This is a genomic window from Streptosporangium sp. NPDC002524 (assembly GCF_040295985.1).
Taxonomy (GTDB): domain Bacteria; phylum Actinomycetota; class Actinomycetes; order Streptosporangiales; family Streptosporangiaceae; genus Streptosporangium.
The window spans coordinates 56,718-112,595 of the sequence record NZ_JBEOWK010000025.1; the positions used below are offsets into that span (position 1 = coordinate 56,718).

The window sequence follows — 55,878 nt, forward strand, 5'->3', positions numbered from 1 at the left end:
CAGACGGGCAGCGCCCGCGCCCGCCGGGAGGACTCGGGGCCCAGGACGTTGTAGTTGACGTGCGGGTCGTCGCCGGGCGGCAGGTACGCGGCACCCCACGCGCCGAACGACCTGGCCATGAGCTCCGGCTCGCGGACGAACGCGAACCCGCTCTCGTAGGGCACGTTCAGCCACTTGTGCCCGTCGGAGATCACCGAGTGCGCCCGCTCCACCCCCTTGACCAGGTGCGACAGTCGCGGGGAGGCCGCCGCGAACAGCCCGAAGGCCCCGTCCACGTGCAGCCAGGCGCCGTGCCGCTCGGCGAGGTCGGCCAGCTCGCCGATGGGGTCGAAGTCGCCGGTGTTCACCTCTCCCGCGTTCGCGATGATCACCGCGGGGCCGTCGATCTCGCCGAGCGCCCGGTCCATGGCCGCCAGGTCGACCCGCCCGGCCTCGTCCGCGGCGAGGATCCGCGCGCTGTCACGGCCGCAGCCGAGTATCTGCAGCGCCTTGCGGCTGCTCGGGTGGAGATAGCCCCCGGCCAGCACGGGCATCCGCGGCAGCCCCGCGAGCCCGTCCGCGCCCACGTCGGCCCCGTGCCGCTCGCCCCACCACTGCCGGGCGCACGCCAGGCCGGTGAGGTTGGCGAACGTGGCGCTCGGGGTCAGCACCCCGCCGTAGGACTCCGGCAGCCCGAACAGGTCCTTCAGCCAGCGCAGCGCGACGGTCTCCGCCCGGGTGGCGAACGGCGAGGTGAGCCAGAGTCCGCCCGCCTGGTCGAGCAGCGAGGTCACCCAGTCGCCGGCCTGGGCCGCCGGGGTCGAGCCGCCGACGACGAAGTGGAAGAAACGCGGTCCCGAGGAGTGCGTCGCCGCCCCGGTGCCGGCGCGCAGCAGCCGCCGTACGGTGTCGAGGGTGCCCTCTCCCCGCTCGGGGAGAGGGTGGTCGAGAAGGTCGACGAGCCCGTCGGACCCGTGGTCGTGAACGGGACGGCCGCCGAGCGAGTCGAGGTAGGGGCGGGCGGCCCGAGCCACCTCTTCCAGCGCGGCCGCGGCCTGGTCACGTTCATACAAAGGATCACTCATCCCCAAGGATGAGCACGTTCGCCCGCGACTCGCCACCCCGCGCCCCGCCCCTCCGGGGCGTCGATCAGCCGGGTGGCCGCGCGCCCGCCTCGGGTTCCGGGGGGCTGGGGTGGGCGCGGCGGGTGAGCGACGCGGAGTGGCCGGGGCGGCTCAGGGCGTCCAGGAGTGACGCGGTCAGCCCGCGGGTGACCGACGACCTCCCGAAAGGAGCTTTCGCGACGCGTGCCTGCCTTCGGGAAGAGGCTTCCCGCGGTGTGTGCCGGCCTCCGGGAAGAGGCTTCCCAGTGCCGGTCCCTCGGAAGGATCTTCCCGACGCGTGCCCGCCTTCACGAAGAGGCTTCTTGCGGTGTGTGCCGACCTCTCGGAAGCCTCTTCCCGGAGCATGTACCGACCTCCGGGAAGAGGCTTCCCGGGGTGTGTGTCGGCCTCCCCGAAGGATCTTCAGGGGCCGGTGGTCACTGGCGGTAGTCTTCGACCTCGTCGATCGGGCGGGGGGCCGCCGAGTCGGGGTCCTCGCCGAACTCGCGGCGCGCCCGGCGCTGCCTGAGCAGGTCCCACGCCTGGTCGAGAGCCTCCTCCAGGTGCTTGATCCGGTTGTTCTCCTCGTGGGAGGAGATCGAGTGCGAGCCCAGCTTCGCCCGGAGCTCCCGCTCCTCGGCGATCAGCTCGGTGATGTGGGCGAGGATGTCGCCGTCCCTCATGGCCGTTCCCCCTGTCAGAGTTCTTCTGGACTGTATCCGATCAGCAGGTCACCGCACCGTCGGAGGCCGACCCCACGACGGCGGCGTACTTGGCCAGCACCCCGCGCTCCACGACCCGGTCCGGGCGGCGCCAGGCGGCCCGCCTGCGGGCCAGCTCCTCGTCGCCGACCTCCAGGTCGAGCCGGTTCGCGGCGGAGTCGACGACGACGGTGTCCCCGTCGCGGACCAGCGCGATCGGCCCGCCGTGGTGCGCCTCCGGGGCGACGTGCCCGATGACCAGGCCGTGGGAGACGCCGCTGAAGCGGCCGTCGGTGACCAGGGCGACCGAGTCGCCCAGGCCCCGCCCGACGAGCGCCCCGGTGATCGAGAGCATCTCCCGCATCCCGGGACCGCCCGCCGGCCCCTCGTAGCGGACGATCACCACGTCGCCGGGGACGATCACGCCCTCCTGGATCGCGGCGAAGCACTCCTCCTCGGAGTCGAACACCCGGGCCGGGCCCTCCCTGCGGAAGTCGGGCCGCCCGCCGAGCTTGAGGACGCAGCCCTCGGGGGCGAGCGAGCCGCGCAGGATCGCGAGCGCTCCCGGACCCTTGACCGGCTCGGCCACGGTGGCGACCACCCGCTGGCCGGGCGCCTCGACGGCGTCGTCCGCGACCTGGGCCAGGGTGCGGCCGTCGACCAGGGTGACGTCCTCGCGCAGCAGCCCGGCCTCGCGCAGCCGCCGCGCCACCAGCGCGGTGCCGCCCGCGCGCCACAGGTCGGCGGCCGTGTGCCGGCCGCTGGGCTTGAGACCGGCCACGATCGGCACCCGGCGGCAGACCTCCCCGATGTCGTCGATCCGCAGCGGCAGCCCCGCCTCGCGGGCGATCGCGAGCAGGTGCAGCACCGCGTTCGTCGAGCCGCCCATCGCGGCGACCGCCACGAGCGCGTTGTGCAGCGCGCCCTCCGACAGCACCGTGGACGGCCGGGCGTCGCGGGCCAGCGCGTCCATCGCGATCTCCCCGGCGCGCCGGGCCGCCTCGTTCTTCTCCTCCGCGACGGCGGGGATGTCGCCGATGCCGAACGGCGCCAGGCCGAGGAAGTCGGCGATGCCCGCCATGGTGTTCGCCGTGTACTGGGCGGCGCAGGTGCCGGGGCCGGGGCACGCGTGCCGCGCGAGGTCGTCGACGTCCTCGGCGGACATGCGGCCCACCGCCCGCTCGCCGAGCGCCTCCCACATGTCCTGGATGGTGACGTCCCGGTCGCGCCAGCGGCCGGGCATCATGCTGCCGCCGTAGAGGACCACGGACGGCACGTCCAGCCGGGCGATCGCCATGATCGCCGCGGGGACGGTCTTGTCGCAGCCCACGACGCAGACCAGCGCGTCGAACCCGTGGGCGCGTCCCATCAGCTCGATCGAGTCGGCGATCACCTCCCGGCTCACCAGCGAGGCCCGCATGCCCGGCGTGCCCATGGTGAGGTTGTCGGAGACCGCGATCGTGTTGAACTCCATCGGGGTGCCCCCGGCCCGCCGCACCCCCTCGGCGACGTGCGCCGCCAGCTCGCGGTGGGTGAGGTTGCACGGCATGGTGCCGGTCCAGGTGGAGGCGATGCCCACGACCGGGCGGCGCATCTCCTCGTCGGACAGGCCCATGGCGTACAGGTGGGAGCGCGCGGGCGCGCGATCGGGATCGTCGGCGATGCCGGTGCCGGTGCCGGTGTCCGCGGCGATGCCCATACCGGTGTCCGTGCCGATGCTCGCGGCGGTGCCGGTGTCCGCGGCGATGCCCGTGCCCGTGCCGCTGTCCGTGCCGATGCTCGCGGTGGTGTTCGCGGGGACGTCCCCGTCCGTGTTCGCGGCGGTGTCCGTGCCACCGCCTGCGCCACCGCCTGCGCCACTGCCTGCACTACTGCCCGTGCCGCTGTCTGCGCCGATGTTCATGCCGCTTCCTTTCTGCCGGTGGCGATGCCGGGCAGGTCGAGGCCGAGCAGCCGGGCGGCGTTGCCCGCCGTGATCAGCCGCCGGTCGTCGGGCGAGAGGTTCAGCTCGTCCATCACGCGCACCTGCTCGTCGGCGTACTGCGTGATGTATCCCCACGGGAAGTCGCACGAGTCGGTGCCGAAGACGATCCGTTCGGGACCGAACGTCTCGTGGAAGCGCCGGAACAGGTCCTTGACCGTCAGCTCGTACGGCATCCAGCGGGTCCACTCCTGGCCGCCGGACGTGTCGACGTGCACGTTGGCGTTGGCCCAGCCCAGGCGGAGCAGCTCCCCGGGGTAGCCGCAGCCGAAGTGGGCGACCACGAAGCCGACCGAGGGGAAGGCCTTGGCCACGTCGTGCAGCGCGATCGGGTCCATGTTGGGGGCGTACCCCATCCCGCCGCCGCCGTTGACCGGGCCGAAGTGCGTCACCACGGGCAGGCCGTACTCCTCGCAGACCTCCCACACCGGCCAGAGCGACCGGTCGGCGAGCGGGACGGTCACCCACGGCGCGATGACCTTGTAGCCCGACAGCCCCAGCTCCGTCGCCGCGCGGCGCAGCTCGGCGGCGGCGCCGGGCGAGCAGGGCTGGTGGTTGGCGAAGCCGAGGAAGCGGTCCGGGTGGGCGGCGACGACCCCGGCCAGGCGGTCGTTGCCCCCGCCGCTCATGAACACCACCCGTTCCAGTCCCGCCGCGTCGGCCTCCGCCCGCCAGGCGGCGGCGACCTCCTCGGTGGTACGGGTCTCGGGGCCGGAGGGAGAGAGGGTGCGGGCGCGGCGGACCCGCTCGTGGTAGCCGGTGGCGTTCTTCCGCAGGAGCGAGAGCTTGGCCGGGCCGCAGGCGTGCTCGTACGCGGCGTCGAGGCGATCCTGGGTGGGCTCCTCCCCGGGGAAGTGGCAGTGGAAGTCGATCGCCGGAAGGCCCCACCGGCTGACGCGGACCTCGCTCACGCGAACCTCACCGTGTTGCGCAGCGTGCCGAGGCCCTCGACCTCGACCTCGACCACGTCGCCGTCCCCGAGCCAGAGCCGCGGTGTGCGCCCCATGCCCACGCCATGCGGGGTGCCGGTGGCGATGACGTCGCCGGGGTTGAGCGTCATGTAGCGCGACAGGTAGGAGATGATCTCGGGGATCTTGAAGATCATTTCTTTGGTCGAGCCGTCCTGCACGGTCTCGCCGTTGACCCGGGCGGAGATCGCCAGCGCGTGCGGGTCGGCGATCTCGCCGGGGGTGACGATCCACGGCCCGGCCGGGCAGAAGCCGTCGAAGTTCTTGCCCCGGAACCACTGGCCGTCGGCGAACTGCGCGTCGCGGGCCGACACGTCGTTGACGACGGTGTATCCGAAGACGTGGTCCATGGCCTCGGCGGGACCGACGTGCCGCGCGGCCGCGCCGATCACCACGGCCAGCTCGGCCTCCCAGTCGAGCTGCGCGGTCGCTCCCACGGGGACCACCACGTCCTCGTACGGCCCCGCCAGGGTGTGCGCGGTCTTCACGAAGGAGAGCACGCGCTCGGGGGTGTCGAGGCCGGTCTCGCGGATGTGGTCGGCGTAGTTGAGGCCGATACAGACGATCTTCTGCGGGGCCGCGACCGGGCTGAGCAGCGTGACCTCCGGCAGGGGCAGTGGATCGGCGACCGGGGCCAGGACGGACGGGTCGGCGCCGTCGGCGATGAGGTCGCGCACCGCGTCGGCCATGAACCGGGGCGCCTCGGCGGCTACGGGCACGGCCAGGTCGCCGTCGATCCGCGCGGCGAACACGGCACCGTCGGCACGTTGGATACGGGCGATACGCACGTGATTCTCCTAGTTTTGGGCGTGGTGGGACCGGACTCCGGGCGCGCTCGCCGGAGTCCGGGTTCCCGGCGGGCGTCAGGCGAAGGCGGGCAGGAAGCGTTTCTGGGCGGCGAGGAGGGCGTCGGTGAGTTCGGCGGCCGCGCGGGGGTCGGTCACCGCGCCGTCGGCGATCACGGCCTCCACCGCGAGGTCGCGGTCGCCGGTCATCGCCGCCTCGACGGCGAGGTAGACCGAGGACAGCCGCTGGGCGAGGATCGCGGTGAGCGGGGCCGACAGGTCGGGGACCGACACCGGGCGCAGGCCACGGGCGGTGGCCACCCCCGGGATCTCCAGGGCGGCGTCGTCGGGCAGGCCGGGCAGCGCGCCCCGGTTGGGCACGTTCACCGAGAACATCTCGCGCCGGTCGAAGACGATGGAGCGGATGATCGCGATGAGCTGCTCCTGCTCGCCGGTGGACCGCTCGAAGATCGTCTCGTCGAGCGGCACCTCGCCCGTGGCCTGGGCGCGCATCGACAGGTAGCGCCGCTCGCCCCACTCCAGGATCTCCGGAACCGAGAAGGCGTCCACGCCGAGCTTCTTGCCGTAGTAGTCGCCGCCGGTCCAGCGCTCGGGGAAGAACTCCAGCACGTGCCGGTCGTTGGCGGCCGGATAGGCGCCGTAACGGCGGAAGATCTCCCACGAGAACGGGTTGTGCCACGCCTTCCCGTTCTCCCAGATCGAGCCGATGTCCTCCGGCTCGGGGGGCACCGCCAGCTCCCGGTCGACGCGCTCGCGCACACCGGGCCAGGCGTCGGCACCGGCGTGCCGGAAGTCGTAGATGAACGTGAGGTGGTTGATTCCCGCGTACAGCGTCGAGGTCTCCTCGAACGGCAGCCCGGCGAACGCCGCGAGCTCCCGCTGCACGTGGTGCATGCCGTGGCACAGGCCCACGACCTCGACACCGGCGTACTTCGTCATGGCCATGACGTTGGCCGTCATCGGGTTGCTGTAGTTGAAGAAGTGCGCCCGCGGCGCCAGCGCCCGGATGTCGCGGGCGATCTCCACCATCACCGGCACCGTGCGCAGCAGGCGGGAAATGCCACCGGGCATGACCGAGTCGCCGACCGGCTGGAAGACACCGTGCTCCGCGCAGATCTCGTGGTCGGCCTGCCAGGCAGGGCGACCGCCCACACCGACGCAGGTCACCACGTAGTCGGCGCCCGGCAGCAGGTCCCGCCGGTCGGTCGAGTAACGCACGGTGATCTTGTCCTGGGCGCCGCGCGCCTCGACCATCAGCCCGGCGAGCCCGGCCGCCACGGAGAGCGCCTCCTCGTCGACGTCGACGAGGCGGATCTCCCAGGCGCCGAGATCGTCGGCCGAGATGAGATCGGCGAGCAGGCCGCGGGTGAACACCGCGCTGCCCGCTCCGATCAGCACCAGAACACGGGGATGGGTCATGGGGTGGAGAACTCCGATCTGGGCCTGTCTAGGCCTGGATGACGACGATGTCGCGGGCTCGCAGCGCCGCGACCGCCTCCGCGGGCGCGTGGGCGTCGGTGACCACGGTGCCGATGCGCGACACCGGCGCGATCCGCACCGCGCTGCGCTGGTCGAACTTGCTGTGGTCGGCGAGGACGACGAGGTGCCGGGCGGCCGCGATCATGTTGCGGTCGGTCTCGGCCTCGGCGAGGTGGGCGCCGAGCATGCCGTAGCCGGGGTCGAGCCCGTAGGCGCTGAAGAAGGCCCGGTCGATGTGGATGTCGGCGAGCGCCTGGGTGGTCAGGTGGCCGAGCAGGGAGAGCTCGACGTTGCGCAGCAGCCCGCCCAGCACGAGGACCTGGACGTCCTCGGTGGTGGTGCCGATCCCGTGGGCGATGGCGATCGAGTTGGTGACCACGGTGACGTCGGGCACCGAGGCGAGGTAGGGGACCATCTGGGCGGTGGTGGAGCCGCCGGTGAGCAGGATCGTACTGCCCGGCTCGATGAGCCCGACCGCCTCCTGGGCGATGCGGTGCTTCTCCTCCAGGTGGCGGACGGCACGCTCCATGATCGAGGTCTCCGCCGACTCGGCGCCGACGGCGATCGCGCCGCCGTGCACGCGGCGCAGCAGGCCGCGCTCGTCCATCTCGTCGAGATCGCGCCGGACCGTCGAGACGCTGACGCTCAGCAGCTCCGCCAGGTCGTCGACGCTGACCGACCCGTTGTCGCGCACGTAGTGCAGGAGCTTGCTTCTGCGCTTCTCGCTCAGCATCAGTAACCGGCCTTTCTGTCCACCAGGTTCAGGAGAGGCTCCCCGGCGATCAGACGGCGCAGGTTCTCGGTGAAGAGCGCGCGGACCTGATCGTGGTAGCCGGGCGCGAATCCTGCCACGTGCGGGGTGATCAGAACATCACTTTCGCGCCAGAACGGGTTACTCGCCGGAAGCGGCTCCTCGGCGAAGACGTCGAGGACGGCGTGACCGAGCCGGCCGGACCGCAGCGCGGCCAGCATCGCCACCTCGTCGACGACCCCGCCCCGGGCCGCGTTGATCAGCACGGCCCCCGGTTTGAGCCGGTCGAACGCCTCGGCGCCGAGCAGGTGGTGGGTCTCGTCGGTGTGCGGGACGGTCAGCACGACGTAGTCGGAGCGGGCCAGCAGCGAGTGCAGCCCCTCCGGGCCCGTCACCTCGGCGGGGGTCTCCCCGGCGGAGTCGCTGAAACGCTCGCCCTCGCGGGGCAGGCCGCGCCGCATGCCGATCACCCTCATCCCGAAGGCGTGGGCGAGCCTGCCGATCTCCTTGCCGATCCGGCCGTAGCCGACCACGCCCACCGTGGAGCCGGGGATCGGCCGGGGCATCAGGCGGCTCCAGCGGTAGTCGAGGTCGGGCCAGTGCGAGCGGCCCTGCAGGCCGATGATCTCCGGCAGGTGGTGGGCGTGCGCCAGGATCATCATCAGCACGTACTCGGCGAGGGGCTTGGGCGAGACGCCGCCGATCGTGGTGATCGGGACGCCGGAGGCCCACAGGTCGGTGCCCTTCACGTGGTCGCACCCGGAGGTGTCGAGCTGCACCCAGGACAGCCGCGGCGCCTGCGCACCGGCGGGGAACGCGGTGTTGGTGTAGAGGACGTCGGTGCGGGCCAGCAGCTCGGCGGGGATCTCCCCGGCCGAGGCCGCGAGGTGCTTGTAGACGCTGACGCCGGGGGAGACGGCGGCCACCTCGGCGAGCCAGGCGTCGTCGAAGTCGAGCGTCACGCACACGTTGATCATTTTCATTCCCGTCACCTGATGCCCGAGCGGGCCATGCCCTCGACGAAGTGGCGCTGGAAGAGCGCGAAGACCACGAGCATGGGGATCATCGACACCAGCGACATGGCCATCAGCGCGCCGTAGTCCTGGCCGTACTGGTTCTTCAGGAACAGCAGGCCGACCTGGAGGGTGTAGCTCTCCGGGTCCTTGAGCACGATGAGCGGCCAGGCGAACTCGTTCCAGCGCCACATGAAGGTGAAGATCACCAGCACCGCGATCAGCGGACGGCAGAGCGGCAGCACGATCTGGCGGAAGATCCGCATCTGCCCCGCGCCGTCGACCTCGGCCGCCTCGATCAGCTCGTCCGGGATGGCCATCATGAACTGGCGGGCCATGAACAGCCCGAACGCCTCGGCCAGCCGCGGCAGGATCACCCCCCAGTCGGAGCCGATCAGCCCGAAGTCGACCACCAGCTGGAACTGCGGCACCATCACCACCTGCACCGGCACCATCAGCGTGCTGATGACGAGCAGGAAGAGCACGTTACGGCCCGGGAAGCGGAGCTTCGCGAAGGCGTACCCGGCCATCAGGTTGATCACCACGGTGAGCACCACCGCGCCCACCGCGATCGTGAGCGAGTTGACGATCCAGGTGGGGTAGGGGAACTTGGCCCACGGGCCGGTGAAGTTGGCCCAGTTCAGGGAGGTCGGCCAGAGGTGCAGCTCCGAGCCCCGCAGCTCGTCGGGGGTGGAGAGCGCGGTGACGACCATCCAGTAGACCGGGAAGAGCATCGCGATCGCGCCGGTCACCGCGAAGGCCAGCCGCAGGCGCGCGGCCCGGCGCTCTCTCGCCGTGACCGCCGGGTCGCGGTCCTTTCCCGGCGTGGATCCGGGGAGCCGTCGCCCGGAGGGCCGTCGTCCGGAGAGCCGCCCGGGAATCCGGCGCCCGGGGGGCCGTCCTCGCCCGGCCGTGAGGTCCTCCGCGCGGCTGCCGTGGGCGTTCAGTGCCGCCATGACGATCTCCTCACGCGATGTCCCTGCGACGGTTGACCCGCCACTGGACGATGGTCATCACCAGCACGATCAGGTAGAGCAGCACGCCGATCGCCGAGGCGTAACCCTGCTGGCGCTGCTCGAAGCCGGTGGAGTAGGCGTAGGTGACGAGCATCGTGGTGGAGTTTCCCGGGCCGCCCCCGGTCATCACGTAGACGATGTCGAAGACCTGGAAGGAGTTGATGATCCCGATCACCACCAGGAAGAAGGTCGTGGGCGCCAGCGAGGGGATCGTGATCGACCGCAGGGTCTGCCACCAGGAGGCGCCGTCGCAGCGCGCCGCCTCGTAGACCTCCCGGGGGATGCCCTGCAGCGCCGCGAGGTAGACGACCATGTTGAAGCCGAGCCCGATCCAGAGGCTGACCAGCACCAGCGAGACCATCGCGGGCAGGCCCTCCGACTGCCAGGGCACCGGGCCGAGGCCCACCGCGCCCAGCAGCTCGTTCACGATCCCGAGGTCCTCGTTGAACATCCAGGCGGCGATGAGGGCGCTGCTCACGCCCGAGATGACCGCGGGCATGTAGTAGACCGCCCGGACCAGCCCCCGCGCCGGCATGCCCCGGTTGAGCAGCAGCGCCGCGCCCAGCCCCGCCACCAGGCAGAGCGGGACCGAGAGCGCCGTGTAGAGGGCCGTGTTGGCCAGCGCCTCCCAGAAGATCGAATCTGCCAGGATGTCCCGGTAGTTCTCCAGGCCGATGAACTTCGCGATGCCGAAGCCGCTGGTCTTCTGGAGGCTGATCCAGAAGATCCTGACCAGCGGCCAGAACATGAACACCGCGAAGACCACCAGGGCGGGACCCGCGAAGGCCAGCCCCGTGATCGCCTCGCGGACCCTCTTGGTCCGCAGGAGTCCGTGGCCGCCGCCGGGGCGGGGGGTCTTCCCCGTCCCGGGCCCAGCGGCCGGTCCCGGCCTCGCCGGGCTGCTCACCGATGCCATCTGCCTTGGGCCTCCTCAGCCGGTCACGTGCCTAACCAGGTCGAACGCCGAACGTCCGAACGCCGAATGCTTGACGTCCGGATGCCGGGTCAGGCGGAGATCGCCTTCTGGATCGACTGGGAGAGCGCGCTCAGCGTGTCGTCGGCCGACTGGCCGCCGGTGAAGTGCGCCTCCAGGTGCTGGACCAGCGAGTCGTTGACGGCGGCGAAGCCGGAGAGGGTCACCAGCTTCACCAGGTCGGCCGGCATGGTCGTCGCCTGCTGCTGGAAGACCGGCATCAGGTCGGCGGAGACGGAGTAGTCGAGCGTGGCCGAGGCCAGGTCCTTGCGGGAGGGCAGCACGGTGGTCTGCTCGCAGAACAGCTTCATGTTCTCCGGGGTGACCAGGAACTTGGCGAACGCGGCGGCGGCGTCGGGGAGCTTGCTCTGCGTGGTCACCACGACGGCGTTGCCGCCCAGGTCGGCCGCCGCCCCGCCGGCCCCGCGGGGCAGGAAGGTCGCGCCGAACTCCATGCCCTTGGCCCTGGTGCCGATGTCGGGCAGCAGGAAGTCGCCGACGAACGCCATCGAGACCTTGCCCGACGGGAACACCAGGTCGGGGGTGTTGGAGGTCTTGACCATCATGTTCTTCGGCATCAGCGCCCTGTCGTAGAACGACTTGGTGAAGGCGAGCGTCTCGCGCGCCTGCGGGGAGTCGAGGACGACGCTCCTGCCGTCGGCCGCCAGCGCCCTGCCGCCCGACTGCCAGAGCCAGTTGAACCAGCGGTAGGCGCCGTACTGCTGCCAGTTGACGCCGAAGGGGGCGCCGCCCAGGTTGGCGGCCTTGAGCCTCTCGGCGACCTCGATGAACTCCTCCCAGGTCCACGCGGTGTCGAGCGTGGAGGGCACCTCCTCGATGCCGGCCTTGGCGAAGTGGGCCTTGTTGTAGAGGATCGCCGAGGTGTCGGTGTGGTGCGGCACCCCGTACGGCTTGCCCTCGTACTGGACGCCGGCCCACAGCGCGTCGATGAACTGGGCGCCGTCACCCCCGACCGCGGCGCTCAGATCCTGCAGCACCCCCTGGGAGCTGTAGATGCCGATGTCGTTGTAGGTGACGCGGAACAGGTCGGGCCCCTGGCCCGACTGCAGCCTCGCGTCGAGGGTGGGACGCATCTGCTCGTACGGCAGCTGCTCGACCTTGATCTTCGTCCCGGAGTTCTGCTTCTCGAAGGCCCGGGCGATGGAGTTGAAGGCGCCCATCTCGGCGTCCGACCCCCAGACCGAGAAGGTGAGGGTGCCGGTCGCCGGCGCACCGGCGCCGCCCGCCGCGGGGGAGGGGGAAGAAGAGGCGCCGCAGGCCGCGAGTGCGCCGGTGGCGGCCGCGCCGACCACCGTGGTGCCTGCCGCGCGCAGGAGCTGGCGACGGTTGAGTTGCATGGGCTCTCCTCGGGGGGTCCGGTCGGTATCGCTGTTCCTATCAACTTCAGCCAGAAAGCGTCAATAGCTCTCAGCTATTCTGTGACGTGGAGCTTTACCGCCGCGACCGGGATTCCTTCGTCGATCTTCCGGCGTGTTGACAGGCCGCGCGAGGGGTGCGTACGGTTTCGCAGCGAAAGCTCTGAGAGTTTTTGACGTTAATTGAACGCTCGCGATCTTGGGGAGGGCACGTGGGCACCCGCCACGACGCGTCACCCCCCTGGGCGCTCGTCCCAGGGCCGCACGACGCCCAGCACCGCGGGCTTCCCGGGCACGCCCGGCAGGCTTGGCACGCCCGGCACCACGGGTCGCACGGGCACCACGGGTCGCGCGGATCCCTCCGGCGCGCCCATCCCGCTGGCGGGACCACCCGCGTCCTCGGCCGTGGCGGCCGTGGCGGCCGGGAACGCCGTGCCGGCGGCCTCGAGCGCGGCCGCGGAGATCTCCTCGGGGGTGTGCCAGTGCGCGGGCAGGCCCGCCCCCGGCGGGCGCCAGCCGAGCAGCAGGTGCCGCACCTCGGCGCCTTCCACGACCCCCTCGGGCAGGGGCGGCGCGGGGGCGTCCCGAGGCGCGGCGTGGCCGCTGGTCAGCAGGGCCACCAGCGGCCCGCCGACCCGCGCGGCGAGTGCCGCCCACGCCCCGGCGGGGGCGAAGGGCTGGTAGGCCAGGGCGAGGCCCAGCGGCCCGCGCTCCCCGATCGCGAGGTCGAGCGCGGCGGCGAGGGCCGCGACCTCCGTCACGTCCGCGACCACGGCGTCCGCCCCGGCGGGCACGCCGTGCCCCGACCGCGACACCACCGATACGCGCGACCCCCTGTCCACGAGCACCCGCACCGCCGGGGACAGGATTCGCGTCCCCCCGACGACCAGCACGTGAGGCGGAATGACTGACATGGATCTCCTCGTCGTCGGAGAGCTCAACGCCGACGTCATCGTGGAGTGCGGCGACGTCCGACCGGCGTTCGGGCAGGTCGAGGAGATCGTGGAGGACGCCACGATCGTCCTCGGCAGCTCCGGGGCGATCACCGCCTGCGGAGCGGCCCGCCTCGGCGCCCGCGTCGCCATGGTCGGGGTGGTCGGCGACGACTGGCTCGGCGAGTTCGTCCTCGACCGGCTGCGCGAGCGGGGGGTGGACACAAGCTACTGTCTGCGCAGACCTGGTCGTCGCACCGGCATGAGCGTCGTCCTGGGAGCCCGGGGCGACCGGTCGATCCTCACCTTCCCCGGGGAGATCGGCCGCCTCGCCGCCTCCGACGTGCCCGCCGAGGCCCTCGTCGCCGCCAGGCACCTCCACGTCAGCTCCTACTTCCTCCAGCGGGACCTGTGGCCCGGCCTGCCGGACCTGCTGCGCGCCGCCAGGGAGCGCGGTCTCACCACGTCGATCGACCCCAACTGGGACCCCGGCCGCTCCTTCGACCAGGGCCTGCCCGCCCTGCTCCCGCTCGTCGACTACCTGCTGCCCAACGAGGCCGAGGCCCTCCACATCGCCGCCGCCGCCGGGCACCCCGGCCTGGGGTCGGCGCGCGAGGCCGCGGCGGTGCTCGCCTCGCTCGGCACCGGCGCGGTGGTCAAGTGCGGGGCCGAGGGAGCCCTGCTGCACCGTCCCGACGGCACCCGGCTGCGGGTCACCGCGCCCGAGATCACCCCGCTGGAGACCACCGGCGCCGGAGACTCCTTTGACGCGGGCCTGCTCACCGCGCTGCTCGCGGGCGAGGACCTCGCCTCCGCCCTCCGTACGGCCTCCGCGTGCGGGGCCCTGTCGACCCAGGGGGCGGGCGGCACCGCCGCCCAGCCGGACGCGGCCCAGGCGGACGCGCTCGCCGCGACCCTGACCGTCGTCGACCTGGCCGAGGCCGCCTCCGGTACGGACGGCGGCGACGTCGCCGGCACCCGTCCCGCCGGAGCCGGTCCCGGCGACGTCGCCGCGGGCCCGCGTCCCCATCCGTCCACCGACTCGACCGTCACCCACCCACAGGAGAACCAGCAGTGACGACCACGACCGAGCCTCTCCTCGCCCGCCAGACGCAGGCCGAGGTCGAGAGCCAGCCGGAGATCTGGCAGCGGGTCCTCGACGTCGCCCCGAGCCTGCGCGGTGACCTGCCGGAGCCGGGCGCCAACGTGCTCGCCGTAGGCTGCGGCACCTCCTACTACGTCCTCGACTCCTACGCCCGCCTGCGGCAGCGCCTCGGGCAGGGCCGCACCCGCGCCGCGATCGCCACCGAGCTGGACGACGCCGACCCCTACGACGTGGCCGTCCTGCTCTCCCGCTCCGGCACGACCACCGATCTCGTACGGCTGGCGCGCGAGCTGTCGGAGCGCATGACCACGGTCGCGGTGACCGGCACCCCCGGCTCCCCGATCACCGAGGTCACCCACCGGCAGGTCCTGCTCGACTTCGCCGACGAGCGTTCCGTGGTGCAGACCCGGTTCGCCACCTCCGCCCTCACCCTCCTGCGCGCCTCCGCCGGCGACGACGTCTCGGGGCTGCCCGCCGGGGCCGCGGCGGCCCTCGCCGAGCCGCCGGTCGCCGATCCCGCCGACTACGACCACCTGGTCTTCCTCGGCACCGGCTGGACCCGCGGGCTCGCCGAGGAGGCCGCGCTCAAGTGCCGCGAGGCCGCCCGGCTGTGGACGGAGTCGTACGCCACGCTCGAATACCGGCACGGCCCCATCGCCTGCGCCGGGCCGCGCACCCTCGTGTGGTCGCTCTCCCCGCTGCCCGCCGACGTCTCCGACGCCGTCGCCGCCACCGGTGCCACCCTCCGCGTGGCCGGCGCCGACCCCCAGGCCGAGCTGGTACGGGTCCACCGCCTCGCGATCGCCTACGCCCGCGCCCGCGGCCTGGAGTGCGACACCCCCGAACACCTGTCCCGCTCGGTCGTCGTCGAGTAGTCCCGTGCCCGCCCGCCCGTTCCCCACCGCCGAGTGAGCCGCCATGCCCTTCCTCCAGCTCGTCACCGCACATCCGGTTCCCGCGCCGCTCGCGGAAAGCCTGGCCGGAGCCTTCGGCCGGGCGCTCGGCCTCCCGCCGGGGGCGGTGATCGTCCAGCGGGTCGCCTCCGGTCCCGGTCCCGGTCCCGGTCCTGATCTTGGCCTTGGTGTCACCGGAGCCGTCGCGCCCGCCGGGGGCGCTGTTCCCGCTCCGGCCGAAACCGCCGAGGCGGTCGTTCCCGGCGAAACCTCGGCGCCCGCCGAGGTAGCCCGGGAGGCCGTCGTCGACGCGGGGGCGGTGATCGTGGTCCGCGGGCGGCGGCGCGAGGCGGCGGCGATGCGCGAGGCGGTCGCGAGGGCGGGCACGCTGCTCGCGGAGGGACTCGGCCTGGATCCCGACCTGGTGCTGGTGAGCTGGCCGGACCCCGGCGTCGTCGCCACCGGCGGGGGTGTCCTGTCGTGATCCTCACCGTCACCCTCAATCCCGCGCTCGACGTCACCTACGACGTCGACGCGCTGGTCGTCGACGCCACCAACCGCGTCGCGGGGATGTCCGTCCAGGCCGGGGGCAAGGGCGTCAACGTCGCCCGGCTTCTCCGTCTCCTCGGTACGGCCGGGGACACCTCCTCCGGTTCCGGCGGGTTCGGGAGGCCGTTCGGGAGGCCGGGGGAGGCGGCGAGGGGTACGGAGATCGTGGCGCTCGGCTTCGCCGGTGGGGTGACCGGCGGGGAGCTCCTGGCCGATCTCGACAGGGCGGGGATCGGCCACGCGTTCGTGGCCTGCGCCGGAGAGACCCGCCGTACGGTCGCCGTCGTCGACGGCGGGGCCGGGACGGTCACCATGCTCAACGAGCCCGGGCCGGTCGTCACGCCGGGGGAGTGGGAGGCCCTGCGCGACCGGCTGGAGGGGCTGCTGCCCGAGGCCTCGGCCGTGGTCCTCTCCGGCAGCCTGCCTCCCGGACTTCCGCCGGACGCCTACGCGACCCTCGTCCGGCTGGCCACCGGGCACGGCGTGCCCGCCGTCCTCGACACGAGCGGGACGGCGCTCCGGCTGGCGCTCCGGGCGGGTCCCGAGATCGTGAAGCCGAACGCCGCCGAGCTGGCCGGCGCGCTGTCCGCCTCCGTCGCGGGTCCGGCGCCACCGTGGCCCGCGACGGGTCCCGAGGCTGGCCGTGCGACGGGCCCCGAGGCTGGTCCCGGGATGGGGTCGGCGGCTGGTCGTGCCAGGGGTTCCGCGTCGAGTTCCGTGTCGGGTTCCGCGGCTGCTTCCCTGGCCGGTTCCGTGGCCGGTTCCGTTACGGAGCACGCCGCCCCGGCCGGGCGTCTCCCCGGCGCCGACCCCGGCCCGTCCGGCTTGGCAGGGTTGGCCGGGTTGGCCGGGTTGGCCGGGGGAGCCGCCTGGATGCGCGGGGAAGGGGCCCGCGCGGTGGTGGTCTCCGACGGCCCGCGCGGGCTGTACGCCGACACTCCCGACGGACGGTGGAGGGCCGTGCCTCCCGAGGTGCCGGGAGGCAATCCCACCGGCGCGGGCGACGCGGTCGTGGCCGCGCTGGCACTCGGCCTGGTGAGCGGCTGGGACTGGCCGCGCGCCCTCGTCGAGGCCGCCGCCCTGTCGGCCGCCGCGGTCGGTCACCCCGTCGCGGGACGCGTCGACCCCGAGCCCTACCTCGGCCACGTCGACCGCGTCCACGTCGACCGCGTCCACCTTGATCGCGTCCACCTTGACCGTGTTCGCCCCGACCGTGTCCGCCCCGAAGACGCTCACGAAGAAAGCGAGGGCACATCGTGCCGTTGACCCCGGCGGGGGAGATCGTCACCGAGGCCCGGAGATCCGGGCGCGGGGCGGGCGCCTTCAACGTCATCCAGATCGAGCACGCCGAGGGCATCGTCTCCGGCGCCCAGGAGGCCGGGCTGCCGGTGATCCTCCAGCTCAGCGAGAACACCGTCGCCTACCACGGCACGCTGGCCCCGATCGGCGCGGCCTGCCTGGCCATCGCGCGGGCCGCCACCGTGCCGGTCGCGGTCCACCTCGACCACGCCACCCGTCCCGGCCTGGTCGACGAGGCCGTCGAGCTGGGCTTCGGCTCGGTCATGTTCGACGCCTCGGCGCTCCCGTACGCCGCCAACGTGACGGCCACCGCGGACGTGGTGAGGCGGGCGCGGCGGCGCGGGGTCCTCGTCGAGGCGGAGCTCGGCGAGATCGGCGGCAAGGACGGCGTGCACGCGCCGGGCGCCCGCACCGAGCCGGGCGAGGCGTCCGCCTACGTCGAGGCCACCGGGGTCGGCGCGCTCGCGGTGGCCGTCGGCTCCTCGCACGCGATGCTCACCCGCGACGCCGTGCTCGACTTCGACCTCATCGCCGCCCTCCGCGACGCCGTCCCCGTCCCGCTCGTGCTGCACGGCTCGTCGGGAGTGCCCGACGACGGTCTCGCGCGGGCCGTACGACACGGCATGACGAAGATCAACATCGCCACCCACCTCAACCAGGCGTTCACCGCCGCCGTGCGCGGCAGCCTGGCGGACCGGCCGGGGAAGGTCGACCCGCGCGGCTATCTCGGCGCGGCCCGCGACGCGGTCGCCGCCCAGGTCGCCCATCTGCTGCGCGTCCTGCACACGGCACACCAAGGAGATGACACATGAGCGGCCGATACGTCCCGCACCCCGACCCCGAGGGGGTCCTGGCCGACTGCGAGCAGCGGGCCCTGGAACGCGAGGGCATCCCGATGTTCCTCGCCCTGGAGGACCTGACCGGCCGGTTCCCCGGAGCGCGCGACCGCGCGGACGGCCCGGAGCTCGACCGGATCACCGGCCACTACGCCGGGCGGCTGCGCCCCGGTGCCGACGACGGCGACCTCGCGGCGCTCGCCTCGGTGCTCACCGTGGTGGCGCGGCTCCACTTCGACGAGGAGGGCCGGGCATGAGCGGCGGGTTCGCGGGCTACCGCACGGCGATGGACGAGGGCCGCTACCTGCGCGTCGTCAACTACCACAACACGCCGGAGTCGACGGCCGACCGGCTCCGCGAGGAGCTCGCCGCCTACGCGGCCTCGTTCGCCTGCGTCACGCTGGAGGATCTCGACCGGTTCTACGCCACCGGTGAGTGGGGGCTCGACCGGCCGGGTTTCATCCCCGTCTTCTACGAGGGATACCTCAACAACGCCACCGTCGCGGCGCCGATCTGCGACGAGCTGGGCATCGTCGCCTGGTTCCCGGTGATCACCCGCTTCATCGACTGCCCGGTCCCCGAGCAGCGCGCCTTCGCCGACGCGCACGACATCGACCTGGTCGAGGAGGAGCTGGGCGCCGAGCGGCTGGCCATGACCTGGGACCAGGTCGCCCGGATCGCGGAGCGGCACCTGGTGATCCCGCACACCGGCTCCCACGAGCAGATCTCCAAGGTCGTCACACCGGCCGACATCGAACGGGAGATCTTCGCACCGCGCCGCGCCGTCGAGAAGGTCACCGGCCGCGAGGCACCGGGCTTCGTGTGGCTGTACGGCTCGCCGTTCGGCACCGGCCCCGAACAGGACCGAGCGGTGCTCGACGCGGGGTACCGCTACCAGATCAGCAACACGATGATCCAGCGCATCGCCTGACCGCCCGATCACCCGATCGGCTGGTCAGCCGGCCGCCTGGCCGCTTGGCCGCCCGGCCGCCCGGTTGTTCGGGGGCCTCCGGCGAAGGCCGAAGTTCTCTGTTTCGGGCCGCGGTCCCGGAAACGAGCGGTCGCCTCGGCGGGATCCGCGAGGCCCGTGCGAGGCGGACGCACGGCGTTCCCGTACGTTTCCGGTCCGGGCCGTGGGCCTCCGCGCCGGGTCGCGCTGATTCGTACTGGATCGCGCCATGTCGAGGCCCGGCGCGAGGCGGACGCCCGGGGTTTCTGTACGTTTCCGGTCCGGCAGTGGACCTTCGTGCCGGGTGGCGCCATGTCGAGACCCAGCGCGAGGCGGGTGCCCCGGGTTCCCGTACGTTCCCGTTCCGGGGCGTGAGCCCTCATGCCGGGTCGCGTCAGGTCGCGGGCCTTTCGTGGGTGGGATGCGGTAGATCTTCGAGTCCCGCCATGTGAGACCGGGGCTCGGGCATCCTGAGACGTCTGCTAACGTGCTAGGCATGCTGCGCGGCCTGCTTCTTAGCTGCCGCGACGAGGGCCTGTAGAGGCCGGCTCCCTCGTCGCGGAGCGAGCCATGCGCGTCGGCCACGATTGTTTTCCCAGTCGAGGAGCCTTGCATGTATCCGCAGCAGCAGCCCAGCCCCATGCCGTTCAAGCGCTATGAGTCCTTCGCGCCGATCCGGCTGACCGACCGCACCTGGCCCGGCAAGGTCATCGACCGGGCCCCCCGGTGGTGCGCCGTCGACCTGCGCGACGGCAACCAGGCGTTGATCGACCCCATGGACGCCCACCGCAAGCTCCAGATGTTCGAGCTGCTGGTGAAGATGGGCTACAAGGAGATCGAGGTGGGCTTTCCCGCCGCCTCCCAGACCGACTTCGACTTCGTACGGCAGATCATCGAAGAGGATCTGATCCCCGACGACGTGGTGATCCAGGTCCTGACCCAGGCCAGGGCAGAGCTGATCGAGCGGACCTTCGAGTCGGTGCGCGGGGCCAAGCAGGCGATCATCCACCTGTACAACTCCACCTCCACCCTCCAGCGCCGGGTCGTCTTCGGCCAGGACCGCGAGGGCATCACCGCGATCGCGGTCGAGGGCGCCAAGCTCTGCAAGAAGCTGGCCGCCGAGATGGACGACACGGAGATCTACTTCCAGTACTCCCCGGAGTCCTTCACCGGCACCGAGCTGGAGTACGCGGTGGAGGTCTGCGACGCCGTCAACGACGTCTGGCAGCCCACCCCCGACCGCAAGGTCATCGTCAACCTGCCCGCCACCGTCGAGATGGCCACGCCCAACATCTACGCCGACCAGATCGAGTGGATGCACCGCAACCTGGCCTACCGCGACTCGATCGTGCTCTCCCTGCACCCCCACAACGACCGCGGCACCGCCGTCGCCGCCGCCGAGCTGGGCTACATGGCCGGGGCCGACCGGATCGAGGGCTGCCTGTTCGGCAACGGCGAGCGCACCGGCAACGTCTGCCTGGTCACGCTGGGCATGAACCTGTTCTCGCAGGGCGTCGACCCGGAGGTCGACATCTCCGACATCGACGAGATCCGCCGGGTCACCGAGTACTGCACCCAGCTGCCCGTCCACCCGCGCCACCCGTGGGGCGGCGAGCTCGTCTACACCGCCTTCTCCGGCTCCCACCAGGACGCCATCAAGAAGGGCTTCGAGCACCTGGAGCGCGACGCGGCCGCCGCGGGCGTCCCGGTCGAGGAGTTCGCCTGGGCGGTCCCGTACCTGCCGATCGACCCCAAGGACATCGGCCGTACGTACGAGGCGGTCATCCGGGTCAACAGCCAGTCCGGAAAGGGTGGGGTCGCCTACATCATGAAGGCCGACCACCACCTGGACCTGCCTCGGCGCCTGCAGATCGAGTTCTCCCGCGCCGTCCAGACCCACACCGACACCATCGGCGGCGAGGTGAACGCCACCCAGATGTGGGAGGTCTTCACCGACGAATACCTGCCCAACCCGGCCAGCCCGTGGGGCCGCCTGGGCCTGCTGGCCCACCGGACCACCTCCAGGGGTGACGGGAAGGACGCCATCAGCGCCGACCTGCGCCTCGACGGTGAGATCCGCGAGGTCGAGGGAGTCGGCAACGGCCCCATCTCCGCCTTCTGCGACGCCCTGGCCCGGGTCGGTGTCCAGGTACGCGTCCTCGACTACGCCGAGCACGCCATGAGCGCGGGGACCGACGCCAAGGCCGCCTCCTACATCGAGTGCGAGATCGGCGGCCGGACCCTGTGGGGTGTCGGCATCGACTCCAACACCACCACCGCCTCGCTCAAGGCCGTCATCTCCGCGGTCAACCGCGCCGGCCGCTAGCGGATCGGACCCGGGCGGCACGACCTCGCGCGGTCCGGGTGTACGGCCCCCACGCGGTCCGGGTGTACGGCTCTCGCGTAGTCCGGGCGGCACGGCCCACACACGGCCGAGCCGCCCGCGCCGCCCGCGCCTCTCATCCGGTACGGCTCTCGCGTACGGTCGCGCCGGTCGCGTTCTCTCCGTCCGGCACGTGAGCCGGTCGCGTCCCACGCTCGCTCACGCGGGCATCGCTTCTTCCCACGCCACTCCTTCCCGCACAGAGCCCCACCTCGTACGGCACGACCTGCCGTACGAGGTTCGACAGCCGCCCACAAGGCACCGATGTCGCCCACTCGACCGCGCCCACCGCGAGAACCGTCCGGGCGCGGTCGAGTCGTTTCCGCTCGCATCACGACACCGGGAGGCGCGTGACCGCGAGGCGACAGCCAAGACTCCCGCCACGGGACCGGCCACGGACATCACGGCCAGGGACATCACAGCCAGGGACATCACGGTCATGGATGCCGCGGTCATGGGAACCACCGCGAAACCCGTTCTCACCGTACGGATCGATGCGACAGGAACGCCCCCGAACCCCTCTCCAGACGGGCTACCCGGAGGCTCTGCCAACTGACAAATTCATGGCATTCCATGGCGAGTCGCTGCGAGACATCCCAACGTCGCCGATATAGCCTCTTCGCAGCTCAGGGCACAAATGATTCCCTCCGAACTGACCGAAAGCGACATATTCGGTTATTTGCGAAATTCGTTTTTATCGGGGGAATTCATGCGATGTATCCTCGGCCTGGCCACCGCCGGGCTCGTCATCCTCAGCGGTACCGCCGCCGCGGACGCGCAGCCACCGCGCCATACGCCTGACCCGTTCGCGGCCCAATCGATCGCCGATCCGCCCCCGTGGCCGCCCCGGCCGCTCCCGCTGCCCTACCCCCCGCCGCCTCGCCCGAACCCGGAGCCCCCGGAGCCCCCTGAGCCCCGTCCGCCGTGGGGGCAGCCGACCCCACCCCGGCCGCTCCCACCCCGGCCGCTTCCGCCCCGGCCGCTTCCGCCTCGGCCGACCCCACCCCGTCCGCCGTGGGGCCAGCCGATCCCGCCCCGGCCGATCCCGATCCCGCCGCCGCTGCCGTCTCGCCCGCCCATCGTGACCCCGCCGTGGGACCCGCCGGGCGGGCCGTACTCCAGGCGCCTCACGCTGACCGTCGAGAGGCAGGGCCGGGCACGGACCGTCCGGCTGGCGTGCGTGCCGACGTACGGCACACACCCTCGCGGGCCGGAGGCGTGCGCGCTGCTCGGCCGGGCGCAGGGCAATCCCGCCTATGTCAGGCTGCCGTGGGTGGCCTGCCCGCGGCACTACGACCCCGTCAGCGCGTCCGCGGACGGCACCTGGAACGACCACTACATCCGATACCGGCGGACCTTCAGCAACCAGTGCGAGCTGCGCGCCGCGACCGGAGCGATCTTCGACTTCTAGAACCCGTCAGAGCTTGTCGGCACCCGTCCCGCGGCGCACGCCCGGAACACGGGACGGGTGCCGAAGAGGCCGGAGAGGCCACGGAGACCGGAGAGACGAGAGGGATCGGGCGAGCCCGCCGCCGTACGGGCGGTTCCGGGCCCCGAGCGGGGGCCGCCCACCCCGGCGAGCCGTAAACTGGGAGGAAGTCCCAGGTCGGGCGGCCTCGCGCCACGCGCCGGCGACGCCCACGGCCAGGAGTGGATCCGCGGTAGGACGGGGTGAGACGGGGATGGGCAAGCAGCCTTCGGGAACCGTGCTGTCTTCTGCTCAGCGAGCGGCCATGCGGGATCTTCTGACCGCCGACCGCGAGAGGACGGTGACCCAGATCACCGCGCTGACGCGTGACTGGGACGATCTCGCCGACTCGTCGGCCCTGGTGGCCAACGACGACGAACACGACCCGGAGGGCGCGACGATAGCCTTCGAGCGGTCCCATCTCCAGGCCCTGCTCGACAGGGCGCGAGAGCACCTCGCCGCCCTCGACGAGATGGCCGAGCGGCTCCAGCAGGGCACCTACGGCGTGTGCGACGACTGCGGGCGGCCCATCGCCCTGAACCGCCTCAAGGCCCGCCCGATCGCCCGGACCTGCATCGAGTGCGCCGGACGCGCGCGATAGCGACTCGCGGCGAATGTAGCGAAATTCCTGAACTACCCTGGGTGCGGCGATGCCCGCCGTCGCGCCCCGGACGATCACCGGCCATGAGCCGTGTCCCGCAAGACCGAGACCACGATCGCCCGGCGCGACCCGTGCCCCTCACGGTCACCCGAGTGAGCCCGTGTCCCGCACGATCACCCGCGTGTGGCGCGCATCCGCCTCGTACGGCCTGACGTGAGGCGTAGAGAGGGCACATCGTGACCAGAGAATCGCGGAACTGGGCGGGCAACATCACCTACGGCGCCGCGCGGCTCCACCGCCCCGGCGGCGTCGAGGAACTCCAGGAGCTGGTCGCCGGCAGCGGCGCCGTCGGGGCCCTCGGCACCCGTCACTCCTTCAACGAGATCGCCGACCGTCCCGGCGGCGACCTCGTCTCGCTGGAGGGCCTGCCCGCCGGCTTCGAGCTCGACTCGGCGCGGGGCACGGTCACGGTGGGTGGCGGGGTGCGCTACGGAGAGCTGAGCCGGTGGCTGCACGACCAGGGGTACGCCCTTCCCAACCTCGGGTCGCTGCCGCACATCTCGGTCGCCGGTGCCTGCGCCACGGCCACGCACGGCTCCGGCGTCGCCAACGGCAACCTGGCCACCGCCGTCTCCGGCCTCGAACTGGTCACCGCGGACGGTGAGATCACCGTCCTCAGCCGCGAGAAGGACGGCGACCGCTTCGCCGGGGCCGTCGTCGCCCTCGGCGCGCTCGGCGTCGTCACCAGGGTCGTCCTCGACGTCGTCCCGGCCTTCCAGGTGCGGCAGTACGTCTACGAGAACCTGTCGTGGGCGCGGATGGAGGAGCACTTCGACGAGATCCTCTCGGCCGCGTACAGCGTGGGCCTGTTCACCGGCTGGAGCGGCTCCGGGATCGACCAGGTGTGGGTGAAGCGCCGCGACGGCGAGTCCGGCCCGTGGGAGCCGGCGCCGACCTGGCTGGGCGCCACGGCGGCCACGGCCGACCGGCACCCGCTGCCGGGGCTCTCCGCCGTCAGCTGCACCGCGCAGATGGGCGTGCCCGGCCCCTGGTACGACCGGCTGCCGCACTTCCGCCTGGACTTCACCCCGAGCAGCGGGGAGGAGCTCCAGTCGGAGTACCTGTTCCCGCGCCGCCACGCCCTCGCCGCGCTCCGCGCGCTGGACGCGGCCGGGGACGTCATCGCCCCCGTCCTGCAGGTCTCGGAGATCCGTACCGTCGCGGCGGACGACCTGTGGCTGAGCACCTCCTACGGCGAGGACACCGTCGCCGTCCACTTCACCTGGAAGAAGGACTGGCCCGCGGTGAGCCCGGTGATCGCGGCGGTCGAGGAGCTGCTGGAGCCCTTCGAGGCCCGTCCCCACTGGGGGAAGCTCTTCCTCATGGGGTCCGAGCGCCTGGCCTCCCTGTACGACCGGCTTCCGGACTTCCGGCGGCTGGCCGCCGAGCTCGACCCGGCGGGCAAGTTCCGCAACCCGTTCCTCGACGCCCGCCTCTTCGCCGGTGATTCTTCTTCCTGACCGTTCCCAGCCCCAACCTTGATCCGGACATCAGCTCACAAGCGGATCGCACGAGCTGAACCGGGTAGTCAACTCCCATCACAGTGAGTAACGGTGTGATACCTGCCGTAATAGCTCGTGAATCCAGCGCTGGTGACGAGGGGGATAAGCATGGAACGCAATACGGTCGTGCGCGCGATGCACGACGTCGGGCTGGCCGCCTGGTTCGGGGGCTCGTTGATGGGCGCGATCGGCCTCAACGGCGCCACCGCCGTGGTCAGTGACAGGAGCGAGCGCCTGCGGGTGGCGAATGTGGGATGGGGGCGCTGGAGGCCGGTCAACGCCGTGGGCATCGGTGCCTTCCTCATCGGCTCCGTCGGCCTGCTGGCGGCCAACAAGCAGCGGGTGGCGCACCAGCAGGGGGTGGGGGCGAGCACCGCGGTCAAGGCCGCGCTCACCGTCGCGGCACTGGCCGCGACCGGCTACACCGGGGTGCTCGGCGCCAAGCTCGCGGACGCGGGCGACGTGCCGGTGGAGGCCGCGGTGAAACCGGAGAAGGAGACCCCGGACGACGTCGCCAAGACGCAGCAGCAGCTGCGCCTCATGCAGTGGGTCGTCCCGGCCCTCACCGGGCTGATGGTCGTCCTCACCTCCCTGCACGGGGAGCAGCAGCGGCCGGGCGAGGTCATCCGGGGGGCCGTGCGCAAGAAGTTCTCCCGGTAGGGGACTCCGGCCGGCCTCACGACGATCATCGCCGAAGTCGTGGTCTGTCTGAATGTTTTTGTTTCGAGGGGCTTTCCAATGATCATTGGAAAGCCCCTCGAAACAAACGATTTGTCTTTTGGCTGGTCGAATCGGTCATCTTTACTCCGGCCGGATCGACCCCCGATGAGGCCATCCCCGTGGGAGTTTCCCCTGCGAAGGCGCGGTTCCGCAGGAGTCGTCCCACCTACCTCTCCGCGCATGCAGGCCAAGCTCAACCGTTGAGGAAGTCGATCGCGCGTTCGTCCAGGTCCTGGGCGCAACGTAACCCCCTGGCACGAAACGGCGTCAGGCTGCGGCGCATGGCCACCACCGCTTTGCGTGTACGGACGGAGTGCACTCCGTCCATGACGTCCATTGCCCGACCCCAGGTCGCGCACGCCTGCTCGACCCCGCCCTGCGCCGCCTGCGTCTCGGCCTGGGCGACCAGGTCAAGGGCGACGATTCGCGCGTACGTTCCGGGTGGCCGGCTCGCCGCCGCGACGGCGTACTGCTCGGCGGCTCCGCTCCGGTCGCCGAGGGTCTCGAAGACCTTGGCGGTGCGCGAATGGACGGTCGCGACCGGCGGCCCCCATGCCAGAGCCCAGAACGGCATCTCATCACCCTGCTCGGCAGCCAGGTAGGTACGCGCGCGTTCCACCTCCTGGATGGCCGAGTGGCGTTTACCCGTCTTTGCCAGGGCATGCGCGTGCGTGACCGCGAACAGCGCCTCGGTCTGCGCGTCGACCTTTCCGCGGATCCGTGAAAGGCCGCTCTCGGCGAGAGCGAGGCAATGTTCCGGCCGGTGCAGTTTCATCCCTTGCTGAGCCATGGTCCGCATGACGAACGCGTCGTGCCCGATGACTCCGGAATCGGTGGCCAAAGCGTAGGACTGCAGGTAGTAGCGCTGAGCGAGACCTTGCTCTCCGGCGTCGTACGCTTTCCAGCCCGCCAGGTGCACACCGGAAGCGGCGGCGGAGACCATGTGCCGACGCGCCTCTTCGGTGCGGAAGCGACCTTGGCAGAGGGCTGCCACATCGCTCATGAGGTACTGAACGAGCGCGGAGCGGCCATGTTGACCGCCGTGGCGCTCGTCCATCTCGGTGAACATCCTCACCATGTCCCGAACCGCTGCTACCTCCGCGTTCCCAGCGATGCCCCCTGCGCGGGCCGTCGCCGCGCGGGCCGCCATGTCGCGGACGTGTTCCAGAGGTAGGACAGCGGCGGCTACGGAGTACGCGGAGGCTGACAAGAAGCGTCGTCGGTCCAAATCCGCTCTCCACATCCAGGCCAGGACGCCCAACGGGTCGGGACCGATGGACAGTCCGATGCTGTCGTCTTCTTCCCGGCTTGCGGGGGAATGCAGACCGAGGTCATCCAAAGTTACGACACGTCCCAAACGGCGTGACAGTGCTTCAGCCAGATATCGCCCGGTCTGACCCGAGGGCAGGGTCCCGGCGATCCAGTGGTCAACGGCCGACTTGTTGGTCCGTAGAGACTCGCCGTTCTCCGAGGCCACCTTCCGTACCGCGTGTGCGAGTGCCGCGTACGTCCATCCGGACTCCGCGACGACGTCTTTCAACCGACTGTTCGGTGCGCGCTGCGTCATGGCCAACCCCGTATACCTCGTATACCGATCCGCCTCCCCGTAACCGTACTCGTCAGGGGTGATCGCGGGTTCACTTACTGTTACCCCCTCGATCGTCGGCTCGGGTTCGCGAGCCGTCAATCGCACGGGCGAATCCTCGCAATCCACTCACCATCCCGCTCAGGACGACCATTCCTGACCGGGAAAGGAGGCCCACGTGCGACTTCCTGCTCCGACCGCTGGTTTCACCGGTGTCATCGACGTTCGGCTCACTCCGAGGTACTACTTCGACCTCGATGACATCGGCAGTCCGTACATCACCGACTTGCTGCACAGGTGCCCGTCGGTGTTCGACATCAAGCCGGTGATGACAGGTGAGCTGGACCGCTTGGACCAGACGGAAACGATGCCCTTCCGGCCAGGGATCGTGGAGCCGGGGGCTCTGCTCACCGGCCGGGTGGTGGTGCAGGACGGAGGTCGCATCGAGGCCGGCGCCACCGTCAGCGGACCTGTTCTGGTCTGCGAAGGCGCGGTCATCTCAGCCGGGGCGCTGGTACGCGATCACAGCGTGATCGGACCCGGCTGTCGCATCGGCTTCGGGGCGGAGATCACCCGGAGCTTGCTGACCGGCGGCATCCTCATGAAGCATCCCTCGTTCATCGGTGACTCGGTGATCGGCCAACGCGTCAACCTGGGCGCGTTCTGCTCCACCACCGGCCTGCGCTGCGACCGGGGGCCGGTCGCCGAACCGGCAACCGAAGAGATCACGGTGAACCTCGACGGGCGGCGTGTCGGTACCGGGCAGACGAAGTTCGGAGCCGTGATCGGTGATCAGGTCATGCTTCCCGCAGGTACGGTCCTGACGCCCGGAACCCTCATCGGCTCCGGCACGGTGGTGTATCCCCGTGGTCACATCGGTGGTTTCCTGCCGTCCGGCAGCAGGGTCAGGTGAGATTTCGATGACCACGTCACCTCCCGTCGTTCCGTCCGCCACGACCGCCGTTCGCATCATCGGCGGACGCCCGCTATCAGGCCAGATCGCTGTGCAGGGCAGCAAGAACATCGCCCTGCACCTGTACGCGGCCACTCTGCTGGCCGACGAGCCGGTCACCCTGTGTCGGACCCCGAACATCACCGACACGCAGGTGTGCGCCCGCATCCTCCGGCACATCGGCGCAGGGGTGGAGGAGGGGAACGAACGTTTCGCCGTCACTCCGGCCGACATCGTCAACCCGATCGTTGACCTGGAGCTTGGCCGCCGAGTGCGGACCTCCGCTGTCCTGGGCGCCGCTGTGCTGGCACGTGCCGGACGTACGACATTTCCGCTACCTGGTGGAGACGCTTTCTGTCCCCGCTATATCGACCGGCACCTGAACGCGATGAGCGCGGCCGGGGCTCAGGTACGCATCGAGAATGGTTGCGTTCGGGCTTGGTTCGGCACCGGTGGCCCGCGTTCGTTCCGTACGGACGTCGGCACTCCGTACGGGCCGAGTCTGGGAGCAACGGTAAGCGCTCTGCTGCTGGCGGCTCGCGCGCCGGGCACCAGTCTCATCGTCCATCCGAGCATCGAGCCCGAAGTCCTGGACACCGCTCAGTTCCTCGCCTCCGGCGGTGTTGGTGTCGCCTGGGATCGTGAAGGCCTGCATGTCACGGGAACGGATCGGATCGGCGGCGGTGTGTTCACCGTCGCGGGGGACCGTATCGAGGCCGCGACCATGGTGATGGCCACCGCTGCGACCGGCGGCAGCGTACATCTGGAAGGCATCAGCCCGGCTGAGTTCCCGGACGGGCTGGTGTCCGTCATGGCGGACGCGGGTATCGCCTTGCACGAGACACCAAGCGGCACACGCGCGCTGCCGTTCCGTGAGTTGATCGCCGTGCGGACGGCGACGGGTCCGCATCCCGGCTTGCCGACCGACACCCAGCCGCAACTCACCGCTCTGCTCACCCAGGCTCGTGGCGTTTCCCGGATCGAGGAACGCGTCTACCCTCGCCGCGACACACACGTAACGGAGCTTCGCCGCTTCGGTGCGATCCTCTCCTCGGGAGACCATGGGATCAGCGTGCACGGTCCCACCCGTCTGCACGGTGCGGAAGCCCAAGCCGAGGACATCCGTGCCGTCACCGCTCTGGTGATCGCCGCCCTCATCGCACCGGAACCCTCTACGATCCGCGGCATGTACCACCTCCGGCGCGGCTATGGCCGGCTACTGGACAACCTCGTCACGCTGGGGGCCGACATATCCATCGATCAGGAGACCTGATGCGTGCTTCTCGGCCGTTCGCGGCAGAAGATACCCAGCGGCTGGGTGAAGCCCTGCACGAGCTGGTGCAAAGCGGCGGTTCCCCGGGTGGCGTCATCATCTACGGGTCAACGGGCGGGGACAGGCATGTTCTCACCGCGGGGGTCGTCGCTCCCGAGTGCGGTGAGAGCCCGCCTGACGAGAACACTGTGTACGACGTCGCCTCATTGACCAAGGTGGTCGCCACCTGGCCACTGGTCGGTCGTGCCGTGGCCGAGGGCGTGATGGATCTTGATACGCCCATTCGTGCTTACCTGCCACTCATCGACGGTGATGCTCCAAGCGGCGACGTCACCGTCCGGCAGCTACTCGCGCATTCATCTGGACTGCGCGCCGAGACCCGTCTCGACCGCTACCGCAACACCCCTACCGAGCTGGCCGAACTCATGTGTCGAGAGCCACTCGAACAATCGCCCGGCACCCACCGGTACATCAACCGCGGCTACATCCTTCTCGGCCTGGCGCTCGCCCACGTCCACGCCCGGCCTTTGCATCAACTGGCCGAAGACCTGTGGGCGAAAGCAGGCATGAGACACACGATCTATGGGCCTGTCGCCCGTGCCCGACACGTCGCTCCCACCGAGCAGCGCCTGACCGGAGCTCCCCGGATCTGGGGTGCGCCTCATGATGACAACGCCGCCCTGCTGGGCGGTGTCGCGGGACATGCCGGGGTGTTCTCCACCCCTTCGGACCTTGCTGTTTACGCGGGTCATCTGCTCGCAGGGCTAGGCACGGCCACCGGTGCATGGCTGCAGGCCAGCCTCGTGCCGCAGGCGGACATCGAACCCGGCTTTCAGCGCGGCCTGTCCTGGATCCTCGCCGATGGCCAACAGATCGCCTACCACCATGGTTTCACCGGTACCAGCCTCTATCTCGCCCCGCATGCCGGTCATTACGTGGTCGTGTGCACCAACGCCGTCTACCACGGACCCGCTCGCGACCGCATCGCCCCGCTCCGTGCGCTCGCCAAAAAAACGATCTGTGCCACCTTCTGATCTGCTCCAAGGAGAGGATCACCCATGGGTGAGCATCTGGCCGACCACACCACCCTCAGGCTCGGAGGGCCCGCCGACCGGTTGCTCACCCATACCGATCCCATGGCGTGGCCGGACGTCAGCCGCGCGGCGGCTCGGCACCACGGCACACCTGTGGTGCTCGGTCACGGCAGCAACATCCTGGCTGCCGACACGGGTTACCGCGGAATTCAGCCCGGCGAGTTTGGGAACTGCCCCCCTCGCCGGGCGACGTCAGACCTTGGACGTCAGGCCGCGCTGGATGGCCTCCTCGCGGAGGCGTTTCAGCGGCAGCGCGGCTCCGTCGCGATCGACGCGCCAGACGTCCCACCCGGCGCACGCCCTCGTCCCGGCCACCGCGGCCCCGGCGGCCGACAGGGAGTGGTAGGCCTGACCCGTCGCCACCACCCTGATCGTCCCGCCCTCCTCGACCGTGGCGTAGTGCATCTCGCCCCTGACGGTACGGAAGATCTTGGTGTTCGGCGCGATGAGGCCGAATTTGATCAGATCGACGACCTCGACGCCGTAGTGGCGGCGGGACCCGCCCTGATCGGGGCCGGGCTCCGGGAGGACGATCGTCGGCAGGCGGTAGCCGAGCCTGACCGGGTTCCAGATCTCCTCGCAGAGGAGCCGGTAGAGGGTCTGCCGCCGCTCGATCTCCCGTACGCCGAACTCGGGGCAGGGCAGGAACGCCTTGTCCAGGCCCGAGTCCCTGAGGTAGTGGGTGAACGGGGTGTTGCGCAGGCGGCTCTTGGGGTGCAGGGAGGCCGCGAGCCGGTTCTCCGCGTAGTAGTGCTCGATCTTCCGCTCGTACGGGTCGTCGCGGAAGCTCGCGTTCACGGACTTGGGCAGGAGCAGCAGGGCGCCGAGGCGGTTGCGCCGGATGTAGAACTCCGCGGTGGTCTCGACCTCGGCCTTGTGCCGTTCGAAGCGGTTGGCCCAGATGTGCTCGATCTCGTACTCGCGCCCTCCCCGCAGGAACGTGTACTCGTGGTTTCCCCCCTCGCACTCGCGCTGGACGTGGGCGGTCATCCGGGAGAGCAGGTAGCGGACCAGGCGGCGGTTGTTGGCCCGCAGCCCGAAGGAGGCCAGCTCGCGAAAGTCGTGTTCGAGCAGGGAGGTCTCCCGGCCGAGGACCGTGGCGACGTCGTCGGTGGTCCGGCACATCCGCAGCAGCGGGATGAGCCGGTGGACGATCTCGTCGAGGTCGCGGCGCTGCACCGGGAGGTTGTTGACGGACCTGCGCACGTAGACGAGGTCGAGGAACGACGCCACCATCGAGCACTTGCGGGTGAACACCTCGTCGGAGTCCTCGGCCGAGACGACGGAGAGCAGCAGCGTGAACTGGTTGTCGATGCCGTTGTGGCCGTTGAAGTAGACGCCGGCGAGGGCCGGGGTGAACTCCCGGCAGGCGCGCAGCAGCTCGCAGTAGCGCTTCGACACGTTCGTGAGCCGCTGCACGAACGCCTGCGCGTCGGCCACCCGGCCGAGGCCGAGCTGGACGTCGTTGCGCAGGATCCACTCGTGGACGGCCCGCCCGATCTCGGCGGCGTCCGTGGACCCCTCGCCGAGGTCCGCGTACTGCGCGAGGAGGAACGAGCGGACGTACGCGCTGGGCGTGTTGGCCTCGGGGGAGTCGGTCTCGGAGGTGGTGAGGCGGGCGAGCATGTCGGCCCAGGCCCCGCCGAGGTCCTCGCGCGCCTTCGTGTCGACCCGCCGGAAGAGGTGGCCCTTCAGCAGGTCCACGTGGCTCAGCCGGAGCCCCCGGTCGTTCATCGACACGAAGATCTCGCGGCCGTTCTCCTGGTCGAGGGCCCGGATGCCGACCAGGCAGACGCGGTCGAGCAGCCAGTGGACGAAGGGCACCAGCGCCTCGCCGCGCAGCACCTCGGGGAACTCCCCGTCGATCTCCCTGCTCCGGTCGTGCAGGTTGCGCACCGAGACGTGGGCGTTGCCGGGCAGCGTGAACCCCTTGAGACCGTTCCAATCGGTGACCAGGGAGTTGAGCAGCTGCGCGCGTGACAGCTCCTCGGAGCTGCCGACCTTGAAGCTCCGCTTGCCGTGCCGCGCCGTGTAGGTGAGCCGCTCCAGCTCGTCGGCGTCGATCCATCTCTCCTGGTCGATCAGCAGCTGCCGGAGATAGATCAGCACGAGGTGGAGCGTGGTGACGCGCTGCTGGCCGTCGACGAGGAAGGTGCGGCCCCCGCTCTCGTGGTAGACGTAGGGACCCAGGAAGTACGGGGCGTAGCGGCCGACCTCCTCGCGGTCGTGCAGCGGTTTCCACTGGCCGAGGAAGCGCCGGCTGAGGTCGTCGATCAGCGTGCCGACCTCGTGACGGGTCCAGGTGTACTCCCGCTGGTAGTAGTCCAGCGCGAAGGAATTGCTCTCGAAGAGAGCGCGGACCGTCACGCCTTCGCCGTGAATAGGACTTTCCACCATGAAGTCGGGGATGCCTTTCGTCCATCGAAGGGACGGCTCACTTGAGAGCCTTTCTCCTCGTTTATCACTCCAGACATCCGGGTGTTACTCATTGCGGCCAAGTCGTGACGTATCAGGCAGGTAGCCCGAGGGTGCGGGCCTGGCGGCGCATGGCGTGGTCGAAGGCCGCCGCGCGGTCGAGGATCACGTTGTCGAACTGGCCGAACAGCTCGAAACTGACCCACCCGAACAGGCCGGTCCAGGCGACCAGGCCGCGGACGACCGCGTCGTCGGGGACGCCGGGCATCAGCTCGCGCACCCGCGCGGCGTCCTCGTGGAAGGACGGCGGGAGGGGCGGGGGGGTGGTGCCGGGCGGGTTCAGCGCCCCGGCGCGGTGGGCGTCGGAGACGATCCGGCCGTAGACGACGGTGTCGCGGACCGCGGCGGCGACGGTGTCCTGCGGGGCCCGGTAGCCGGGGACGGGGGAGCCGTACAGCAGGGCGTACTCGTGCGGGTGGGCCAGCGCCCAGTCCCGTACGGCGTGGCAGACCGCCATCCACCTGCCGCCGTGGTCCTCGGGCGGGACGGCCGCGTCGGCCTTCTCCACGGCCTCGCCGACGGCGTTGTAACTGTGGATGATCAGGGCCGTGAGCAGGTCGTCCCTGGACGGGAAGTAGCGGTAGATCGCCGAGGAGGCCATGCCCATCTCGCGGGCGACCGCGCGCAGGGACAGGCCGCTCGCGCCCTCGACGGCCAGCTGCCGCCGGGCGACGTCGGTGATCTCGCGGGTCAGCTCGGCTCTGACCCTCTCGCGTGCGGTGAGGCTCGAACTCATGCCGCGACCATATCAGAGCACTGAGAAGAAAAGAGAGCACTGCTCTTGACGATCGGTGCTCTCTAACGAGAGCATTGCTCTCATAGCGGAACAGGCATACGACCGCAAGGGAAGAGGAATCATGGCCAAGCACGTCATCGCGGGAGCCGGTCAGGTCGGCTCCGAGGTCGCCCGGCTGCTGGCCGGGCAGGGACACGAGGTCGTCCTCCTCAGCCGCTCGGGCTCGGGCCCCGACCTGCCGGGCGTCCGCAAGGTCGCCGCCGACGTGAGCGACCGCGACAAGCTGACCGCCCTGACCGGGGGCGCCGCCGTCCTCTACAACTGCGTCAACCCGCGCTACCACGAGTGGGCGCGCGACTGGCCGCCGCTCGCCGCGTCGATGCTGGGAGCCGCCGAGACCACCGGCGCGGGATACGTCATCCTCGGCAACCTCTACGTCTACGCGGCGCCCGACAAGCCGATGCGGGAGAGCGACCCGCTGGACCCGCCCAGCGTCAAGGGCGCGATCCGGGCCAAGGTGTGGCGGGAGGCCCTGGCCGCGCACGAGGCGGGCCGGGTCAGGGTGACCGAGGTGCGCGGATCCGACTACTTCGGCCCCGGCTGCCTCGACCAGTCACACCTCGGGGAGCGGTTCGTCCCCAGGCTCCTGGCCGGAAAGACCGTCCGCTTCGCCGGGGACCCCGCCCAGCCGCACAGCTGGACCTACGTGCCCGACGTCGCGCGGACCCTGGTCGCGGCGGGCGAGGGCGACCGCGCCTGGGGCCGCGCGTGGCACGTCCCGACGAACGAGCCGATGACGGTGCGCGAGGTCGCCGCCCGCCTGTGCGCGCTCGCCGGAGTCCCCGACCCGGGGGTGAAGGCCCTGCCCCACGTGATGCTGCGCGCCGCCGCTCTCTTCTCGCCGATGCTGGGGGAGCTGGAGGAGCTGCGCTACCAGTTCGTCCGCCCCTTCGTCCTCGACTCCGGGGAGTCCCGGGCCGCCCTCGGCGTCGCGCCGACCCCGATGGACGAGGCGCTGGCCGCGACGCTCGCGTGGTGGCGCGACCGCCTGGCCGTGGCGGCGTAGGGGAACCCGCACGCCGTACGCGGGGGAGCGGGACCGGGGGGCGCGTGCGCCGGAGAGGGGCCGGGGGGTGCGTGCGCCGGAGAGGGGCCGGGGAGCACGCCGTACGCTTTGGGGATGAAGATCGCTGTCATCGGCCTCGGGGACATCGCGGAGAAGGCGTACCTGCCGGTCCTCGGCGTCACCCCCGGCCTCGACCTCCACCTGTGCACCCGCGACCGCGCCACGCTCGACCGCCTCGGGGACGCCTACCGGGTCGGGCGCCGGTTCTCCTCGGTGGACGAGGTGCTCGGCGCCGGGGTCGAGGCGGCCTTCGTGCACGTCGCGACGGCCGCGCACGCGGAGGTCGTCGAGCCGCTGCTGCGGGCGGGCGTCCACGTCTACCTGGACAAGCCGATCGCCTACACCCTCGCCGAGTCCGAGCGCCTGGTGCGGCTGGCCCGCGAGAGCGAACGGTCGCTGCTCGTCGGCTTCAACCGCCGCAGGGCGCCGTCCTACGCGGCGCTGCGCGACCTTCCCCGCGACCTGGTGGTGATGCAGAAGCACCGCGCGCGCCACCCCGCCGACCCGCGGACCGTCGTCTACGACGACTTCGTCCACGTCGTGGACACCCTCAGGTTCCTGGTGCCCGGCGAGGTCGAGCACACCGGCATCCGCACCCGGGTCAGGGACGGGCTGCTGGAGCACGTGACGCTGGAACTGTCCGGGGACGGCTTCACCGCCTTCGGGATCATGAACAGGATGGGCGGCTCGGCCGAGGAGACCGTGGAGGTCATGGGCGGCGGCTCCAAGCGCCGCGTGGTCAACCTCGCCGACGTGATCGACCACACCGGCGCCGAGACCCTCACCAGGCGGGGCGACTGGACCCCGGTCTCCCGGCAGCGGGGCATCGAACAGGTCTGCCTGGAGTTTCTCGACGCGGTCCGCTCCGGCACCGTCCTCGACGCCGCCGACGCTCTGGCCACCCACGCGATCTGCGAGGACATCGTCACCGCCGCGAGCTGACCACCCGCGCCGCGAGCCGGCCGTCACGGCTTCCGCGAGCCGGTCGCCCGTACCGTGAGCCGACTGCCACCGCTTTCGCGAGCGGGCCGTCCGCGCCGCGAGCCGGTCGTCGCCGTGGGCCGATCGCCCGTGTCGAGCCGACTGCCACCGCTTTCGCGAGCCGGTCGCCCGCGCCGCGAGCGGGCCGTCCGCGCCGCGAGCGGGCCGTTCGCGCCGCGAGCCGGTCGCCCGCGTCGTGCGCCCCCGATGGCGCGGCGTGAACGGCCGGCTCGCCGAGGTCCGGAGGGGAGGGCCCCGGTCAGCGTTCGGCCAGGTACCTCCGGCCGAGGGCGCGCAGGCGGTCGTGGGCCGACTCGTAGGCGGACGGGCGGCCGAGGGCGGACTTGGGGAGCTTGGCGACCATCGTGTAGTTGGTGTCGCAGACGTTGCCCACCGGTGCCTCGCCGATCTGGCTGACCAGCTGGTAGGCGTCCAGCTGGTCCAGGCCGGTGAGCTCGGAGGTCCAGGTGACCAGGTCGTGCTGGCTGATCCGGTACGCGTCCTCCAGCGGGCGGGCCGAGCCGGTGGACATCAGGTGGCCGTCGTCCTCCAGGCGGGGCCACGGGGTGCTCACCCCCTTGATCAGTTCCACGGCGACGACGGTGTTCATCGCCGCCTCGACGGCGGTGCCGCACACCTCGCCGTGCCCCTGCCTGGCGTGCCCGTCACCGATCGCGAAGAGCCCGCCCTCGACGTTGACGCCGAGGTAGACGGTCACCCCGGCACGCAGCTCGGGGGTGTCCATGTTGCCGCCGTGGGCGTCCGGGGTGATCGTCATGCGGGCCTCGGACGCGGCGGGCGCGACGCCGACCGTGCCGTGCATCGGGTCGAGCGGCAACTCGACCGTGAAGTCGCTCCTGCGGGCGTGGTAGCGGACCACGCCCGCGGCCGTGTCGATGTCGTACCGCCACACCAGCTCCTCCAGGGGAGGGGTGAGCATCGCGGTGGTGTGGGTGCCGGTCAGCGCGCCGAAGTGCGGGAACGTGGCCGACACGGCCCAGTCCCGCGCCGGTTCGATGGAGACGAAGTGCAGCGCGAGCGTGTCGCCCGGCTCGGCCCCCTCCACGTGGAAGGGCCCGGTGACGGGATTGAGGTAGGGGAACTCGCAGACGCGCGAGGGCAGGTCGTCGACCGAGGTCACCAGGCCGCCGAAGCAGTCCTCGGTGTACGTCTCGACGATCGAGCCCGGGGCGATCCTGGCCACCGCGGGCCGCCCGCCGAAGGTGTAGCTGAGGTCCTCGGGCGCGGGCCGGTAGGAGAAGACGTTCATCGCGGGCCTCCCTCGGCGAATCGCATGCCCCTCACGGCGAATCGCATGCCCCTCACGGAGAAGCGCGTGCCTCTCGCGGGGAGCGGGGGGCGACCACGCTTCGCGCCGGGGAGGAGGGAGCCGAGCCCCTCCTCGACCTCCAGGAAGATGTCGAACACGGTTCTGCCCTCGCATGCTGTCGGGTCGGTGGGACGGGGACGGGGGTCGTGGGCTCTCAGGGCTTGCGCGCCGTGTCGGGCGCGGACGTGCCGGGCGCGTCAGGGGTGTCGTCGACGAGCCCTGCCAGGGTGGGACGGCGGCCCGTGGCGTAGGAGACGCCGAGCACCACCAGGCCGACGACGAACCAGACGACGCCGAGCGTCTGGGCCGCGATGCTGGCGTTGATCACGACGTAGAGCAGGATCGCGAAGCCGAGCACCGGGGCGACGAGGTGGCGCCACAGGTCGCGGCTGCCCTGGCGCACGACGTAGTGGACGACCACCGAGACGTGCAGCGCGAGGAAGGCGGTCATCGCGCCGAAGTTGACCAGCCCGCTGATCAGCGTGATCCCGTCGTCGCGGGTGGTCAGGTAGAGCCCGACGACCAGGGAGACCGCGGCCACCACGAGGGTGGCGTTGACGGGCACCCGGTGCCTGGGGTGGACCTTGGCGAGGAAGGAGGGGAGCTGGCGGTCGCGGGCCATCGCGAACAGCAGGCGAGAGGTGGCGGCCTGGGCGACCAGGGAGTTCGCGAAGCCCCAGGCGATGGCGGTGGCGACCGCGGTCAGCACGCTGAGCCAGTGGCCCCCGGCGAACTCGGCCATGTCGTAGAAGGCGGTGCCCGCGGGGTCGCCGTTGGCCAGCAGGTCGGCCCGGTTGGGGGTGAGCAGCGCGGCGACCCAGGTCTGCGCGATGAACAGCACCCCGGCCAGGCCCAGCGCCGCGACCATGGACTTGCCGAGCCGCCGCGTGTCCTCCCGGCTCTCCTCGGCCATCATCGAGATGCCGTCGAAGCCGAGGAAGGACAGCACCGCGATCGAGACCGCGCCGAAGACGAGGGACCAGGAGAAGGTCGAGGAGTCGAACAGCGGGCTGAGCGCGCCCGCCTGGGCCTTGCCCTGGGCCAGGGCGACCACCCCGATGACCATGAAGATCGCCAGCACGATGAGCTCGCCGATCAGCATGATCTTCGTGATGCGCGCGGTCATCTGGATGCCCGTGTAGTTCACGACCGTGTTGAGCACCACGAACACGATCAGCCAGCCCCAGACGGGGATGACCGGCACGAAGGAGGCCATCGCCGCGCTCGCGATGAGATAAAGCAGGGCGGGCACCAGCACGTAGTCGAGCAGGATCACCCACCCGGCGAGGAAGCCGACGGGCGCGGCGATGCCGCGGCCCGCGTAGGTGTAGACCGATCCGGCCATCGGGAACGCGCGGGCCATCTGCGCGTACGAGAGCGCGGTGAAGGCCATCGCGACCATGCCGACGGCGTACGCGAGGGCGACCATGCCACCCGAGGCCTGGAAGACGCCGCCGAAGATGCCGAACGGCGCGATCGGGACCATGAAGATCAGGCCGTAGACGAGCAGGTCGGTGAAGCTCAGTGACCTGCGGAGTTCCTGTCGGTACCCGAATTGCTCCAGTGATGGCTCGGTTGTCATGTACGGCTCCTTGAAGTGGCTGCAGCCGTACACTAGGACCTTTCTTTGCAAAGGAAAAGTTTTCAGTCGGAAGTTTTTATCCGATTTTGACCCGACACGTTCCTAGCGGACGATGTCGAAGTCCAGCCCGTCGGCCCGGCCGATGTGCGCCTGCCGCCGCACCCCGTGCCCGCGCAGGGTGAGCCGCCCCCGCGCGGTGACGATGGAGGTGCCGTCGGCGATCGCGTCCACCTCGGGCACGGCGAGCGTCCCGGCGCGCGAGCCGAGGGCGGCGAGCATCAGCACCGCCTCGTAACAGCCCTGCCCGTGCCCGTTGAGCAGCGGCGCGGTCGAGCCGAACCGGCGGGCGTAGCGCTCGCCGAGGCTCAGGCTGTCGTCGGTGACCAGGCTCGCGAAGTAACCCATCGCCCCGTACAGCTCGCCGGTGGCGTCACCGCCGATGCCGAGCAGGCCGTGCTCCTCCAGCGCGCCGCAGAGCCTCGGCCACGACAGCCCGGCCGCCGCGAAGGCCCGGTTGAAGGCGACCAGGTCGCTGCCGATCAGGCTGAGCAGCACCGCGTCGGGCCGGGCGGCCACCAGCCTCTCCAGGATCGGGGAGAAGTCGCGCGTGCCGTACGGCACCAGGAGCTCGCCGACGACGCCGACGCCCCGGGCGGCGAGGTGGCGGCGGGCGGCCCCGTGGACCAGGCGCGGCCAGACGTAGTCGTTGCCGAGCAGGAACCACCGGCGCGCCCGGCGGCGCTCGACCAGCCAGTCGAGGCCGGGCCGCAACTGGCGGGCGGGGGTCTCGCCCAGGAAGTAGACCCCCGGCGCGTGCCCGCCCCCCTCGTACGGCGGCGCGTAGACGAACGGCACCCTCCCGGCCAGCGCCCGCACCACCTCGATCCTGACGTCGCTGCCGTGGGTGCCGACCACGGCGTCGATCGCGCCCCAGCGGGCGAGCCCCGCCACCTCGGCGGCCACCTGTGCCGCCGGACGGCCGCCGTCGACCAGGACCAGCTCCACCGGCCTGCCGAGCATCCCGCCCGCGAAGTTCACCTCGTCGGCGGCGAGGATCGCGCAGTTGATCGCGCACGGGCCCACCAGGCCGAGCACGCCGGAGATCGGCACGACCAGCCCGACGCGCAGCGCCTCACCCGGGAGCAGCTGGGCTTCCAGGGGTTCTATGACGGGTGTGATGGCTTCTGCCACAGGGACGAGTATCCTCCGGAATGGATGGGTACGGCAGTCCCGTTAGTCGGACGGGACACGGATCGTGACGCAGACGGGAGCTCCATGTGGTGACGACCGGGCTGGGATCCTCGCTCGCCTACCTCCTCAGCAGGGCCGAGCGCAGTGTCAACCGGGGACTCGCCGCCGCGGTGACCGCCCAGGACGTCTCCGTCGAGCAGTGGCGCATCCTGCGCGCCCTCGCCGACGGCCGGGGGCACTCGATGGGCGACCTGGCCGAGGCCGTGCTGATGCCGCACCCGACGCTGACCAAGGCCATCGACCGGCTCATCGACCGTTCCCTCGTCTACCGGGGGCACGATCCGGGCGACCGCCGCAAGGTCGCGGTCTTCCTCGCCGACCGGGGGTCCGAGCTGCTGGCCCGGGTCGAGGGCGGGGTGGCCGAGCACCATCGGCTGATCGAGGCCGTCTACGGCACCGAGCGCACCGAGCGGCTCATGCGGGACCTGGAGGGGCTGGTCACCGCCCTGGACGACGCCCCGGCGATCCCGTCCCCGGCGCTCCCGGAGCGTGCCTCGGGTGGTCCTGGCCGTTCGTGACGGGCCCTGGGTGGTTCGAGCGGTCCGTGACGCGCCCCGATCCGCGGTTCCAGGACCCACGACACGCCCCCTCACGGCCTCAGGAGTGCAGCCCGCGCGCCCGGTGGGCCTCGGCGACCCGGCCGACGCCGATCACGTGGGCCGCCTGGCGCAGGGTGATCCCGCACTCGGCGGCGACCCGCGCGGTCGTGTCGAACGCCTCCTCCACGATGCCGCGCAGCCTCGCGTCGACCTCACGCGCGCTCCACGAACGCGCCTGCATGTCCTGCAGCCACTCCAGGTAGGAGACGATCACGCCGCCCGCGTTGGCCAGGATGTCGGGGACCACGGTGACGCCCGCGTCGGCGAGGACGCGGTCCGCCTCGGGCGTGGTGGGGGAGCTGGCGCCCTCCACGACCAGGCGGGCCCTGACCCGGCCGGCGTTCTCCTCGGTGATCGCCCCTTCCATCGCGGCGGGGACGAGCACGTCCACGTCGAGCTCCAGCAGCTCCTCCTGCGACAGCGCGTCGGCCCGGAGGTAGCCGCGTACGCCGCCGGTCTCCTCCGACCACGCCCGCAGGTCGTCGACGTCCAGGCCGGAGCGGTCGATCACGGCCCCGGTGCGGTCGGAGACCGCGACCACGAGGCAGCCCGCGTCGGCGAGGTAGCGCGCGGCGGGGGCGCCGACCTTGCCGAAGCCCTGGATCGCGACGGTACGGCCCTCGGGGGAGCCGTCCAGGGCCCTGAGCGCGGCGACCCGCACGCCGCGGGAGGTGGCCCCGGCCCGGTCGGGCGCGCCGCCGGGGGTCACGGGGCCGCCGATCGTCACGCCGGGCACCGGGTAGCCCGCGTTCACCGAGTACGTGTCCATGATCCAGGCCATGGTCCGCTCGTCGGTGCCGACGTCGGGGGTCGGGACGTCCCGCTCGGGACCGATGATCGGCAGGACCTCGTTGACGTAGCGCCGGGTGACCCGTTCCAGCTCGCGGGCGCTCAGCGAGGCGGGGTCCACGGAGACGCCGCCCTTGGCGCCCCCGTAGGGGATGCCGGCCAGCGCGCACTTCCACGTCATGCCCATGGCCAGGGCGGTGACCTCGTGGACGTCGGTGCGGGGATGGAAGCGGATGCCGCCCTTCGCCGGGCCGCGGGTAGTGTTGTGCTGAACCCGGAAGCCCTGCACGACGTCCATCCGGCCGTCCTCGCGGCGGACCGGGACCGAGACGGTGAGCGAGCGGCGGGGAGTGGCGAGCATGGCGCGCAGGTTGTCGTCCAGCTCGAGCCGGTCGGCCGCCTGGTCGAGCCGGAGCAGCGCGGAGTCGAGGGCCTGCCGGCCCGGACTGACGGGAGCGGTGGCGGCCGGCGTCTTCGACGGCACCGTGAGCGTTGTCAAGGCAAACCTCCGTACGGTGAGCGGAGCGCCCTTGCTCCACTCGGGGCACATGGTCACGATCAGACTAGGTGCGGTTTTTTGCCCGCAGGGACGGGCCGTGTTTCGTTCTGATGACTGATCACCGGGCCTGTCCGCGAGCCCGCGGCCAGGAGGCGCGTGTTACCTGCCCGTCCTCTTGGGCAATCTGGAGAGGACACGCGAAGATGGCAGTCTCCGGTCAAGGATTCTTGCCGTTGTGCAGTGGTTGAGGGGATGAAAGTGCCGGAACTTGTGGTCGGGCCGATGCTGCGTTACGTCGACGAGACGAGCGCGTCGGTGTGGGTGGAGACGAACGAGCCGTGCGAGGTGACGGTCGAGGTCGGCGGCGTGAGCTCGCAGGCCAGGACGTTCACCGTCCACGGCCACCACTACGCGCTCGTCGACGTGGAGAGCGGCGGGACCTACGAGGTGCGCCTGGGCGGGGAGACCGTGTGGCCGCTGCCCGACCAGCCGCCGAGCCGCATCCGCCTGCTCGGCCCGGACGGCCCGAACCGCGTCATGTTCGGCTCCTGCCGGACCAGCGTGCCGCACGACCTCGTCTACACGATCTCCCACGGGGTGGACGTGCTGCGCGCGTACGGCGGCACCCTGCCGGACGCGCCCGACGAGCGCTGGCCCGACCTGCTGCTGCTCCTCGGCGACCAGGTCTACGCCGACGAGCCGTCCGCGGAGATGCTGAAGTTCATCGCCGACCGCAGGGACACCGACCCGAAGAAGGAGATCGCCGACTTCGAGGAGTACGCCGAGCTGTACCGCCTGGCGTGGACCGACCCGGAGATCCGCTGGCTCCTCTCCACCGTGCCCACCGCGATGATCTTCGACGACCACGACCTGCGCGACGACTTCAACACCTCCATCTCCTGGCGTACGGCGATGGAGGACGTCCCCTGGTGGCGGCACCGGGTGGTCTCCGGGATCGGCGCCTACTGGGTCTACCAGCACCTGGGCAACATGTCGCCGGCCGAGCGCGCCTCCGACGAGGTGCTCAGCAAGGTGTGCGCGGCCGAGGGGGACGGCGCCGAGGCGCTCGACGTCTTCGCCGAGCACGCCTACGACGTTCCCGCCGACAGCCGGTGGAGCTACGCCCGCGACCTCGGCGACACCCGCCTGATCATGCTCGACTCCCGCTGCTCCCGCCAGCTCGACCCCACCGACCGGCGCATGATCGACCCGGTGGAGTGGGAGTGGCTCACCGAGCAGCTCCGCAAGGACGGCGCGAAGCGCTTCGTGATCGGCTCCTCGGTGCCGTTCCTGCTCCCGGCGGGCATCCACCACATCCAGAACTGGAACGAGGCCCTCGCCCAGGGCGCCTGGGGCAAGACCGTCGCCCGCTGGTCGGAGGCGCTGCGCCAGGCCGTCGACCTGGAGCACTGGGCGGCCTTCCGCCGCTCGTTCGAGGACCTGTCGAAGCTGCTGATGGGGCTGGGGAAGCCGGTGATCATGCTCTCCGGCGACGTCCACTACTCCTACGTGGCGAAGGCCCACGGGCTCCCCATCTACCAGCTGGTCTGTTCGCCGATCCGCAACCCGCTGAGCCGCACCCTCCGCCTGGCCAACATCGTCGCCCAGTTCGGCATCGCGAGCCTGATCGGCCGCTCGCTCTCCCGCTCGGCGAAGATCCCCAAGCCGCCGTTCAAGTGGCGGATCACCAACGGCCCGTGGTTCTCCAACGCGGTGGCGATCCTCTCCCTGGACACCGCCCCCACGTCGGTCCGCTGGGACACCGCCGCGGGCACCGAGGTCTCGGAGATCACCGTCGTGGAGCTGGAGGACTCCGCCGTTCACTAGGGGACCCCCGCGTCGCCCAGCCGCCCAGCCGCTCAGGGGAGCGGGGGTTCCGGTGCGGCGCGGGCCGCACCGGAGGGGTCACCTCGCGAGCTCCTCCAGGACCGCGCCGAGCTGGTCGACCGCCCACAGGAGGTCCTCCTCGGAGACGACGATCGGCGGGGCGAGGCGGATGGTCGAGCCGTGGGTGTCCTTGGCCAGCACGCCGTGGGCCATGAGCGCCTTGGAGACCTCCCGCCCGCTCGCCAGCGACGGGTCGATGTCGACCCCCGCCCACAGGCCGCGCCCGCGTACGGTGATCACGCCGTGGCCGATCAGGCCGCGCAGCCTCTCGTGCATGACCTCGCCGAGCGCCCTGGCCCGCGACTGGTACTCGCCGGTGCCGAGCAGCTCGACGACCGCGTTGGCGACCGCGCAGGCGAGCGGGTTGCCGCCGAAGGTCGAGCCGTGCTGCCCCGGCCTGATCACGCCGAGCACGTCCTCGTTCGCGGTGATCGCCGAGACCGGGACGACGCCGCCGCCCAGGGCCTTGCCGAGCACGTAGATGTCGGGGACGACGCCCTCGTGGTCGCAGGCGAAGGTCTCGCCGGTGCGTCCGAGACCCGACTGGATCTCGTCGGCGATCATCAGGATGTTCTCCGCGGTGCACAGCTCGCGGACCTGGGTGAGGTAGCCGTCCGGCGGCACCAGCACCCCGGCCTCGCCCTGGATGGGCTCCAGCAGCACCGCGACCGTGTCGGCGTCGACGGCCTCGCGGATCGCCTCGACGGAGCCGTACTTCACGATCCTGAAGCCGGGGGTGTACGGGCCGAAGCCGCCCCGGGCGTCGGGGTCGGTGGAGAAGCCGACGATCGTGGTGGTCCGGCCGTGGAAGTTGTCCTCCATCACGATGATGTTGGCCTGCTCGGCGGCCACGCCCTTGACCTCGTAGCCCCACTTGCGGGCCACCTTGATCGCGGTCTCCACGGCCTCGGCGCCGGTGTTCATCGGCAGGACCATGTCCTTGCCGGTGAGGTCGCCCAGCCCGGCGGCGAAGGTGGCGAACTGGTCGTGGAAGAAGGCGCGGCTGGTCAGGGTGAGCCGCGACAGCTGCTCCTGCGCCGCCGCGATGATCTTCGGGTTGCCGTGCCCGAAGTTCAGGGAGGAGTAGCCGGACAGGCAGTCGAGGAACCTCCTGCCCTCCACGTCGACCACCCAGGCGCCCCGCGCCTCGTGGATCACGACGGGCAGGGGGTGGTAGTTGTGCGCGCTGCGGCGCTCGCTCAGCTCGATGAAGTCGTCGGTGCCGGTCATCCGCGCCCCTCCCTGGTCTGTGGACGTCATGTCAGGCACTGTCCCGGATCTCCAGCGTGCAGCACTTGGGCCCGCCGCCCGCCTTGCGAAGCTCCGACAGGTCCACCGGGATGACCTCGAAGCCTCGGCGCTTGAGTTCGAGCTGCAGGTCGGCGGCCTCGGCGTTGATCACCACGTTGACGCCGTCGCTGACGGCGTTGAGGCCGAGCACGGCCGCGTCGTCCTCGCTCGCGACGACGGCGTCGGGGAAGAGGTTGCGGAGCACCTCCTGGCTCCCCGGCGAGAAGGCCCCTGGGAAGTATGCCACGTTATGTCCGTTTAGCGGGAAGAGTGCGGTGTCCAGGTGGTAGAACCGGGGGTCCACCAGCTGCAGCGTCACCACCGGGCGGCCGAGGAACTCCTGGGCCTCCTTGTGCGCGGTGATGTCGGTCCGGAACCCGGTCCCGGCCAGCACCAGGTGGTCGAGCGTGAGGAAGTCGCCCTCGCCCTCGTTGGTGAAGGCCGCGTCGCGGACCCGCTCGTAGCCGTGGTCGACGAACCACCTCAGGTACGCGGGCCCCTCGGCCGCGCGCTGCGGGTGGGTGAACCGCGCGCCGTACACGCGGCCGTCCACGACCAGCGCGCCGTTGGCGGCGAAGACCATGTCCGGCAGGCCCTCCACCGGGTCGATGAGGCTGACGCGGTGCCCGAGCTCCTCGTAGGCGCTCCTGAGCGCCTCCCACTGCCTGATCGCCAGCTCGCGGTCGGCGCCGGACTCGGGATGCATCCACGGGTTGATCGCGTACTCGACCGCGAAGTGGTCGGGCCGACACATGAGGTAGTGCCTCGTCATGGATAACCCCGCAGGTAAAGGTCGTGGTGACAGCCGCCGTCACGGTTCCGACGGCGGTGCCATCAGCCTAGGAACAGCGTTCTCGCAGGCCAAGGGGCCGCGTTTGCGCGCTGACGCGGGTTTCTTGCGCGCTTCAGGCCAGGAACGTCGATTCGTTGTGCGGGGCGATGAACGGCTCGCTGCGCGAGGTGACCAGGGGGGCCTCGATCAGGCGGGAGAGCACGATCGAGCTCTTGGTCCGCACCACGAACGGCTCGGCGGCGATGCGCTCGATCACCCTCTCCACGTGCCGCACGTCGGTGGCCCTGATGTGCAGCAGCGCGTCGGCCTCGCCGGTGATGGTGCACGCCGAGACCACCTCCGGATGGCGGCCGACGGCCACCCCGATCTCCGACGGCGAGGTCTTGCCCGCGCAGAACAGCTCCACGTAGGCCTCGGTGGTCCAGCCGAGCGCCGCGGGCTCCACCCGGGCGGTGAACCCGGTGATCGCGCCGGTCTCGCGCAGCCGGTCCACCCGGCGTTTCACCGCCGACGCCGACAGGCCCACCCGCTGCCCGATCTCCGCGTACGTGGCGCGGGCGTCCTCGACGAGGGCCCCGATGATGTCGCGATCCAGCCTGTCCAGTTCCACGCAGACCTGTATACCGCCTGGATCGGCGCGGGTTCGCGGTGGGCGGCGGTGCCGCGCGGCCCGGACACGCGAATGCCGCCGGGCGGATGATCCGCCCGGCGGCATTCGCCGTTCCGCCCGTGAGACTCGGGACGGGTCAGGTCTGGTCGGCTTCGCCGGTGGCCTGCTCCTGGGCCTCCTCGGGGGAGGTCTCCAGGTCGTCGCTCGCCTGGGCGGCGTTCGCCGTCTGCTTGTCCAGGCCGACCCAGCTCGTCACGCTCTCCACCGCGAACAGCACGCCGAGGTAGAGCGTGAGCGCGGCGAGCACCCAGGTCAGCACGCCCAGCGCGGCACCGGCGCCGATCAGCAGCAGCCGCAGCTCCCAGCCCAGCCCGGCCCGGAACACCCAGGGAGCCGGCCAGATGCTCTGCCGCGTCCGGTACACCGTGTCGTAGGTGTGGTAGCCGATCACGTAGATCAGCACGTACAGCAGCCACTTGGGCGCGTCGGCCGTCAGGCCGATGAGGATGATCGTGAGGAACTCGGTGCCCCGGATCAGCGGCGGCGTCAGCCAGTCGAGCTTGCCGAGGTGGTCGCGGGCCGCGGTGGGCAGCACCAGGACGATCATGACGAGCACCGGGACGAGCAGGATCGGCCCGTTCGTCAGCATCCCGGTCACGGCCATCGCGACGATCGCCAGCAGCGCGGCGAGCGAGGCGGGCACCGGGGGCAGGCCGGGGCCGACCTTGTCACGCAGCAGCGTGACCAGCGGGCCGTCGTCGCGGTAGGCGAGCAGCCGCGCGGTCTGCACGCGCAGCCGCTCCTCGTACGGGTCCGGAGCGGGGATGGTCTGCGGCTGGGTGATCATGCGAGAGACCTCATCAGGCGTCCGGTGAGCGAGTAGGCGGCCCCGATGCCGCCCCAGATGATCAGGGTCAGGAAGGTGATCCTGGCGTCGAACAGGGCGCTGACGATCGCGATGGCGGCGAAGCGCTCACCGATGGGGAACACGATCATCTTGCGGGCCCAGTGCACCGTACGGTATCTGCCGGCCCTGCCCCAGATCTTCAGCAGGTTGCGGATCCCGCCGGTCCTGGCGTTCTTGCGCTCCTCCAGCGCCTGGCGCAGGCCGGTGTCGGCGCTGACCGACAGCGCCACCGAGGGCAGCGGCGACGGGGGCTTGCGCCGGTTCGCGGCGCCGTAGGAGAAGTCGAGGAGGTGCTTGATGGACTGCACGCCGAGCGCGATCAGCGCCAGCGTCCAGACGTCGCCCACGCCGGAGACCGCCGCGCCGACCGCCAGGCCCGCGAAGACCACGTACTCCTTGAACCGGTCGAACGTGGCGTCCAGCCACGCCCCCAGCACGCCGAACTTGCGGGCGTATCGCGCGACCTGGCCGTCCACGCAGTCGAACACGAACGCGAAGTAGATCAGCACGCCGCCCGCGACCATCCCGGCCCGCTCGCCGGTGGCGAAGCACAGCGCCGCCGCCACGCCCAGCGCGATCGAGATCAGCGTGACCTGGTTGGGGGTGAGCCCCCGCCTGGCCGCCCAGCGGGCGATGAACCGGGAGTAGGTGCTGACGAAGTACGTGGTGAAGAAGCCGTCGGCGCCCTTCACCGCGTTGTTCAGCCGCGCCTTGTCCTCGTTGAACGTGGACATCTCGGCGAGCGCCTCGGCGGCCTCCTCGGGAGTGGAGACCCGGCGGAAGAACAGGTCGCGGCGGCCGCGGATGCCGACGGAGACGCCCTTGCGCACCAGGCCCAGCACCAGCAGCTGGACCAGGTCGTCGTCGGGGCCCAGCAGGTGGGCCATGTCGGCCAGCTCGCGGGCGGCCTCGGCGAGGAGGGGGGCGTGCTTGTGGTGCAGGTGCAGCGGGCCGAGCAGGACCGAGTTGGGCCTGGTCACGCCGTGGAAGGCCGAGCCCACCGAGATGACCCGGGACTTGCGGGCGCGCACCCGGACGGGCAGGCCCTCCAGCCTCCGGTCGCCGATCTCGGGCAGCGCCTCGTCGATCGGGACGTCGGGGACGATGACGTCGCCGTTCTCGTCCTCCTCCCGCGGCTCCTTGGTGATCAGCGCGAGGGCTCCGCGCTTCGACTTGGTGATCTGGTAGATCAGCTCGTCGTGGATCAGCGAGTTGGCCGGCAGGAAGAGCAGGTTCTCGGTGGCGCCCTCGACCGCGTCGGCCACGGCGCGCAGGTCGCCGGCGAGGTCGGAGGTCTCGACCAGGCTGCCGGGGAAGCCCCGGTGGGCGGCGGCGTCGCCCGAGCGGACGATCGTGACCGGCTCGGGGTCGAGCGAGGCGAGCTGGCCGTGCAGCTTGCCGATCACCGTGGGGCAGCCGGGAAGCGCGGGCAGGGTCAACGCGGCGGGCGTCACCTGGCCGGGAGCGGCATCGGGGCCGGGCGATGAGCCCAGCAGGACCACGCGGGGCATGGCACCCTTTCATGCGGAGACGGGTGTGGAGGCGGTGTAACCGGGGGCGGCATTTCGCCAGAGGCCAAAGTTTAGTGAGTTTTAGGTGAACAACACGCACCGGTGATCTATCCGTGTCGTTTGATCATGGTTCCACCTCTGCCAAGTGGACGGTCCCACTACACTGTGCGGGTGAGTCTGTACCGTGACGACGGCATCGTGCTGCGCACCCACAAGCTGGGCGAGGCCGACCGCATCGTCACCGTCCTGACCCGGCGGATGGGCAAGATCAGGGCCGTCGCCAAGGGGGTCCGGCGGACAACATCACGATTTGGGGGCAGGCTCGAACCTTTTACCCACGTCGACCTCCAGTTCCACACCGGCCGCACGCTCGACATGGTCACCCAGGCTGAGACCATCCGGTCCTACGGCGAGCCGCTCGTCTCCGACTACCCGCGCTACACGGCGGGCACCGCGATGCTGGAGACCGCCGACCGCCTGGTCATGGGGGAGAAGGAGCCCGCGCTCCGCCAGTTCCTGCTGCTCGTCGGCGGCCTGCGCACGCTCGGCTCGGGCGAGCACGAGGCCAGGCTCGTCCTGGACGCCTATTTCCTGCGCTCCCTCGCCGTCGCCGGATACGCCCCCGCGCTGGAGGCCTGCGCCCGCTGCAAGGCCGTCTCGGTGCGCGCCTTCGCCATCGTGGCCGGGGGCGTGGTGTGCGGGACCTGCCGCCCGGCGGGCGCGGCGGTGCCCGAGGGGGAGACCCTCGCCCTGATGACCGCGCTGCTCAAGGGCGACTGGCTCACCGCCGACGCCTCCGTCGCCCGGCACCGCGCCGAGTGCAGCGGCCTGGTCGCGGCCTATCTCCAGTGGCACCTCGAACACGGCATACGCTCTCTTCGACACGTAGAAAGGGAGCAGCCAAGTGAACGTCCGCCCGCCCGTCCCCCATCCTTCCGGCGCCACCCCGCCCCCGATCCCGCGTGACCTCGTGCCACGGCACGTGGCGATCGTGATGGACGGCAACGGGAGGTGGGCCAAGCAGCGCGGCCTGCCCCGCACCGAGGGCCACAAGGCGGGCGAGGCGTCGCTCTTCGACGTGATCGAGGGCGCGATCGAGCTCGGCGTCCCCTACCTGTCGGCCTACGCCTTCTCCACCGAGAACTGGAAGCGCTCCCCCGACGAGGTCCGCTTCCTGATGGGTTTCAACCGCGACGTCATCCGCCGCCGCAGGGACCAGCTCCACGCGATGGGCGTACGGGTTCGCTGGGCGGGCCGCCCCGGGCGGCTGTGGCGGAGCGTCATCCAGGAGCTGCGCGACGCCGAGGAGATGACCGAGGGCAACTCCACGCTGACCCTGCAGTTCTGCGTCAACTACGGCGGCCGCGCCGAGATCGTCGACGCCGCCCTGCGCCTGGCGCAGGACATCGCCGACGGGCGGGTCAAGCCGGGCCGGGTGAAGGAGGAGACCTTCGCCCGCTACCTCGACGAGCCGCAGATCCCCGACGTCGACCTTTTCGTACGGTCCTCCGGCGAGCAGCGGATCTCCAACTTCCTGATCTGGCAGACGGCGTACGCCGAGATGGTCTTCCTCAACCGCCTCTGGCCCGACTTCGACCGCCGCGACCTGTGGGAGGCGTGCGAGACGTACGCCAAGCGCGACAGGAGGTACGGGGGAGCGGTGCCGAACGCGGTCCCGTCCGCGCGGGACGCCTCGGGTGTCCCGGGTGCCGTCACGGAATGATGTTAGGTTCCGGGTGACGCCGATCCGCTGAGAGGTGCCCCCGGATGACTGTCAGGATCGAACGCGACGGGCCCGTCACCACCGTCGTGCTCTCCAGGCCCGAGGTCCGCAACGCCGTCGACGGCCCCACGGCCCGGGCACTCGCCGACGCCTTCCGCGACTTCGACGCCGACCCCGGCGCGGCGGTGGCCGTGCTGTGGGGCGAGGGGGGCACGTTCTGCGCGGGAGCCGACCTCAAGGCCGTCGCCGAGGGCCGCGCCAACCGGGGAGAACCCGAGGGCCGCGCCAACCGGGTGGAACCCGAGGGCGACGGGCCGATGGGACCCACCCGGATGCGGCTCGGCAAGCCCGTGATCGCGGCCGTCGCCGGGCACGCGGTCGCCGGGGGGCTGGAGCTGGCCCTGTGGTGCGACCTGCGGGTGGCCGAGGAGGACGCGGTGTTCGGGGTCTTCTGCCGCCGCTGGGGCGTCCCGCTGATCGACGGCGGCACCGTGCGGCTGCCCCGGCTGGTCGGGACGGGCCGGGCGATGGACATGATCCTCACCGGCCGTCCCGTGGCCGCCGCGGAGGCCCTCGGCATGGGGCTGGTCAACCGGGTGGTGCCGGCCGGCGCCTCGCGCGCCGCCGCCGAGAACCTGGCCGCCTCCATCGCGCGCTTCCCCCAGGAGTGCGTGCGCGGCGACCGCATGTCGGTGCTGGAACAGGAGGGGCTGCCCGAGCGGGAGGCCATGGCGGGGGAGCTGCGTCACGGCCTGAACGCCCTGCCCGGCGCGGTGACCGGCGCGTCCCGCTTCGCCGCGGGAGCCGGCCGCCACGGCGACTTCGACACCCTCTGACCCGCGGCCTCATCGGCCGGACGAGGATCCGCCGGCACGCTCACGAGCGGCTCAGCTCGCCGGCGACGTCCGGGCATACGCCCACCGGCGCGACAGCGACGTCCCGGTGGCCAGGCCGGATCGGCGGGTGTCACCTCCCGGCCGTGCCGGGCTCCCCGCCGATGGACTCCTGATAGACGTCCGCGTAGGTGCGCGAGTCCTTGACCAGGTCGTCGCAGAAGGCGGCGACGTCGTCGCCGATGAGTTCCAGGACTCCCTTGCCCGCCGCGGCACCCTCCTCGAAGAAATCGACCATCCCCGAGAGCAGGGACCCGTCGAGCAGGTCGATCGGCCCGACCTTGAAGAGGTATCTCTGGATCTCCTTGTAGACGATCTGGTAGTCCGGCGGGAGCGCCTTGACCCGCGCCAGGTGCGCCCGCCACTGCCTCTTGCCCTCGATCATGTCCTGGATGCCCATGTCAGCCTCCCAACCGGCCCAATTTCCTCGCGACGTTCCTGTTCAGCTGCTCGCGCCACCGGTCGCGGTAGCTCCGGGCCCCTTCTCCGCCGGCCAGCGCCACGCAGAAGCCCTTGACGTCGTCACCCAGCACCTCGTGAATGCCCTGCCCGTCGGCCGCCGTCTCCTCGAGCAGCCCCAGGGCACCGTCGAGGATCGGCATCAGGTTGCGGCCGGTGAAGTCCCCGTAGGGGAAGAGGTGACACTTGATCTCTTCCCACGCCGCCCGGTGATCGGCCGGCAACGCCTCGGCCCGAACCTCGAACGCCTTGCAGTCCCTGGTGAGATCGCTGCCCGTGATGGTCTCCCAGAAGTTCATCTCCCGCCCTCCTTGAGCTTGTCGATCCGCGACGTGATGTACTCCCATTTCGCCCAGAACGTCGTGAGTTCTTCGCGCCCCGCGTCGTTGAGCGCGTAGAACTTGCGCGGCGGGCCCAGCTCGGACGGTCGTTTCGTCACCTGGACGAGCTTCTTCTTCTCCAGTCGCAGCAGGATGGTGTAAACCGTCCCCTCGACGACGTCGGCGAAGCCGAGTTCGTTCAGCCGGCGCGTGATGGCGTACCCGTAGGTCTCCTCGCCGCCGATGATTTCGAGCACGCAACCTTCGAGCGTGCCCTTCAGCATCTCCGTCAGGTCGTCCATCGCGGGTCCTCTTCGGCTCCTTCTACTCGGTGGTACCGAGTAGGACTATACGGTATCACCGAGTAGTGAGCCAGTGCCGGGCGAGCGGCGGTTGTGGACCACGGAAGCGATTCGAATCATCGGCACCGCGCTCGGTGCGCGGCCGGTAAGGGGCCGGGGGACGCCTGTCGGCGGGGGGTGTCGTCGTCGTACGGGCCCCTGGTTCTGTCGTACGGGCCCTGGTTCTCTCGTGAAGGCGGTCTCCTCCGTGAAGGCGGTCTCCTCGCGGCTCCCCGCCTTCCCGCGTCACTCCGGCGGGGGCCGCTCCCCGCCTCCCCGTGTCGTCCCGGCGAGGACGGCCTCCGCTCTTCCTGTGTCACTCCGGGTGAAGGCGGCCCCCGCCTTTCCCGTGTCGCTCCGGGGTCTCGGCTCAGGCCTTGACCTCGCGCAGGCGGCCGGTCTCCACCTCGTAGACGAAGCCGCGCACCGAGTCAGTGTGCGGGATGAAGGGGTCGTTCCTGATCCGGTGCAGGGACTGGACGACGTCCTCGTCGAGGTCGGTGAAGGTCTCGACCGCCCAGTCGGGCTTCACCCCGACCTCGGCCTGGATCTGCCGCTTGAAGTCGTCGTCGGTGAAGGTGAGCATGCCGCAGTCGGTGTGGTGGATGAGGATGATCTCCCTGGTGCCGAGCAGGCGCTGGCTGATGGCCAGGCTGCGGCGCTCGTCGGCGGTGACCACGCCGCCCGCGTTGCGGATGACGTGCGCGTCGCCCTCCGAGAGCCCGAGCAGGCCGTACGGGTTGAGGCGGGCGTCCATGCAGGCCAGCACGGCCACCCCGCGCGCGGGCGGCAGGGGCAGATGGCCCTTCCTGAAGGTCTCCGCGTAACGCTCGGCGTTGGCGAGCAGCTCGTCGGTGACGCTCATGGGTTCTCCTCGGGGGTAGGCGACGTCACGTCACAACCTACCCGCATTACCTACTCAGTCAATAGGTATTAGCGGAGAGTGACGTCAGGCCCGGCGCCGGGCGCGGTAGGCGGCGACGTGCATCCGGTTCCCGCAGGTGCGGCTGTCGCAGTAGACCCGCGAGCGGTTGCGCGACTCGTCCACGAAGACGTGGTCGCAGTCGGGAGCCGAGCAGGTGCGCAGGCGCTCCCACTCGCCCTCGACGAGCAGGTGGGCGAGGGCGACCCCGATGTCGGCCGCGAGGTGCTCGTTGAGCGAGGCGTCCGGCGCGAAGTAGTGGACGTGCAGGGGGTGGCCGTCGTGCTCCGCGAGGCGCGGGGTGATGCGGGTCCCGCTCAGCAGGGTGTTCAGCCGGATGACCGCGGTGGGCTGGTCCGGGGCGGTGAAGACCTTGTGGAAGGCCTCGCGCAGCGCGCGCACCTGGGTCAGGTCGGCGGCGTCCAGCTCCCCGATCCCGCTGACCTCCCAGCGTGCCACGAAGTCGCCGAGTTTCCGCAGGTCGGTCAGGGTGTCCTCGCCTCCGGTGGAGGGGGAGGTGTTGACCAGGTCCACCGCGGTGGCGAGTGAGTGCACCATGTCATGTCCGAATGGCATGTTGACTCCTGTAGAAGCGGTTGCAACGTGGAGGCGTACGGCGGCTCGCCGTGTCGGAAGCGTATCTCTCCCGTGGACCTCCGGCGCCCTCTCGCGGGCGCCCGTCACAGTGGTGTGCCCCGCCAGGAAAGGCTTTCCGCGGAACATGTCCTGGTGAGCCGTGATGTGTACGCCGCGTCGTGAAATCGGGCTTCTCGTAACGCCTCCGCCGCCCCGCGTCGCGCCCTGTGCCGTGCCGCCGGGCGTCTCGCCGGGCGTCCGCTCAGGCGCGGCTCGGGGTGCGCAGCGGCTTGGCGGCGGTGGCGCAGGAGGCGCAGGTCCCGAAGATCTCCAACGTGTGGGTGATCTCGGTGAAGCCGTGCTCGGAACCGATGGTCTCGGCCCAGCGTTCCACCGCGGGCCCGGCCACCTCCACCGTACGGCCGCACCTGCGGCAGACCAGGTGGTGGTGGTGGTCGCCGCTGGCGCACGCCCGGTAGACCGACTCGCCGTCGTCGGTTCGCAGCACGTCGACGTGGCCGGTGTCGGCGAGAGCCTGGAGCGCCCGGTAGACGGTGGTCAGTCCGATCTTGGCGCCTTCCGCGCGCATCTCCGCGTAGACGTCCTGCGCGCTGCGGAAACCCTCGCTCTGGCGGAGGATCGCGTGGACGGCGTCACGCCTGTTGCTCATGGGCTGGACTCCTGAGGTCGGCTTCGACGTACGAATCTACCGAGCCCGAGGGCGAGGACGAACCCCGCGAGAGCGACGATGACGATGATCGCGCCCGGTGGGACCTCGATGTAGAAGGAGGAGGTCAGGCCACCGACCGTGGAGATCATCCCAAACAGCATGGAAAGGAACATCGTGCTCACGAACCCCCGGGTGAGCTGCTGGCTGGTCGCCACCGGCACCACCATCAGCGCGCTCACCAGAAGCAATCCTACGACGCGCATGGCGATCACCACGGTCAGCGCGGCGGTCACGGCGATCAGCAGGCTGAGGAAGCGGACCGGCAGGCCGCTGGCCTTGGCGACCTCCTCGTCCTGGCACAGCACGTAGAGCTCTCGCCCGAAGACGGTCACCACGCCGAGCACCGCCACCGCCAGCAGGCCGATCACCCACACGTCCTCGACGGCGACGCTGCTGATCGAGCCGAACAGGTAGGACATCAGCGTGGCGTTGCTCCCGCCGGGAGCCAGCGAGATGAGCAGCACGCCTCCGGCGATGCCGCCGTAGAACAGCAGGGCGAGGGCCACGTCCCCGCTGGTCCTGCCGCGCGCGCGGACCAGCTCGATGGCGACGGCGCCCAGCACCGAGACCAGCACGGCCGTCAGCACCGGCGCCGTCCCGGTCAGGAAGCCCAGGGCCACGCCGGTCAGCGCGACGTGCCCGATGCCGTCGCCCAGCAGGGCGAGGCGGCGCTGGACCATGAACGTGCCGATGGCGGGGGCGGCCAGGCCGACCAGGAGGGCGGCGATCAGCGCCCGCTGCATGAAGTCGAACTGCAGAAGCTCGATCACGAGGCTGGCCTCCAGTCGAGCGGGCTCACCGGCTCCTCCTCGGCGTGCGGGTGCACGTGGTCGTGGCCGGGCAGCGCGTGCGTGCCGACCGCCTGGGGCGGCGGGCCGTCGTGACACACGTACCCGTCCCGCAGGACCACCGCCCGGGTGATCAGCGGCTCCAGCGGGCCGAGCTCGTGCGCGACCAGCAGGACCGTCTTGCCCCGCGCGACGAGCGTGGACAGGGTCTCCGCGAGGAGCAGCTGGCTCTCGGAGTCGACGCCCGCCGTGGGCTCGTCCATGACGAAGGTGTCGGGCTCTCCGGCGAGGGCGCGGGCGATCAGCACCCGCTGCTGCTGCCCGCCGGACAGCGCCTGCACCGGGTCGGAGGCGCGGTGGGCGAGGCCGACGGCCGCCAGGGCCCTGTCGGTCGCCTCGCGGTCGGCCGCGCC

54 protein-coding genes (2 of these 54 running past the window's edge) are annotated in these 55,878 nt (G+C 71.2%); 22 read left to right on the top strand and 32 right to left on the bottom strand.

The genetic code is table 11. The features are described from left to right. From ABT053_RS33605 to ABT053_RS33660, 12 genes are all read right to left on the bottom strand, one after another. Positions 1 to 1,052, bottom strand: partial view of a pyridoxal phosphate-dependent decarboxylase family protein gene (locus ABT053_RS33605; protein WP_350974614.1) — the 5' portion only. The gene continues 364 nt to the left of window position 1, outside the view; 1,052 of the gene's 1,416 nt are visible here — the first part of the coding sequence; it begins with the start codon at positions 1,050 to 1,052; its stop codon lies off the left edge, out of view. Positions 1,053 to 1,519: 467 nt separating this feature from the next. Further along, entirely contained in the window at positions 1,520 to 1,765 is a 246-nt protein-coding gene (locus ABT053_RS33610) for a DUF2630 family protein (RefSeq protein ID WP_350974616.1), read from the bottom strand. Between the two features lie 40 nt (positions 1,766 to 1,805). Beyond that, positions 1,806 to 3,686, bottom strand: a complete 1,881-nt coding sequence (ilvD, locus tag ABT053_RS33615; protein ID WP_350974618.1) for a dihydroxy-acid dehydratase — start codon at positions 3,684 to 3,686, stop codon at positions 1,806 to 1,808. After that, positions 3,683 to 4,675: an amidohydrolase family protein gene (locus ABT053_RS33620; protein ID WP_350974619.1), complete on the bottom strand. Its 993-nt coding sequence runs from the start codon at positions 4,673 to 4,675 to the stop codon at positions 3,683 to 3,685. Before ABT053_RS33620 ends, ilvD begins: the two co-directional genes overlap by 4 nt. Continuing rightward, complete coding sequence (locus ABT053_RS33625; RefSeq protein ID WP_350974620.1) at positions 4,672 to 5,520, bottom strand: fumarylacetoacetate hydrolase family protein; 849 nt, start codon at positions 5,518 to 5,520, stop codon at positions 4,672 to 4,674. Before ABT053_RS33625 ends, ABT053_RS33620 begins: the two co-directional genes overlap by 4 nt. A gap of 75 nt (positions 5,521 to 5,595) precedes the next feature. Further along, positions 5,596 to 6,957 (bottom strand): family 4 glycosyl hydrolase, encoded by a 1,362-nt coding sequence (locus ABT053_RS33630; protein ID WP_350974621.1) that lies wholly within the window; start codon positions 6,955 to 6,957, stop codon positions 5,596 to 5,598. 28 nt (positions 6,958 to 6,985) lie between these two features. Then, on the bottom strand, positions 6,986 to 7,750 hold the full coding sequence (locus ABT053_RS33635) for a DeoR/GlpR family DNA-binding transcription regulator (RefSeq protein ID WP_350974622.1): 765 nt from the start codon (positions 7,748 to 7,750) through the stop codon (positions 6,986 to 6,988). Further along, on the bottom strand, positions 7,750 to 8,751 hold the full coding sequence (locus ABT053_RS33640) for a D-2-hydroxyacid dehydrogenase (protein WP_350974624.1): 1,002 nt from the start codon (positions 8,749 to 8,751) through the stop codon (positions 7,750 to 7,752). The genes ABT053_RS33635 and ABT053_RS33640 overlap by 1 nt, the downstream gene beginning before the upstream one ends. 5 nt (positions 8,752 to 8,756) lie before the next feature. Further along, complete coding sequence (locus ABT053_RS33645) at positions 8,757 to 9,737, bottom strand: carbohydrate ABC transporter permease (protein WP_350974625.1); 981 nt, start codon at positions 9,735 to 9,737, stop codon at positions 8,757 to 8,759. A gap of 10 nt (positions 9,738 to 9,747) precedes the next feature. After that, positions 9,748 to 10,713, bottom strand: coding sequence for a carbohydrate ABC transporter permease (locus tag ABT053_RS33650; protein ID WP_350974627.1), 966 nt, complete (start codon positions 10,711 to 10,713; stop codon positions 9,748 to 9,750). An 89-nt stretch (positions 10,714 to 10,802) separates the two neighbouring features. Continuing rightward, entirely contained in the window at positions 10,803 to 12,128 is a 1,326-nt protein-coding gene (locus ABT053_RS33655; protein WP_350974629.1) for an ABC transporter substrate-binding protein, read from the bottom strand. A 251-nt stretch (positions 12,129 to 12,379) separates the two neighbouring features. Beyond that, the gene (locus ABT053_RS33660) at positions 12,380 to 13,060 is read right to left on the bottom strand and encodes a Rossmann-fold NAD(P)-binding domain-containing protein (protein ID WP_350974630.1); all 681 of its coding nucleotides are present in this window, start codon (positions 13,058 to 13,060) and stop codon (positions 12,380 to 12,382) included. Here ABT053_RS33660 and ABT053_RS33665 point away from each other — a divergent pair. The 12 genes from ABT053_RS33665 (at position 13,050) to ABT053_RS33720 (ending at position 25,383) form a co-directional block, all read left to right on the top strand. After that, on the top strand, positions 13,050 to 14,156 hold the full coding sequence (locus tag ABT053_RS33665; RefSeq protein ID WP_350974632.1) for a carbohydrate kinase family protein: 1,107 nt from the start codon (positions 13,050 to 13,052) through the stop codon (positions 14,154 to 14,156). The genes ABT053_RS33660 and ABT053_RS33665 overlap by 11 nt on opposite strands. After that, positions 14,153 to 15,058, top strand: a complete 906-nt coding sequence (locus tag ABT053_RS33670) for an SIS domain-containing protein (protein ID WP_350974634.1) — start codon at positions 14,153 to 14,155, stop codon at positions 15,056 to 15,058. The genes ABT053_RS33665 and ABT053_RS33670 overlap by 4 nt, the downstream gene beginning before the upstream one ends. Positions 15,059 to 15,101: 43 nt before the next feature. Continuing rightward, positions 15,102 to 15,560, top strand: a complete 459-nt coding sequence (locus ABT053_RS33675) for a hypothetical protein (RefSeq protein ID WP_350974636.1) — start codon at positions 15,102 to 15,104, stop codon at positions 15,558 to 15,560. Continuing rightward, positions 15,557 to 16,891: a 1-phosphofructokinase family hexose kinase gene (locus ABT053_RS33680; RefSeq protein ID WP_350974638.1), complete on the top strand. Its 1,335-nt coding sequence runs from the start codon at positions 15,557 to 15,559 to the stop codon at positions 16,889 to 16,891. The genes ABT053_RS33675 and ABT053_RS33680 overlap by 4 nt, the downstream gene beginning before the upstream one ends. Continuing rightward, positions 16,882 to 17,736 (top strand): class II fructose-bisphosphate aldolase, encoded by an 855-nt coding sequence (locus ABT053_RS33685; protein ID WP_350974639.1) that lies wholly within the window; start codon positions 16,882 to 16,884, stop codon positions 17,734 to 17,736. The genes ABT053_RS33680 and ABT053_RS33685 overlap by 10 nt, the downstream gene beginning before the upstream one ends. Then, complete coding sequence (locus ABT053_RS33690) at positions 17,733 to 18,017, top strand: hypothetical protein (RefSeq protein ID WP_350974640.1); 285 nt, start codon at positions 17,733 to 17,735, stop codon at positions 18,015 to 18,017. The genes ABT053_RS33685 and ABT053_RS33690 overlap by 4 nt, the downstream gene beginning before the upstream one ends. Continuing rightward, a complete protein-coding gene (locus tag ABT053_RS33695) occupies positions 18,014 to 18,691 on the top strand; it encodes a polysaccharide deacetylase family protein (RefSeq protein WP_350974641.1) in 678 nt (225 codons plus the stop codon). Before ABT053_RS33690 ends, ABT053_RS33695 begins: the two co-directional genes overlap by 4 nt. Before the next feature lie 631 nt (positions 18,692 to 19,322). Beyond that, a complete protein-coding gene (gene leuA / locus ABT053_RS33700) occupies positions 19,323 to 21,035 on the top strand; it encodes a 2-isopropylmalate synthase (RefSeq protein WP_350974642.1) in 1,713 nt (570 codons plus the stop codon). A gap of 1,138 nt (positions 21,036 to 22,173) precedes the next feature. Then, complete coding sequence (locus ABT053_RS33705) at positions 22,174 to 22,503, top strand: SSI family serine proteinase inhibitor (RefSeq protein WP_350974644.1); 330 nt, start codon at positions 22,174 to 22,176, stop codon at positions 22,501 to 22,503. Positions 22,504 to 22,825: 322 nt separating this feature from the next. Continuing rightward, the gene (locus ABT053_RS33710; RefSeq protein WP_350974645.1) at positions 22,826 to 23,161 is read left to right on the top strand and encodes a TraR/DksA family transcriptional regulator; all 336 of its coding nucleotides are present in this window, start codon (positions 22,826 to 22,828) and stop codon (positions 23,159 to 23,161) included. Positions 23,162 to 23,397: 236 nt separating this feature from the next. Then, positions 23,398 to 24,681 carry a D-arabinono-1,4-lactone oxidase gene (locus ABT053_RS33715; protein WP_350974647.1) on the top strand — a complete coding sequence of 428 codons (1,284 nt, stop codon included), beginning with the start codon at positions 23,398 to 23,400 and terminating at the stop codon, positions 24,679 to 24,681. Between the two features lie 150 nt (positions 24,682 to 24,831). Then, the gene (locus ABT053_RS33720) at positions 24,832 to 25,383 is read left to right on the top strand and encodes a hypothetical protein (protein WP_350974649.1); all 552 of its coding nucleotides are present in this window, start codon (positions 24,832 to 24,834) and stop codon (positions 25,381 to 25,383) included. A 253-nt stretch (positions 25,384 to 25,636) separates the two neighbouring features. Here the strand turns inward: ABT053_RS33720 and ABT053_RS43520 are convergent, their stop codons facing one another. Next, a complete protein-coding gene (locus tag ABT053_RS43520; RefSeq protein WP_502991931.1) occupies positions 25,637 to 27,010 on the bottom strand; it encodes an NsdA family TPR-like regulatory protein in 1,374 nt (457 codons plus the stop codon). 325 nt (positions 27,011 to 27,335) lie between these two features. On the opposite strand from ABT053_RS43520, the gene ABT053_RS33730 reads away from it, so the two are divergent. The 3 genes from ABT053_RS33730 to ABT053_RS33740 are packed head-to-tail and all read left to right on the top strand — an operon-like array spanning position 27,336 to position 30,287. Then, positions 27,336 to 27,941 carry an LbetaH domain-containing protein gene (locus tag ABT053_RS33730; protein WP_350974652.1) on the top strand — a complete coding sequence of 202 codons (606 nt, stop codon included), beginning with the start codon at positions 27,336 to 27,338 and terminating at the stop codon, positions 27,939 to 27,941. Positions 27,942 to 27,948: 7 nt separating this feature from the next. Then, entirely contained in the window at positions 27,949 to 29,253 is a 1,305-nt protein-coding gene (locus ABT053_RS33735) for a UDP-N-acetylglucosamine 1-carboxyvinyltransferase (RefSeq protein WP_350974654.1), read from the top strand. Beyond that, complete coding sequence (locus tag ABT053_RS33740) at positions 29,253 to 30,287, top strand: serine hydrolase domain-containing protein (RefSeq protein WP_350974655.1); 1,035 nt, start codon at positions 29,253 to 29,255, stop codon at positions 30,285 to 30,287. The genes ABT053_RS33735 and ABT053_RS33740 overlap by 1 nt, the downstream gene beginning before the upstream one ends. 252 nt (positions 30,288 to 30,539) lie before the next feature. On the opposite strand, the gene ABT053_RS33745 is transcribed toward ABT053_RS33740, so the two are convergent. Beyond that, complete coding sequence (locus ABT053_RS33745) at positions 30,540 to 32,714, bottom strand: GmrSD restriction endonuclease domain-containing protein (protein WP_350974657.1); 2,175 nt, start codon at positions 32,712 to 32,714, stop codon at positions 30,540 to 30,542. 142 nt (positions 32,715 to 32,856) lie between these two features. After that, entirely contained in the window at positions 32,857 to 33,558 is a 702-nt protein-coding gene (locus tag ABT053_RS33750) for a TetR/AcrR family transcriptional regulator (protein WP_350974658.1), read from the bottom strand. Positions 33,559 to 33,679: 121 nt separating this feature from the next. Between ABT053_RS33750 and ABT053_RS33755 the strand changes: the two genes are divergently transcribed. Continuing rightward, positions 33,680 to 34,624: an NAD-dependent epimerase/dehydratase family protein gene (locus tag ABT053_RS33755; RefSeq protein WP_350974660.1), complete on the top strand. Its 945-nt coding sequence runs from the start codon at positions 33,680 to 33,682 to the stop codon at positions 34,622 to 34,624. A 114-nt stretch (positions 34,625 to 34,738) separates the two neighbouring features. Beyond that, positions 34,739 to 35,626 carry a Gfo/Idh/MocA family protein gene (locus ABT053_RS33760; RefSeq protein WP_350974662.1) on the top strand — a complete coding sequence of 296 codons (888 nt, stop codon included), beginning with the start codon at positions 34,739 to 34,741 and terminating at the stop codon, positions 35,624 to 35,626. Between the two features lie 298 nt (positions 35,627 to 35,924). Here ABT053_RS33760 and ABT053_RS33765 read toward each other — a convergent pair whose 3' ends face one another. The 3 genes from ABT053_RS33765 to ABT053_RS33775 form a co-directional block, all read right to left on the bottom strand. Then, positions 35,925 to 36,935: an acetamidase/formamidase family protein gene (locus ABT053_RS33765; RefSeq protein ID WP_350974664.1), complete on the bottom strand. Its 1,011-nt coding sequence runs from the start codon at positions 36,933 to 36,935 to the stop codon at positions 35,925 to 35,927. Between the two features lie 214 nt (positions 36,936 to 37,149). Beyond that, entirely contained in the window at positions 37,150 to 38,577 is a 1,428-nt protein-coding gene (locus ABT053_RS33770) for an APC family permease (RefSeq protein ID WP_350974666.1), read from the bottom strand. Positions 38,578 to 38,679: 102 nt separating this feature from the next. Beyond that, complete coding sequence (locus ABT053_RS33775; protein WP_350974668.1) at positions 38,680 to 39,768, bottom strand: substrate-binding domain-containing protein; 1,089 nt, start codon at positions 39,766 to 39,768, stop codon at positions 38,680 to 38,682. Positions 39,769 to 39,857: 89 nt separating this feature from the next. On the opposite strand from ABT053_RS33775, the gene ABT053_RS33780 reads away from it, so the two are divergent. Beyond that, positions 39,858 to 40,346 carry a MarR family winged helix-turn-helix transcriptional regulator gene (locus ABT053_RS33780; protein ID WP_350974670.1) on the top strand — a complete coding sequence of 163 codons (489 nt, stop codon included), beginning with the start codon at positions 39,858 to 39,860 and terminating at the stop codon, positions 40,344 to 40,346. A 79-nt stretch (positions 40,347 to 40,425) separates the two neighbouring features. Here the strand turns inward: ABT053_RS33780 and ABT053_RS33785 are convergent, their stop codons facing one another. Continuing rightward, entirely contained in the window at positions 40,426 to 41,715 is a 1,290-nt protein-coding gene (locus ABT053_RS33785; protein WP_350974673.1) for a Glu/Leu/Phe/Val family dehydrogenase, read from the bottom strand. Positions 41,716 to 41,973: 258 nt separating this feature from the next. Between ABT053_RS33785 and ABT053_RS33790 the strand changes: the two genes are divergently transcribed. Next, the gene (locus ABT053_RS33790; RefSeq protein ID WP_350974675.1) at positions 41,974 to 43,542 is read left to right on the top strand and encodes an alkaline phosphatase D family protein; all 1,569 of its coding nucleotides are present in this window, start codon (positions 41,974 to 41,976) and stop codon (positions 43,540 to 43,542) included. Between the two features lie 78 nt (positions 43,543 to 43,620). On the opposite strand, the gene rocD is transcribed toward ABT053_RS33790, so the two are convergent. From rocD to ABT053_RS33815, 5 genes are all read right to left on the bottom strand, one after another. Further along, positions 43,621 to 44,862: an ornithine--oxo-acid transaminase gene (gene rocD / locus ABT053_RS33795; protein WP_350974677.1), complete on the bottom strand. Its 1,242-nt coding sequence runs from the start codon at positions 44,860 to 44,862 to the stop codon at positions 43,621 to 43,623. Between the two features lies 1 nt (position 44,863). Next, the gene (gene ddaH / locus ABT053_RS33800; RefSeq protein WP_350974679.1) at positions 44,864 to 45,664 is read right to left on the bottom strand and encodes a dimethylargininase; all 801 of its coding nucleotides are present in this window, start codon (positions 45,662 to 45,664) and stop codon (positions 44,864 to 44,866) included. 133 nt (positions 45,665 to 45,797) lie between these two features. Beyond that, on the bottom strand, positions 45,798 to 46,295 hold the full coding sequence (locus ABT053_RS33805) for an Lrp/AsnC family transcriptional regulator (RefSeq protein WP_344920783.1): 498 nt from the start codon (positions 46,293 to 46,295) through the stop codon (positions 45,798 to 45,800). A 136-nt stretch (positions 46,296 to 46,431) separates the two neighbouring features. Further along, positions 46,432 to 47,142: a DUF5941 domain-containing protein gene (locus ABT053_RS33810; protein WP_350974681.1), complete on the bottom strand. Its 711-nt coding sequence runs from the start codon at positions 47,140 to 47,142 to the stop codon at positions 46,432 to 46,434. Then, the gene (locus tag ABT053_RS33815; RefSeq protein WP_350974683.1) at positions 47,139 to 48,713 is read right to left on the bottom strand and encodes a CDP-alcohol phosphatidyltransferase family protein; all 1,575 of its coding nucleotides are present in this window, start codon (positions 48,711 to 48,713) and stop codon (positions 47,139 to 47,141) included. The genes ABT053_RS33810 and ABT053_RS33815 overlap by 4 nt, the downstream gene beginning before the upstream one ends. 171 nt (positions 48,714 to 48,884) lie before the next feature. On the opposite strand from ABT053_RS33815, the gene recO reads away from it, so the two are divergent. From recO to ABT053_RS33830, 3 genes are read left to right on the top strand one after another with little or no spacing between them, the layout of a single operon-like run. Then, on the top strand, positions 48,885 to 49,679 hold the full coding sequence (recO, locus tag ABT053_RS33820; protein ID WP_350974685.1) for a DNA repair protein RecO: 795 nt from the start codon (positions 48,885 to 48,887) through the stop codon (positions 49,677 to 49,679). Continuing rightward, positions 49,618 to 50,436, top strand: coding sequence for an isoprenyl transferase (locus ABT053_RS33825; RefSeq protein ID WP_350974687.1), 819 nt, complete (start codon positions 49,618 to 49,620; stop codon positions 50,434 to 50,436). The genes recO and ABT053_RS33825 overlap by 62 nt, the downstream gene beginning before the upstream one ends. A 44-nt stretch (positions 50,437 to 50,480) precedes the next feature. Next, the gene (locus ABT053_RS33830; RefSeq protein ID WP_350974689.1) at positions 50,481 to 51,272 is read left to right on the top strand and encodes a crotonase/enoyl-CoA hydratase family protein; all 792 of its coding nucleotides are present in this window, start codon (positions 50,481 to 50,483) and stop codon (positions 51,270 to 51,272) included. Between the two features lie 130 nt (positions 51,273 to 51,402). Here the strand turns inward: ABT053_RS33830 and ABT053_RS33835 are convergent, their stop codons facing one another. The 8 genes from ABT053_RS33835 to ABT053_RS33870 all read right to left on the bottom strand — a co-directional run. Further along, positions 51,403 to 51,729 carry a DUF1048 domain-containing protein gene (locus ABT053_RS33835; RefSeq protein WP_350974691.1) on the bottom strand — a complete coding sequence of 109 codons (327 nt, stop codon included), beginning with the start codon at positions 51,727 to 51,729 and terminating at the stop codon, positions 51,403 to 51,405. Position 51,730: 1 nt separating this feature from the next. After that, positions 51,731 to 52,087 carry a DUF1048 domain-containing protein gene (locus ABT053_RS33840; RefSeq protein WP_350974693.1) on the bottom strand — a complete coding sequence of 119 codons (357 nt, stop codon included), beginning with the start codon at positions 52,085 to 52,087 and terminating at the stop codon, positions 51,731 to 51,733. Continuing rightward, a complete protein-coding gene (locus tag ABT053_RS33845; protein ID WP_350974695.1) occupies positions 52,084 to 52,410 on the bottom strand; it encodes a PadR family transcriptional regulator in 327 nt (108 codons plus the stop codon). The genes ABT053_RS33840 and ABT053_RS33845 overlap by 4 nt, the downstream gene beginning before the upstream one ends. Before the next feature lie 409 nt (positions 52,411 to 52,819). Continuing rightward, entirely contained in the window at positions 52,820 to 53,314 is a 495-nt protein-coding gene (locus ABT053_RS33850) for a beta-class carbonic anhydrase (RefSeq protein ID WP_350974697.1), read from the bottom strand. An 84-nt stretch (positions 53,315 to 53,398) separates the two neighbouring features. Further along, positions 53,399 to 53,947 carry a CGNR zinc finger domain-containing protein gene (locus ABT053_RS33855; protein WP_350974700.1) on the bottom strand — a complete coding sequence of 183 codons (549 nt, stop codon included), beginning with the start codon at positions 53,945 to 53,947 and terminating at the stop codon, positions 53,399 to 53,401. Positions 53,948 to 54,209: 262 nt separating this feature from the next. After that, positions 54,210 to 54,617 carry a Fur family transcriptional regulator gene (locus ABT053_RS33860; protein ID WP_350974702.1) on the bottom strand — a complete coding sequence of 136 codons (408 nt, stop codon included), beginning with the start codon at positions 54,615 to 54,617 and terminating at the stop codon, positions 54,210 to 54,212. After that, positions 54,614 to 55,447 carry a metal ABC transporter permease gene (locus ABT053_RS33865; RefSeq protein WP_350974704.1) on the bottom strand — a complete coding sequence of 278 codons (834 nt, stop codon included), beginning with the start codon at positions 55,445 to 55,447 and terminating at the stop codon, positions 54,614 to 54,616. The genes ABT053_RS33860 and ABT053_RS33865 overlap by 4 nt, the downstream gene beginning before the upstream one ends. Then, positions 55,444 to 55,878: the 3' portion of a metal ABC transporter ATP-binding protein gene (locus ABT053_RS33870; protein ID WP_350974744.1), read on the bottom strand. 318 nt of this gene lie beyond the right edge of the window; only the last 435 of its 753 coding nucleotides appear in the window; its start codon lies beyond the right edge, outside the window; it ends in the stop codon at positions 55,444 to 55,446. Before ABT053_RS33870 ends, ABT053_RS33865 begins: the two co-directional genes overlap by 4 nt.

Coding starts and splice junctions, on each gene's coding strand:
- ABT053_RS33750 (WP_350974658.1), bottom strand. CDS start 33,558: ATGAGTTCGAGCCTCACCGCACGCGAGAGGGTCAGAGCCGAGCTGACC.
- ABT053_RS33695 (WP_350974641.1), top strand. CDS start 18,014: ATGAGCGGCGGGTTCGCGGGCTACCGCACGGCGATGGACGAGGGCCGC.
- ABT053_RS33765 (WP_350974664.1), bottom strand. CDS start 36,935: ATGAACGTCTTCTCCTACCGGCCCGCGCCCGAGGACCTCAGCTACACC.
- leuA (WP_350974642.1), top strand. CDS start 19,323: ATGTATCCGCAGCAGCAGCCCAGCCCCATGCCGTTCAAGCGCTATGAG.
- ABT053_RS33635 (WP_350974622.1), bottom strand. CDS start 7,750: ATGCTGAGCGAGAAGCGCAGAAGCAAGCTCCTGCACTACGTGCGCGAC.
- ABT053_RS33720 (WP_350974649.1), top strand. CDS start 24,832: ATGGAACGCAATACGGTCGTGCGCGCGATGCACGACGTCGGGCTGGCC.
- ABT053_RS43520 (WP_502991931.1), bottom strand. CDS start 27,010: ATGACGCAGCGCGCACCGAACAGTCGGTTGAAAGACGTCGTCGCGGAG.
- ABT053_RS33810 (WP_350974681.1), bottom strand. CDS start 47,142: ATGATCACCCAGCCGCAGACCATCCCCGCTCCGGACCCGTACGAGGAG.
- ABT053_RS33860 (WP_350974702.1), bottom strand. CDS start 54,617: ATGAGCAACAGGCGTGACGCCGTCCACGCGATCCTCCGCCAGAGCGAG.
- ABT053_RS33735 (WP_350974654.1), top strand. CDS start 27,949: ATGACCACGTCACCTCCCGTCGTTCCGTCCGCCACGACCGCCGTTCGC.
- ABT053_RS33690 (WP_350974640.1), top strand. CDS start 17,733: ATGAGCGGCCGATACGTCCCGCACCCCGACCCCGAGGGGGTCCTGGCC.
- ABT053_RS33845 (WP_350974695.1), bottom strand. CDS start 52,410: ATGGACGACCTGACGGAGATGCTGAAGGGCACGCTCGAAGGTTGCGTG.
- ABT053_RS33610 (WP_350974616.1), bottom strand. CDS start 1,765: ATGAGGGACGGCGACATCCTCGCCCACATCACCGAGCTGATCGCCGAG.
- ABT053_RS33660 (WP_350974630.1), bottom strand. CDS start 13,060: ATGTCAGTCATTCCGCCTCACGTGCTGGTCGTCGGGGGGACGCGAATC.
- ABT053_RS33630 (WP_350974621.1), bottom strand. CDS start 6,957: ATGACCCATCCCCGTGTTCTGGTGCTGATCGGAGCGGGCAGCGCGGTG.
- ilvD (WP_350974618.1), bottom strand. CDS start 3,686: ATGAACATCGGCGCAGACAGCGGCACGGGCAGTAGTGCAGGCAGTGGC.
- ABT053_RS33755 (WP_350974660.1), top strand. CDS start 33,680: ATGGCCAAGCACGTCATCGCGGGAGCCGGTCAGGTCGGCTCCGAGGTC.
- ABT053_RS33830 (WP_350974689.1), top strand. CDS start 50,481: ATGACTGTCAGGATCGAACGCGACGGGCCCGTCACCACCGTCGTGCTC.
- ABT053_RS33640 (WP_350974624.1), bottom strand. CDS start 8,751: ATGAAAATGATCAACGTGTGCGTGACGCTCGACTTCGACGACGCCTGG.
- ABT053_RS33665 (WP_350974632.1), top strand. CDS start 13,050: ATGACTGACATGGATCTCCTCGTCGTCGGAGAGCTCAACGCCGACGTC.
- ddaH (WP_350974679.1), bottom strand. CDS start 45,664: ATGACGAGGCACTACCTCATGTGTCGGCCCGACCACTTCGCGGTCGAG.
- rocD (WP_350974677.1), bottom strand. CDS start 44,862: ATGACGTCCACAGACCAGGGAGGGGCGCGGATGACCGGCACCGACGAC.
- ABT053_RS33760 (WP_350974662.1), top strand. CDS start 34,739: ATGAAGATCGCTGTCATCGGCCTCGGGGACATCGCGGAGAAGGCGTAC.
- ABT053_RS33645 (WP_350974625.1), bottom strand. CDS start 9,737: ATGGCGGCACTGAACGCCCACGGCAGCCGCGCGGAGGACCTCACGGCC.
- ABT053_RS33710 (WP_350974645.1), top strand. CDS start 22,826: ATGCGGGATCTTCTGACCGCCGACCGCGAGAGGACGGTGACCCAGATC.
- ABT053_RS33815 (WP_350974683.1), bottom strand. CDS start 48,713: ATGCCCCGCGTGGTCCTGCTGGGCTCATCGCCCGGCCCCGATGCCGCT.
- ABT053_RS33850 (WP_350974697.1), bottom strand. CDS start 53,314: ATGAGCGTCACCGACGAGCTGCTCGCCAACGCCGAGCGTTACGCGGAG.
- ABT053_RS33655 (WP_350974629.1), bottom strand. CDS start 12,128: ATGCAACTCAACCGTCGCCAGCTCCTGCGCGCGGCAGGCACCACGGTG.
- ABT053_RS33840 (WP_350974693.1), bottom strand. CDS start 52,087: ATGAACTTCTGGGAGACCATCACGGGCAGCGATCTCACCAGGGACTGC.
- ABT053_RS33675 (WP_350974636.1), top strand. CDS start 15,102: ATGCCCTTCCTCCAGCTCGTCACCGCACATCCGGTTCCCGCGCCGCTC.
- ABT053_RS33855 (WP_350974700.1), bottom strand. CDS start 53,947: ATGCCATTCGGACATGACATGGTGCACTCACTCGCCACCGCGGTGGAC.
- ABT053_RS33835 (WP_350974691.1), bottom strand. CDS start 51,729: ATGGGCATCCAGGACATGATCGAGGGCAAGAGGCAGTGGCGGGCGCAC.
- ABT053_RS33650 (WP_350974627.1), bottom strand. CDS start 10,713: ATGGCATCGGTGAGCAGCCCGGCGAGGCCGGGACCGGCCGCTGGGCCC.
- ABT053_RS33770 (WP_350974666.1), bottom strand. CDS start 38,577: ATGACAACCGAGCCATCACTGGAGCAATTCGGGTACCGACAGGAACTC.
- ABT053_RS33740 (WP_350974655.1), top strand. CDS start 29,253: ATGCGTGCTTCTCGGCCGTTCGCGGCAGAAGATACCCAGCGGCTGGGT.